This is a genomic window from Bartonella sp. SD1336NMGDW, from assembly GCF_042193565.1.
GTDB classification, from domain to species: Bacteria; Pseudomonadota; Alphaproteobacteria; order Rhizobiales; family Rhizobiaceae; genus Bartonella; species Bartonella grahamii.
The window spans coordinates 1-57671 of the sequence record NZ_JBHILW010000008.1 but is presented as its reverse complement, the minus strand read 5'-3'; the positions used below and the strand labels follow the sequence as shown (position 1 = coordinate 57671).

The 57671-nt window shown below is 36.4% G+C and carries 54 protein-coding genes, 3 tRNA genes and 1 pseudogene; 25 read left to right on the top strand and 33 right to left on the bottom strand.

Translation table 11 applies throughout. From position 1 onward, the window contains the following. Positions 1-837: 837 nt before the first annotated feature. The 3 genes from thrS to ACFIKH_RS06045 form a co-directional block, all read right to left on the bottom strand. Positions 838-2814 (bottom strand): threonine--tRNA ligase, encoded by a 1977-nt coding sequence (gene thrS, locus ACFIKH_RS06055; protein WP_375671191.1) that lies wholly within the window; start codon positions 2812-2814, stop codon positions 838-840. Positions 2815-2925: 111 nt separating this feature from the next. Next, positions 2926-3276 carry a membrane protein insertion efficiency factor YidD gene (gene yidD, locus ACFIKH_RS06050; protein WP_375627362.1) on the bottom strand — a complete coding sequence of 117 codons (351 nt, stop codon included), beginning with the start codon at positions 3274-3276 and terminating at the stop codon, positions 2926-2928. Then, positions 3277-3705: an iron-sulfur cluster assembly scaffold protein gene (locus ACFIKH_RS06045; RefSeq protein WP_375671189.1), complete on the bottom strand. Its 429-nt coding sequence runs from the start codon at positions 3703-3705 to the stop codon at positions 3277-3279. It abuts the gene before it with no gap. Positions 3706-3830: 125 nt separating this feature from the next. Between ACFIKH_RS06045 and folE the strand changes: the two genes are divergently transcribed. From folE to ACFIKH_RS06025, 4 genes are all read left to right on the top strand, one after another. Continuing rightward, positions 3831-4451 (top strand): GTP cyclohydrolase I FolE, encoded by a 621-nt coding sequence (gene folE, locus ACFIKH_RS06040; protein ID WP_375620182.1) that lies wholly within the window; start codon positions 3831-3833, stop codon positions 4449-4451. A 139-nt stretch (positions 4452-4590) separates the two neighbouring features. Next, positions 4591-4675, top strand: a tRNA-Leu gene (locus tag ACFIKH_RS06035). 191 nt (positions 4676-4866) lie between these two features. Continuing rightward, positions 4867-6039 carry an alpha/beta hydrolase gene (locus ACFIKH_RS06030; RefSeq protein WP_375626487.1) on the top strand — a complete coding sequence of 391 codons (1173 nt, stop codon included), beginning with the start codon at positions 4867-4869 and terminating at the stop codon, positions 6037-6039. A gap of 135 nt (positions 6040-6174) precedes the next feature. Further along, the gene (locus ACFIKH_RS06025) at positions 6175-6681 is read left to right on the top strand and encodes a hypothetical protein (protein ID WP_015856440.1); all 507 of its coding nucleotides are present in this window, start codon (positions 6175-6177) and stop codon (positions 6679-6681) included. 461 nt (positions 6682-7142) lie between these two features. Here ACFIKH_RS06025 and ACFIKH_RS06020 read toward each other — a convergent pair. From ACFIKH_RS06020 to ACFIKH_RS06005, 4 genes are all read right to left on the bottom strand, one after another. Next, positions 7143-7218 (bottom strand) — tRNA-Thr (locus tag ACFIKH_RS06020). 205 nt (positions 7219-7423) lie between these two features. Further along, on the bottom strand, positions 7424-8782 hold the full coding sequence (gene accC / locus ACFIKH_RS06015; protein ID WP_375625732.1) for an acetyl-CoA carboxylase biotin carboxylase subunit: 1359 nt from the start codon (positions 8780-8782) through the stop codon (positions 7424-7426). 14 nt (positions 8783-8796) lie between these two features. After that, entirely contained in the window at positions 8797-9294 is a 498-nt protein-coding gene (gene accB / locus ACFIKH_RS06010) for an acetyl-CoA carboxylase biotin carboxyl carrier protein (RefSeq protein WP_273787930.1), read from the bottom strand. A 242-nt stretch (positions 9295-9536) separates the two neighbouring features. After that, a complete protein-coding gene (locus ACFIKH_RS06005) occupies positions 9537-10409 on the bottom strand; it encodes a DsbA family protein (RefSeq protein WP_375625734.1) in 873 nt (290 codons plus the stop codon). 344 nt (positions 10410-10753) lie between these two features. Here ACFIKH_RS06005 and glpD point away from each other — a divergent pair, with 344 nt between their 5' ends. The 3 genes from glpD to cobT all read left to right on the top strand — a co-directional run bounded on the left by glpD (position 10754) and on the right by cobT (position 15337). Beyond that, the gene (glpD, locus tag ACFIKH_RS06000; protein WP_375625736.1) at positions 10754-12274 is read left to right on the top strand and encodes a glycerol-3-phosphate dehydrogenase; all 1521 of its coding nucleotides are present in this window, start codon (positions 10754-10756) and stop codon (positions 12272-12274) included. Between the two features lie 703 nt (positions 12275-12977). Continuing rightward, positions 12978-13958: a tRNA dihydrouridine(20/20a) synthase DusA gene (gene dusA, locus ACFIKH_RS05995; protein ID WP_375671187.1), complete on the top strand. Its 981-nt coding sequence runs from the start codon at positions 12978-12980 to the stop codon at positions 13956-13958. Between the two features lie 392 nt (positions 13959-14350). Continuing rightward, entirely contained in the window at positions 14351-15337 is a 987-nt protein-coding gene (cobT, locus tag ACFIKH_RS05990) for a nicotinate-nucleotide--dimethylbenzimidazole phosphoribosyltransferase (RefSeq protein WP_375670293.1), read from the top strand. A gap of 48 nt (positions 15338-15385) precedes the next feature. Here cobT and ACFIKH_RS05985 read toward each other — a convergent pair whose 3' ends face one another. From ACFIKH_RS05985 to topA, 7 genes are all read right to left on the bottom strand, one after another. Next, positions 15386-15877 (bottom strand): Lrp/AsnC family transcriptional regulator, encoded by a 492-nt coding sequence (locus ACFIKH_RS05985; RefSeq protein ID WP_273722692.1) that lies wholly within the window; start codon positions 15875-15877, stop codon positions 15386-15388. A 21-nt stretch (positions 15878-15898) separates the two neighbouring features. After that, on the bottom strand, positions 15899-16528 hold the full coding sequence (locus tag ACFIKH_RS05980; protein ID WP_375671185.1) for a uracil-DNA glycosylase family protein: 630 nt from the start codon (positions 16526-16528) through the stop codon (positions 15899-15901). 27 nt (positions 16529-16555) lie between these two features. After that, on the bottom strand, positions 16556-17113 hold the full coding sequence (locus ACFIKH_RS05975) for a thermonuclease family protein (RefSeq protein WP_375671183.1): 558 nt from the start codon (positions 17111-17113) through the stop codon (positions 16556-16558). 330 nt (positions 17114-17443) lie between these two features. Then, positions 17444-17611 (bottom strand): 50S ribosomal protein L33, encoded by a 168-nt coding sequence (gene rpmG, locus ACFIKH_RS05970; protein WP_004864083.1) that lies wholly within the window; start codon positions 17609-17611, stop codon positions 17444-17446. A gap of 104 nt (positions 17612-17715) precedes the next feature. Beyond that, on the bottom strand, positions 17716-18888 hold the full coding sequence (locus ACFIKH_RS05965) for an MFS transporter (RefSeq protein ID WP_375627331.1): 1173 nt from the start codon (positions 18886-18888) through the stop codon (positions 17716-17718). 288 nt (positions 18889-19176) lie between these two features. Beyond that, entirely contained in the window at positions 19177-21450 is a 2274-nt protein-coding gene (gene rnr / locus ACFIKH_RS05960) for a ribonuclease R (RefSeq protein WP_375671181.1), read from the bottom strand. A 3-nt stretch (positions 21451-21453) separates the two neighbouring features. Then, a complete protein-coding gene (gene topA / locus ACFIKH_RS05955) occupies positions 21454-24027 on the bottom strand; it encodes a type I DNA topoisomerase (protein ID WP_375627332.1) in 2574 nt (857 codons plus the stop codon). A gap of 266 nt (positions 24028-24293) precedes the next feature. Here topA and ACFIKH_RS05950 point away from each other — a divergent pair, with 266 nt between their 5' ends. Further along, positions 24294-24500, top strand: a complete 207-nt coding sequence (locus tag ACFIKH_RS05950; RefSeq protein WP_005773510.1) for a hypothetical protein — start codon at positions 24294-24296, stop codon at positions 24498-24500. On the opposite strand, the gene dprA is transcribed toward ACFIKH_RS05950, so the two are convergent. Genes dprA through ACFIKH_RS05930 form a run of 4 tightly spaced genes read right to left on the bottom strand, consistent with a single transcriptional unit; the run spans position 24430 to position 28526 of the window. Continuing rightward, the gene (gene dprA, locus ACFIKH_RS05945; protein ID WP_375627333.1) at positions 24430-25644 is read right to left on the bottom strand and encodes a DNA-processing protein DprA; all 1215 of its coding nucleotides are present in this window, start codon (positions 25642-25644) and stop codon (positions 24430-24432) included. The genes ACFIKH_RS05950 and dprA overlap by 71 nt on opposite strands. After that, positions 25619-26251, bottom strand: coding sequence for a glycerol-3-phosphate 1-O-acyltransferase PlsY (gene plsY, locus ACFIKH_RS05940; protein WP_375627334.1), 633 nt, complete (start codon positions 26249-26251; stop codon positions 25619-25621). The genes dprA and plsY overlap by 26 nt, the downstream gene beginning before the upstream one ends. Before the next feature lie 11 nt (positions 26252-26262). After that, positions 26263-27564 (bottom strand): dihydroorotase, encoded by a 1302-nt coding sequence (locus tag ACFIKH_RS05935; protein WP_375671179.1) that lies wholly within the window; start codon positions 27562-27564, stop codon positions 26263-26265. Further along, positions 27561-28526 carry an aspartate carbamoyltransferase catalytic subunit gene (locus tag ACFIKH_RS05930; protein WP_375671177.1) on the bottom strand — a complete coding sequence of 322 codons (966 nt, stop codon included), beginning with the start codon at positions 28524-28526 and terminating at the stop codon, positions 27561-27563. Before ACFIKH_RS05930 ends, ACFIKH_RS05935 begins: the two co-directional genes overlap by 4 nt. 125 nt (positions 28527-28651) lie before the next feature. Here ACFIKH_RS05930 and ACFIKH_RS05925 point away from each other — a divergent pair, with 125 nt between their 5' ends. Beyond that, positions 28652-30271 carry an acyl-CoA dehydrogenase family protein gene (locus tag ACFIKH_RS05925; protein WP_273787944.1) on the top strand — a complete coding sequence of 540 codons (1620 nt, stop codon included), beginning with the start codon at positions 28652-28654 and terminating at the stop codon, positions 30269-30271. On the opposite strand, the gene ruvX is transcribed toward ACFIKH_RS05925, so the two are convergent. Continuing rightward, on the bottom strand, positions 30256-30735 hold the full coding sequence (gene ruvX / locus ACFIKH_RS05920) for a Holliday junction resolvase RuvX (RefSeq protein WP_375627337.1): 480 nt from the start codon (positions 30733-30735) through the stop codon (positions 30256-30258). The two genes, ACFIKH_RS05925 and ruvX, sit on opposite strands and share 16 nt — an antisense overlap. A gap of 137 nt (positions 30736-30872) precedes the next feature. Between ruvX and gatC the strand changes: the two genes are divergently transcribed. Continuing rightward, positions 30873-31160, top strand: a complete 288-nt coding sequence (gene gatC, locus ACFIKH_RS05915) for an Asp-tRNA(Asn)/Glu-tRNA(Gln) amidotransferase subunit GatC (RefSeq protein ID WP_375659178.1) — start codon at positions 30873-30875, stop codon at positions 31158-31160. Positions 31161-31191: 31 nt separating this feature from the next. Next, positions 31192-32676, top strand: a complete 1485-nt coding sequence (gene gatA, locus ACFIKH_RS05910; protein ID WP_375627338.1) for an Asp-tRNA(Asn)/Glu-tRNA(Gln) amidotransferase subunit GatA — start codon at positions 31192-31194, stop codon at positions 32674-32676. 95 nt (positions 32677-32771) lie between these two features. Here gatA and ACFIKH_RS05905 read toward each other — a convergent pair whose 3' ends face one another. The 5 genes from ACFIKH_RS05905 to ACFIKH_RS05885 form a co-directional block, all read right to left on the bottom strand. Next, the gene (locus tag ACFIKH_RS05905) at positions 32772-33482 is read right to left on the bottom strand and encodes an ABC transporter ATP-binding protein (RefSeq protein ID WP_375625763.1); all 711 of its coding nucleotides are present in this window, start codon (positions 33480-33482) and stop codon (positions 32772-32774) included. Further along, positions 33469-34251: an ABC transporter ATP-binding protein gene (locus tag ACFIKH_RS05900; protein WP_375627339.1), complete on the bottom strand. Its 783-nt coding sequence runs from the start codon at positions 34249-34251 to the stop codon at positions 33469-33471. The genes ACFIKH_RS05905 and ACFIKH_RS05900 overlap by 14 nt, the downstream gene beginning before the upstream one ends. After that, positions 34248-35306: a branched-chain amino acid ABC transporter permease gene (locus tag ACFIKH_RS05895; protein WP_375625767.1), complete on the bottom strand. Its 1059-nt coding sequence runs from the start codon at positions 35304-35306 to the stop codon at positions 34248-34250. Before ACFIKH_RS05895 ends, ACFIKH_RS05900 begins: the two co-directional genes overlap by 4 nt. Further along, positions 35306-36382, bottom strand: a complete 1077-nt coding sequence (locus ACFIKH_RS05890; protein ID WP_375625769.1) for a branched-chain amino acid ABC transporter permease — start codon at positions 36380-36382, stop codon at positions 35306-35308. The genes ACFIKH_RS05895 and ACFIKH_RS05890 overlap by 1 nt, the downstream gene beginning before the upstream one ends. A gap of 114 nt (positions 36383-36496) precedes the next feature. Then, positions 36497-37630 (bottom strand): ABC transporter substrate-binding protein, encoded by a 1134-nt coding sequence (locus ACFIKH_RS05885; protein WP_375627340.1) that lies wholly within the window; start codon positions 37628-37630, stop codon positions 36497-36499. A gap of 324 nt (positions 37631-37954) precedes the next feature. Here ACFIKH_RS05885 and ACFIKH_RS05880 point away from each other — a divergent pair, with 324 nt between their 5' ends. The 4 genes from ACFIKH_RS05880 (at position 37955) to ACFIKH_RS05865 (ending at position 40889) form a co-directional block, all read left to right on the top strand. Beyond that, positions 37955-38530 carry a cold-shock protein gene (locus ACFIKH_RS05880; protein WP_015856414.1) on the top strand — a complete coding sequence of 192 codons (576 nt, stop codon included), beginning with the start codon at positions 37955-37957 and terminating at the stop codon, positions 38528-38530. Between the two features lie 251 nt (positions 38531-38781). Beyond that, positions 38782-39294 (top strand): DUF192 domain-containing protein, encoded by a 513-nt coding sequence (locus tag ACFIKH_RS05875; RefSeq protein ID WP_375627341.1) that lies wholly within the window; start codon positions 38782-38784, stop codon positions 39292-39294. After that, a complete protein-coding gene (locus ACFIKH_RS05870; protein WP_375627342.1) occupies positions 39291-40064 on the top strand; it encodes an alpha/beta fold hydrolase in 774 nt (257 codons plus the stop codon). Before ACFIKH_RS05875 ends, ACFIKH_RS05870 begins: the two co-directional genes overlap by 4 nt. Positions 40065-40676: 612 nt before the next feature. Continuing rightward, positions 40677-40889 carry a DUF3126 family protein gene (locus ACFIKH_RS05865; RefSeq protein WP_375628388.1) on the top strand — a complete coding sequence of 71 codons (213 nt, stop codon included), beginning with the start codon at positions 40677-40679 and terminating at the stop codon, positions 40887-40889. Positions 40890-40931: 42 nt separating this feature from the next. Here the strand turns inward: ACFIKH_RS05865 and radC are convergent, their stop codons facing one another. Genes radC through sfsA form a run of 3 tightly spaced genes read right to left on the bottom strand, consistent with a single transcriptional unit; the run spans position 40932 to position 43283 of the window. Continuing rightward, complete coding sequence (gene radC / locus ACFIKH_RS05860; protein WP_375651978.1) at positions 40932-41726, bottom strand: DNA repair protein RadC; 795 nt, start codon at positions 41724-41726, stop codon at positions 40932-40934. Positions 41727-41743: 17 nt separating this feature from the next. Beyond that, positions 41744-42574, bottom strand: coding sequence for a type I methionyl aminopeptidase (gene map / locus ACFIKH_RS05855; protein WP_375671174.1), 831 nt, complete (start codon positions 42572-42574; stop codon positions 41744-41746). Then, positions 42567-43283 carry a DNA/RNA nuclease SfsA gene (gene sfsA / locus ACFIKH_RS05850; RefSeq protein ID WP_375625781.1) on the bottom strand — a complete coding sequence of 239 codons (717 nt, stop codon included), beginning with the start codon at positions 43281-43283 and terminating at the stop codon, positions 42567-42569. Before sfsA ends, map begins: the two co-directional genes overlap by 8 nt. A gap of 284 nt (positions 43284-43567) precedes the next feature. Between sfsA and ACFIKH_RS05845 the strand changes: the two genes are divergently transcribed. From ACFIKH_RS05845 to ttcA, 4 genes are all read left to right on the top strand, one after another. Then, complete coding sequence (locus ACFIKH_RS05845) at positions 43568-44398, top strand: RNA methyltransferase (protein ID WP_375625783.1); 831 nt, start codon at positions 43568-43570, stop codon at positions 44396-44398. Next, positions 44398-45225 (top strand): glutamate racemase, encoded by an 828-nt coding sequence (murI, locus tag ACFIKH_RS05840; RefSeq protein ID WP_375651976.1) that lies wholly within the window; start codon positions 44398-44400, stop codon positions 45223-45225. The genes ACFIKH_RS05845 and murI overlap by 1 nt, the downstream gene beginning before the upstream one ends. A 170-nt stretch (positions 45226-45395) precedes the next feature. Beyond that, positions 45396-46013 (top strand): 30S ribosomal protein S4, encoded by a 618-nt coding sequence (gene rpsD / locus ACFIKH_RS05835; RefSeq protein ID WP_273722651.1) that lies wholly within the window; start codon positions 45396-45398, stop codon positions 46011-46013. Positions 46014-46280: 267 nt separating this feature from the next. After that, on the top strand, positions 46281-47156 hold the full coding sequence (ttcA, locus tag ACFIKH_RS05830; protein ID WP_375653745.1) for a tRNA 2-thiocytidine(32) synthetase TtcA: 876 nt from the start codon (positions 46281-46283) through the stop codon (positions 47154-47156). Positions 47157-47686: 530 nt separating this feature from the next. Here ttcA and rimO read toward each other — a convergent pair. After that, positions 47687-49000, bottom strand: coding sequence for a 30S ribosomal protein S12 methylthiotransferase RimO (gene rimO, locus ACFIKH_RS05825; protein ID WP_375625789.1), 1314 nt, complete (start codon positions 48998-49000; stop codon positions 47687-47689). A 457-nt stretch (positions 49001-49457) separates the two neighbouring features. Next, positions 49458-50171: a transcriptional repressor LexA gene (lexA, locus tag ACFIKH_RS05820; protein ID WP_375625791.1), complete on the bottom strand. Its 714-nt coding sequence runs from the start codon at positions 50169-50171 to the stop codon at positions 49458-49460. Between the two features lie 949 nt (positions 50172-51120). Between lexA and ACFIKH_RS05815 the strand changes: the two genes are divergently transcribed. The 4 genes from ACFIKH_RS05815 (at position 51121) to ACFIKH_RS05800 (ending at position 53962) form a co-directional block, all read left to right on the top strand. Beyond that, positions 51121-51196 (top strand) — tRNA-Lys (locus tag ACFIKH_RS05815). A gap of 554 nt (positions 51197-51750) precedes the next feature. Beyond that, positions 51751-52650, top strand: coding sequence for a septal ring lytic transglycosylase RlpA family protein (locus ACFIKH_RS05810; protein ID WP_375627346.1), 900 nt, complete (start codon positions 51751-51753; stop codon positions 52648-52650). A 712-nt stretch (positions 52651-53362) separates the two neighbouring features. Further along, positions 53363-53644 carry a type II toxin-antitoxin system RelE/ParE family toxin gene (locus ACFIKH_RS05805; RefSeq protein ID WP_375625915.1) on the top strand — a complete coding sequence of 94 codons (282 nt, stop codon included), beginning with the start codon at positions 53363-53365 and terminating at the stop codon, positions 53642-53644. A gap of 18 nt (positions 53645-53662) precedes the next feature. Then, entirely contained in the window at positions 53663-53962 is a 300-nt protein-coding gene (locus tag ACFIKH_RS05800) for a HigA family addiction module antitoxin (RefSeq protein WP_330168901.1), read from the top strand. Positions 53963-54018: 56 nt separating this feature from the next. Here ACFIKH_RS05800 and ACFIKH_RS05795 read toward each other — a convergent pair whose 3' ends face one another. The 4 genes and pseudogenes from ACFIKH_RS05795 to ACFIKH_RS05780 form a co-directional block, all read right to left on the bottom strand. Further along, positions 54019-55059 carry a tyrosine-type recombinase/integrase gene (locus tag ACFIKH_RS05795; protein WP_375671172.1) on the bottom strand — a complete coding sequence of 347 codons (1041 nt, stop codon included), beginning with the start codon at positions 55057-55059 and terminating at the stop codon, positions 54019-54021. 2 nt (positions 55060-55061) lie between these two features. Continuing rightward, a complete protein-coding gene (locus ACFIKH_RS05790) occupies positions 55062-55310 on the bottom strand; it encodes a hypothetical protein (protein ID WP_015857131.1) in 249 nt (82 codons plus the stop codon). Between the two features lie 179 nt (positions 55311-55489). Then, positions 55490-55825, bottom strand: a complete 336-nt coding sequence (locus tag ACFIKH_RS05785; protein WP_375671170.1) for a hypothetical protein — start codon at positions 55823-55825, stop codon at positions 55490-55492. A gap of 112 nt (positions 55826-55937) precedes the next feature. Continuing rightward, positions 55938-56294 (bottom strand): annotated as a pseudogene (locus tag ACFIKH_RS05780) (YqaJ viral recombinase family protein); the annotation flags it as partial. Here ACFIKH_RS05780 and ACFIKH_RS05775 point away from each other — a divergent pair. Both ACFIKH_RS05775 and ACFIKH_RS05770 read left to right on the top strand, forming a co-directional pair. After that, positions 56286-57152: a hypothetical protein gene (locus ACFIKH_RS05775; RefSeq protein ID WP_375671168.1), complete on the top strand. Its 867-nt coding sequence runs from the start codon at positions 56286-56288 to the stop codon at positions 57150-57152. The pseudogene ACFIKH_RS05780 and the gene ACFIKH_RS05775 sit on opposite strands and share 9 nt — an antisense overlap. Then, a complete protein-coding gene (locus tag ACFIKH_RS05770; protein WP_273754097.1) occupies positions 57136-57522 on the top strand; it encodes a hypothetical protein in 387 nt (128 codons plus the stop codon). Before ACFIKH_RS05775 ends, ACFIKH_RS05770 begins: the two co-directional genes overlap by 17 nt. Positions 57523-57671: the final 149 nt, after the last annotated feature.

The window sequence follows — 57671 nt, the reverse complement described above, 5'->3', positions numbered from 1 at the left end:
TGCAATATCTCATCAGTGTAGATTGCAGGATGTAGAATGCCATTGATTCACCAATTCATCTGCTTGTTTTAAAGAGATGTTTCTTAAGGCTTCTTAAGCTTATTTCACCATGATTTCTCGTGAATGATATAATGGTAAACCCGTTGAGTACTGTTATTTTTACATTTATGAAGGAGCAAGTCGGCATCAGCATTATAGTTTAGCCTACCCTCAATGATTGCAACAATCCTTAGCACTTTAGGCGGTTCATTGTGGGCATTTTAAAAGTCCTTTCTCAATAATTTTTAACCACACACTCATTCCGCTTGTCTCGTGCCAAAAAATAATTTTGATAGATTCAACATAAATATATCTAAAATGAGACAATCCTATGATATTCGAAACCTTATTTAATATGAATAAAGATATATTATCATTATAAATCAATATCTTGTCTTTTTATAAGAGCTTATCTTACGAATAAGACATATCATTGTTCAGCTAATTTTACATATTTTTTATTAATAAATATAATCTTGTTTTCAGCCTTCTTGCTTGATGTTGCTATAATTATCGTAATGATCTATCCATAATAATAGCACCATCTTTTCATTATAAAGGTAAAAGATTAATGTTATTATTAATATTCAATTGTCTATGATTTTTGCATTAAAAAAGCTCATAGCTTACATTGATTTTTTTCATCAATCTACCTTGTAGAGAGTGATCACGTGATTCTTTCTGGTTATAGGTAACTGTGCATGAAACCAAAACACACTATAATATCAAACCCTCTCATTTTGTACAAAATTTGAAGATTTATAGTAAAAAATTAACGTATTACCACCTTCTGCGATGTTATGCATTTATTACACGTTGCAAATCCGGAGGTGTTGCCTCATTTGAGAGTTGTTTAATCACATCTTCTACAGATAAAAGGGTTTTATTCGTACTTCCTAAACGGCGCATATTTACGCTGTTTGTTTCAGCTTCACGTTTACCACATACCAAAATTACGGGGACTTTTTGTAAAGAATGTTCTCGTATTTTATAGTTAATTTTTTCATTGCGGAGATCTGTTGTTGCGGAAAGTCCAATAGCTCTAAGTTTTGCTGTTATTTTTTGGGCATATTCATTTGCTTCGGACGTAATTGTTGCAACAACAACTTGTTCAGGAGCAAGCCAAAGTGGCATATGTCCAGCAAAATTTTCGATTAATATACCAAGAAAACGCTCCATTGATCCAAAGATAGCACGGTGGATCATAACAGGTTGACGTTTTTCTGAATCTTTATCAATATAGAATGCACCAAAACGTTCGGGGAGATTAAAGTCTATTTGTGTTGTTCCACATTGCCATTCACGACCGATAGCATCCTTTAATGTATATTCAAATTTTGGACCATAAAATGCTCCTTCACCTGGAAGGATGCTTGTTTTGATTTGTCCTGCAAATTTTGTTTCAATCGTTTTAAGGACAGATTCCATGATACTTTCTGCATGATCCCATAATGCATCAGACCCAACTCGTTTTTCTGGACGTGTTGAAAGCTTAAGACTAATTTCTTTAAAACCAAAATCAGCATAAGTTGATAAAATAAGATCATTAATACTGAGACATTCATCGGCTAATTGTTCATCAGTACAAAAAATATGTGCATCATCTTGCGTAAAACCACGCACACGCATAAGACCATGTAAAGAGCCCGAAGGCTCATAACGATGAACAAGTCCAAATTCAGCAAGTCTAATAGGCAAATCACGATAAGATTTTAAACCATGTTTAAAAATTTGCACATGACCAGGGCAATTCATTGGTTTAAGGGCATAAATATTCCCACGATCTGAATCTTCCGCTGCTGGAATTACTTTGAACATATTCTCCTTATACCAGCCCCAATGGCCAGATATTTCCCAGAGTGACCTATCGAGAACTTGTGGTGCATTAACTTCAGCGTATTGATGATCATCAAGGCGTCTACGCATATAGTTGATCAAATTTTGGAACATTTTCCAACCTTTTTTGTGCCAAAAAATCATTCCTGGCCCTTCTTCTTGAAAATGAAATAAGTCCATTTCACGTCCCAAGCGGCGATGATCACGTTTTTCAGCTTCTTCTAGCATATGGAGGTAGGCTTTTAAGTCATTTTCATTTGCAAATGCTGTTCCATAAATTCTTGTGAGCATTGGATTATTGGCATCGCCACGCCAATAAGCTCCTGCGACTTTCATTAATTTGAAAGCATTCCCAATTTGCCCTGTAGATTGCATGTGCGGTCCGCGGCAAAGATCAAACCATTTTCCTTGATAATAAATTTTTAAATCTTGATTTTCAGGAATGCTATCAATAAGTTCAACTTTATAAAATTCCTTTTTCTCAGAAAAAATTTTTCTCGCTTTTTCACGAGACCAAATTTCTTTTCTGAAAGGTTTATTGCGTTGGATAATTTCACGCATTTTCTTTTCAATGACGGTGAGATCATCTAATGTAAAAGGTTGTTGGCGTGCAAAATCATAATAGAATCCATTCTCAATGACAGGACCTATTGTTACTTGCGTTTCAGGAAAGAGTTCTTGCACTGCTTCAGCAAGGACATGGGCGCAGTCATGCCTTATGAGTTCAAGAGCGCGTGAATCTTCTCGGGTAATAATCTCTACTTGACCAGATTGTTCCAATGAATCCGATAAGTCTCGCGTGATACCATCAAGCCTATAGGCGACAGCTTTTTTTGCGAGTGATTTAGAAATGGATTCTGCTAATTCCAAACCAGTCATTTCGGAGGGGTAATTACGTTTTGAACCATCAGGAAAAGAAAGAGAAACAGAGCAAGACATAAAAACACCCTTTTAATCCAATTCCGCTAACGATTGCGGATGGTTTCGTGAAAATTGAGTAAAAAGCTTATAGACTGATTTTTTATCAATACATACGAAAAAAGAAAAGGATTATTTGTTGTGTTTGTCAGAAATTTTCCAGTAACGCCAAGGTTTATAAAAACAGCAAGAATTTCCAAGAGAAATAGGTACTGGGTCAAAGCCATCTGTTCCAAAGGGCCCACAACGTATGATACGAAAGAGTCCCATCCATGCACCAGCCCAAAGCCCATGGCGTGCAATCGCTTCATATGTATATTCTGAACAAGTCGGGGCATGGCGACATTGATTGCCTATAAGATTTGAAAGTGTTATTTGATAGAAACGTATTAAGAAAATACCCAATAATCGTCCAGGTGTTTTTTGCCAATTGCCTGTGTAATTTCGAGTCAATTTTTTTTGTCGAGATTGTGATTTGAACATTTATTTTTCTTCAATTTTTTGAATGCAGTCTATCGTTGCATCAAAGGGTAGTAGTGTTGCTGCATGGCGCATTTTATAATCTTTAATGGGCTGTAAGCAAGAAAAATCCTTAAATGCAGCTTGAGGAGAAGGACCATTTTGCGTTAGCATTTGATAAATAACTTCACGCAATATTTTAAGATCTTGTGTTGTTTGTCCGATGATATGAGATGCTAAAAGTGAAGCCGATGCTTGCCCTAGCACACATGCGTGTATTTCATGGGCAAAATCCGTAATAATACCATTTTCCACTTTTAAATCTACAGTGATTGTCGAACCACAAAGGTGTGCATGTTTTTTTGATGTTGCATCAGGATTATTAAGACGCCCAATTTTTCCTATATGTGCAGCATATTTAAGTATTTTATCATTATAGATATTATCAATCATGCGCTATTGCCTGAAATTTTGAGAGTCGTGATTGTTTAAACTTTTAATTCGCTTATATAGAGATTATACAAAATGAAATAGGTATGGAGCAAATGCTTTGTATAGAGTAAGCTTGGAGTTTTTGAATGCGTAATGTTGTTAAAGAAGACGCGAAGGATTCTTTTTTATCTGAAGAAAAGCGTCCGAGTATTGAAGAGGTGGAAGAAGCGATTCGTACATTACTCTTATGGATAGGGGAAAATCCAAATAGAGAAGGGCTTTTAGATACTCCAAGACGTATAGCCAAGGCATATCGCGAGCTTTTTAGTGGTTATAGTCAATCGGTTAAAGAAACCTTAGGTACAGTTTTTGAAGAGGTTTCAGGATATAATGAAGCCGTAATCGTAAAAAATATACCTTTTTATTCACACTGTGAGCATCATATGATCCCAATTATTGGGAAAGCACATATAGCATATCTTCCTAATGAAAAAATTGTTGGCCTTTCAAAAATTGTGCGTGTTGTAGATATTTTTTCTCGTCGTTTACAAACACAAGAAGCTATGACAGCGCAAGTGGCTCACGCGTTAAAAACGTATCTGAAGCCTCATGGTGTAGCAGTATTGATTGAGGCGGAGCACATGTGTATGGCTATGAGAGGAATCCAAAAACAGGGCTCTACAACAATTACAAAAAACTTTCATGGTTATTATGAAAAAGATCAAGCTGCACAAGCACACTTTATGATGATGATTCAAAGATCGTAGTAAAGTCGATATTTTTAGTAATCTCTATTAAGTTATAAATCGTCCGGATAAAAATAAATTATGAGAAAGAGAAAATTGGCTTGTACCTTTCTTTATGATTTGTTAAAGGCTAAAAACCAGAATGTTTTTCTTCCCACGTGCGGTCGTGGCGGAATTGGTAGACGCGCAGCGTTGAGGTCGCTGTGGGGCAACCCGTGGAAGTTCGAGTCTTCTCGACCGCACCAGTTAGCGGTGAGTCCCTGTAATGAGATGAAGTTATGTAGAGAGAGGGGATTTATGCGCATTATAGAAAAATCTTTTTTGTATGTTATTTGTTGATGTGTTGCTAATAATGTTTCATTTTTTATTACTTTATCTGTGCATTTGAAATGTTATATTTTTATAGGGTGGGGGTAAAGTTGCAGTGAGAAGTATAATGATTTTGAGATATTTAACACTTCTTATTTGTATTTCTTTATTGTCAGCATGTAGTGATTCACGCGCTGTGCTTTGGCATGGAGTGCATGCAACTCCTTCTATGACTGCAGTAGAAAGAGAAGTTGAAGAGAACCCGGTTTCTCCAAAAGCCATCATTCCAGTGTATGTTGCAACAAGTCGTATGATGCAAAATAATTACGCTCAACCTTATGGTGCAGAGCGATCAAATAAAGTACATTACAATCGCGTTGACGTAGGAATTCCTCAGCAACATACAAAGGGAGTTGTTGAAATAAATGCCTATAAACCTACGCATGATAAGTATTTTGCAGCAGTAGCATTGCAAAAATACGATAATAAAGAACAGTTTAAACAGCAATTAAATGCTGCTTTAGAAAAAAAGCCAAAAGGAAAAAGAGAAATTTTTCTTTTTATCCATGGGTATAATAATAATTTTGCAGATGGTACATTTCGTACAGCACAGTTTACACACGATTATTCTTTAAATGTTGTCGCTGTGCATTATTCTTGGCCTTCTGCCGGATCTGTTCCTCTTTATATTTATGATCGTGACAGTGCTAATTTTGCCCGTGATGGATTGATAGAGCTTTTAACACTTATTAGTGAAACCAATGCTGATCAGATTTCGGTTATTGCGCATTCTATGGGCAATTTTGTTATAATGGAAGCATTTAGAACTTTAGCCTTACAGAAAAAATATAAGCCTATTCGTCGTATTACAAGTTTATTAATGGCGGCACCAGACATTGATGTTGATGTATTTGAGCGCCAACTTAATGATATAAAAAAACTCCCGCAGCCAACAGCTATTTTAGTATCTAGAGCGGATAAAGCTCTCGCGGTTTCAGGACGTCTTACGGGTGGACATCATCGTGTGGGCGATGGCTCAGATATTGAAATGTTGCGTAAAAATGGAATAGCTGTTCTTGATTTCTCTCATGTGGATGGGGGAGCACACAATGTCTTTGCATCTTCACCAACGTTGATGGCTCTTTCTCGAGAAGGTTCTTTGGCTTCCACAATTATGCAAGGTACAGAATTGTCACCTAGTCAAGCTCTTCTTGCTGATGGTAGTAGTGTGTTGGAGAAAACAACACATCTTATCCTTTATACACCTGTACGTTTTCTCTCTCCACGGATTCCACGTTGATAGTGAAAAGAGAGAAGGGGACATCGAATAATGCATTGGAGGTAATATTTTTTAGCACTTTCTTTAGAATGGCTTTGTAAAATGGAAAATAAATAGCGGGATGAATGTAAAAAACAGTCATTAGGTGAGTTTGTGATGATTGCACGGAAACGCTATGTTAATACGCCTACAGTTGTTGATTATTTATCTCATTCCGCAATTAAGTTGTTAGATATTCATGCTATGCTTGTGAAGGTGAGAAAAGGTGATATGGGGGAAAAACCAAATTTATTGCGTCAAATTGATTCTACAAAAAAACAGTTAGATGAGATAAGCCATGCTCTTATTTTAGAATATCGTAAACGCCAAGAAAATGAGCGTTTTTTAAAACAAATTCTGCTATCCATTTCCGATCAACTTTTTGCACTTAACAATGGTTTTAAGGAAACAGGACGTCTTTTTTTTCAAGAAGTTAGAATACTTCAATCTCAGATGCAATGTTTATATGAGGGAAAGGAGAGGCTGCATTTGTTGAATAGCCAAGAATCTTTTTGTTCTCCTTCAAAGATTGATGAAGTCATTAAACAGTTACAAAAAGCACGAGAAAAGCTTATTCTTGAAAGCCCACATCTCTTTGAAAAAAGCACAAAAGCTAAACAATAAAGTTCTTTTAGTTGAGCAGACAGATAATTTGAGTTTTACAGCAAAAAACGCTGTTAAATAGAAGGCTATAATCTTTTAAAAGAAAAAAATTGCTTTAATAAATGAAACGCATGTATTTTATAATCATACTCCTTATCCGATTAAAGCTTTAAAAGACTTTAAGGCTGATGCATTAGGTGGTTTTATTGAAGAAAATGTTTGTGGTAAGAACTTTACAAAAAACTTTCTGATTCTTAATAATGGCTCACCGGATAATTTTGCCAATGTTACGGAGTTGTTAGTATATTCATTAGAAACTTAAACTCTAACATATTTTCTTAATAGGAATTAGTTGAATTTAAAGCATTAAAAAAGAAGTTTGATAAAATAATACGTTTTATAAATTCACGTTTAGCTCTACCTTCTCCTGAATTTAAAAAGGATCGGAAAATGAATAAGCTACACGTAATTAAAAAATCATATGGTGCCCCCAGAGAGACTCGAACTCCCGACCCCCTGATTACAAATCAGGTGCTCTACCAACTGAGCTATAAGGGCGTAACCACGTAGGAGTTAGCACAAACTCACAAAAAGGAAAACAGAAAATTATCAAATTTTGTACATATTAAAAGAAAACTATATAACAAATAAAAAAATAACCAACTTATTTCCTCTTTTACCACTTTTTACAGCAAGATTGGAATTATCCTTATGTTGATATCTTATAGACTCTTTTATAAGATATCAACATTTTGCTATCGAATTACGAATCTGAAGACTTTGATTGATGAGAAAGGTATTTTTCTAGCCAGTGAATATTATAATTACCATCAGCAACATCTTGATTATTAATAAGATCGCGAAAAAGAGGTAGTGTAGTTTTTATTCCATCCACGACAAATTCATCTAAAGCACGCCGTAAACGCATCATACATTCTAAACGGGTACGCCCATGAACAATCAGTTTTCCAATCATACTATCATAATAAGGAGGGATACGGTAACCTGAATAAGCACCTGAATCAACACGAATCCCTAAACCTCCAGGTGTATGAAAATGTGTAATGGTTCCAGGTGATGGCGTAAAGTTAATAGGATCTTCTGCATTAATACGGCATTCAATGGCATGACCAGAAAAACAGACATCATCTTGTGTCACTGAAAGCTTGCAGCCTGATGCAATATGGATTTGTTCATGGACTAAATCTATACCTGTAATTGCTTCAGTTACAGGATGTTCGACTTGTAAACGCGTATTCATTTCGATAAAATAAAATTCGCCATTTTCATAAAGAAATTCAATAGTACCAGCTCCACGATATCCAAGTTGGGCACAGGCATTTGCAACAATACTACCAATTTTTTTTCGTTCAGTTTCACTAAGTGCAGGTGATGTAGCTTCTTCCCATACTTTTTGATGCCGTCGTTGCAGTGAACAATCGCGTTCTCCTAAATGAATAGCATTTCCCGCACCATCACCTATGACTTGAATTTCGATATGACGGGGTTTTTCTAAATATTTCTCTATGTAAACAGCGTCATCACCAAAAGCAGCTTTCGCTTCTGAACGCGTTGTTTTGAGAGCTATAGAAAATTCTTGTTCAGAATGAACGACTTTCATACCACGTCCGCCACCACCGGCAGAAGCTTTGATAATAACGGGATAACCAATTTCACGAGCGGTGCGTAAAGCATCAGATTCTTCAGTGACTGCTCCATCTGAACCGGGAACTACAGGAATACCAAGTTTTTTGGCGGTTTTCTTTGCTTCGATTTTATCGCCCATGATTCGGATATGAGTAGCTGTTGGACCGATGAATGTAATATCATGGGCTTCTAGAACATCTGCAAATTTTGCATTTTCAGAAAGAAAGCCATAACCTGGATGAACAGCATCAGCTCCTGTAATTTCACAAGCAGCAATAATTTGCTGAATACTCAAATAAGAATCGCGAGCGGGAGGAGGGCCAATACAAACACTTTCGTCAGCAAGACGAACATGCATTGCATCTGCATCAGCGGTAGAGTGAACAGCCACGGTTTTTATGCCAAGTTCTTTACATGCACGTAAAACGCGAAGAGCAATTTCTCCCCGATTAGCAATGAGGATTTTTCGAATCATGGTTGCCCCTCGCTTTATTCAACAATAATAAGTGGTTCACCAAATTCAACAGGTTGGCCATCTTTGACAAGAACAGTGGTTACCGTGCCTGAGCGTGGTGATGAAATTTGATTCATTGTTTTCATGGCTTCAATAATAAGTAATGTCTCTCCTTCAGAAACATTTTGTCCTACTTCTACAAAAGGTTGTGCACCTGGTGAAGGTGCAAGATAAGCTGTTCCAACCATCGGAGAGGTTATTGTGTTTTTTGATTTATCTTCTTGGATAGATTGTATAGGAGATTCAGTTGTTGGGACTGGAGAAGATGTTACAGAAAAAGTAGGAGTAGAAACAGGAGCATAGATTGCTTGCTCAGAAGAAGTTAAGGTATTTTGGCGTGAGACACAAATACGAAGCTCCCCTTGTTCAACTTCAATGTTCGTTAAATTGGTATCATTCAAAATTTCAGCAAGATCACGAATAATTTTCGTATCAATTGCGGTTTTTGCCGAATCCATTTTTTTTGTTGCCATTTTATTTCTAACTCCTTGATCAATGAAGATCGTCATTATCTCATTTTATGACCGAATATCTCTAGATTAGGGATGACATCTTTTGAGGCTTTAAAGATTTTTATTTCCTTTAAATCATTATACTTTGCAATTTAAAACTCGTATCTGCTTTACGCAAAATTGCACTTATAAGCCTGTTATCAAAAAAGAGAAAGCATAAAATTACCTCACTTATAGTATTCTTCCTAAAACTAATTAGGTATTCACCGTGTATTGTCTATCGCTTGTTTTAGAGTATCTTGTCTGGCTGCGCCAATGAATATTTTATTACCAATGATGTAAGAAGGTGTTCCCGTAATATGAAGTTTAGAGGCAATTTGGATATTTTCTTTAAAAGCGTTTTGTAGAGTGGGATCTTTTATTGCATTATGTAGTTTTTTTTCATCTGCTCCTAATGAAACAGCTATTTTAATAGCTTTAGCTTCATTTGCGCGACCCTGATACATTAAAAGCGTTTTGTGAAACTGAGGATATTTCTCTGGAAATTGTTTTCGAAATGCGTAGGCAACAGTATGGGCTGCCATAGAATCAGAGCTTAAAATTGGTAAATCCTTAATAATAACCTTTAAATCTGGATATTCTTTTATCAAGTCTTCTATATGTGAATAGGAACTTTTACAATACCCACAGTTGTAATCAAAAAAATTGACAAGCACTTTTTTACCATTTGGGTTTCCCAAAATGGCGTCATGAGGAGAATGAAAAATTTCTTTTTCTAATAAATGGATGACAGAAGTTTGTATTTTGTTTTCGTATTCATTCTGTTTTTCCAGCTTATCTTGAAGAATAAGCTGCATTTCAATCAGAATTTCTGGATGAGTAAGAAGGTACTCTCTGACAATTTGTTGAATATGATGAGAATCAGTATGTGGTATCATTTTTTCTTTAAGCTTAGATAAAAAGCTAGAATCTTCCAAAAGTTGTGTTTTAAGCTTTTCTAAGCTTAAATGATTTGCTGTTTTTGAGTGTGATGTTGCGTTTGATAAAGAAGGTAAAAAGATTAAAATACTCGACATAACTGGGACTAAAATTTTTGAAAGAGGTGTTATTTTCGAATTTTGAGAGTGATGAGTCATCTGTGTACCTTCACATTTCCTAGTGTGTCATTGAGTGAACTATATGAAAAGCGTTATCTATGTGCAATAAAGCATTTAGCTATAGTGTGTATTTAAGAGTGAGAAAAAACATCAATTTTTCTCTAAAAAGACTTCATATGATGAACCTTGGCTTGGCAAGGATATTTTTTGTAAAAGATAAAAAAATTCTCTTTAATTTGTCAAATGTTGTTTTGATGTATAAGGGTATCAAAAGCTTTTTGTGCGTGTTTATTTTAGGAAAAAGTACGTTGATAATACAATGAAGAACCCTTGTATTATTTTTTCCTATTGCTTTATTGAGTACTGAGAAACAAACTTAAATAATGAAAAGTGAAATTATGAAAACCACAACACATTATGAACTGTTTATCATTGGGGGAGGGATAAACGGGTGTGGATTGGCAAGGGATGCAGCAGGACGCGGATTTAAAGTGGGATTGGCTGAAATGAACGATCTTGCATCTGGGACCTCAAGTGCGTCAACAAAGCTTATTCATGGCGGGCTTCGTTATCTTGAACATTATGAGTTCAAGCTTGTTCGTGAAGCATTGAAAGAACGCGAGATCATTTTACGTATGGCTCCACATATTGTGCGTCCTTTGCGTTTTCTTCTTCCTTATCATAAAGAATTGCGCCCTGCTTGGATGTTGCGTTTTGGACTTTTTATTTATGATTATTTAGGGAATTGGAATCAGAAATTATGGCGCAGTAAAACAATTAATTTTTCAAAAAAATTTCGCTCTACACTGAAGAAAGAATATCAGAGAGGTTTTGAATATTCTGATGCAAGAGTAGATGATGCGCGTTTAGTTATTGGCAATGCTCGTGATGCAGAAAAATGGGGCGCTGATATAAAAGTACGAACAGAAGTTCTCTCTTTAAAAAAAGAAGACAATAAATGGCGTATCGTTCTTCAAGACAAGTTAAGTAGCAAAAAATATAGTGTCACAGCTTCTTATGTCGCGAATATGACAGGACCTTGGATTGATCATGTTTTGGCAAGCATATTAGACTATAATGAACATCCACCAGTACGACTTGTTAGAGGTTCTCATATTTTGGTTCCCAAGCTTTATACTCATGATCGTGCTTATATTTTTCAAAATGGTGATGGGCGTATTATATTTGCTATTCCGTATCAAGAAGAATTTACCTTGCTTGGAACAACAGATTGTAATTATCAAGGAGATCCGGCTGACGTTCATATTACTGATACAGAAATTGATTACATTTGTGCAGCAGCTAGTGAATATTTCATACAACCAGTATTGCCTGAAACAATAGTCTGGTCTTACTCTGGAGTTCGTCCACTCTATGATGATGGAGCTTCAAAAGCACAAGAAATTACGCGCGATTATGTTTTAAAAGAAATGGGAACAGGAACAACACCAAAGATTCTTAATCTTTATGGTGGAAAGATTACAACTTATCGTAAGTTGGCTGAAGATGCGATGAAATTTGTTGAAAAAGCGCTTGGTAAAAAGGGAGCATCATGGACGGCTAAGACAGTACTTCCAGGGGGCGATTTTCCCTATAATCAATTAGATATAATCGAAAATAAGATTGCTCTTTTGATGCCAGATTTAGATGCTTTTACACATCGCAGACTTGCACGCTCCTATGGTACGGAAGCATTAGTGATATTTGCACATGGTAAGGAAAATAGAGGAAAAAATTTTGGACATGGGCTTTATGAAGTAGAAGTAAAATGGTTGATGGAAAAAGAATGGGCTAAAGTATGTGAAGATGTGTTATGGCGTCGTTCAAAACTTGGTCTCCTATTTAATGAGCAAGAGGTTGATACTCTTTCTTCCTATATGCAAAGCCAACAAGAGACTGAATAACCTTTATGATCATTTCATTTTACAGATTTTATCTGCAATATTGTAAAATATTTTCTTCAAGAAATACTGGTGTCAGTCATACATTTTAAAAAGACAATGATTGTCTATACCCTAATTTTAGTTTTTTTTGCAAGAATCATAAAATGGCAAATTAGATAGAATATTTAGGATAAAATTTATCTATCTTATAAAGTGAAATCCAAGAATGTTACCAAGAATTACTCATTGAGAAAAAATGATTTATAATTATATGCGTGTAAAATAAGGATTTTTGTTCTTTCTTGAGGAGAAGATAAAAGCATCTTCTGTAGCGTTTATTTGCACAATAATTTAAAAAAATCTAAAGAAAATTAAATCTATTATGAAAAATTGTACAATGTTTTAGTTTATCGTTTATTATCTTAAACGCTGTGCTAAATCATGTAAGGATAGAGGCTTGATGAGCGTAAGAAGAACTTGTAAATGAGTTTTTTATATTATAGTGAAAATTTTTTTCATGTTTATATACCTAAACAGTAATCTGTGAGAAATGCCATATTGTGTTTTATCATGATTGATTGTAGTAAACCTTTATAACAATTGAAGATAATGGGCTGTTATTATACTCATGATAGTATAAGAGAATAAAATTTTCCGTAAACTAAAAGTAAGTATTTTTCTATGTATAAAGAGAGAGCTATAGGGATATGAGAGTAATACCCTCATGACATTTTACAACCTTCCATCGCCTGTAAAATTTGCAGTAGCACCAATGTTGGACTGGACAGACCGACATTGCAGGTTTTTTTATCGTCTTTTAACGAAAAAAGCACTCCTTTATACGGAAATGATGGTAGCAGATGCTGTCATTCATGGTGTTCGCGAACAATTGTTGGCTTTTAGCGATAAAGAATGTCCAGTTGCATTACAATTAGGGGGGGCGGATCCAAAAAAGTTAGCAGAAGCTGCAAGAATTGCTGAAGATTTTGGCTACAACGAAATAAATCTCAATGTCGGTTGTCCATCAAATCGTGTTCAAGCAGGTGTCTTTGGGGCTTGTTTGATGCTACATCCAGACATTGTGGCAAATGCCGTGGAAGCGATGAAACGAGAAGTTACTATACCAGTAACTGTCAAATGTCGGATTGGAGTGGACGAACAAGATGAAGAGTTGGCGTTAGATCTTTTGGCTAATCAGGTTTGGAATGCTGGATGTGATGCGCTCTGGATACATGCACGCAAGGCATGGCTGCAAGGATTGAGTCCGAAAGAAAATCGCAATATTCCGCCCCTTAATTATGAAAGGGTTTATAGATTAAAACGTAAATATCCTCATAAATTCATTGGGATAAATGGTGGAATTAAATCGATTGATGAGATCAAAGAACACTTAACTTTTTGTGATGCTGTCATGCTTGGTCGTCAAGTTTACCATGATCCAGCTTTGTTAAAACATATTGATTTTGAACTCTATGATAAGGCGCAAAATAATCTGAGTGAGAGTGATCTTATTGAGGTTATGTGTGATTATGCTGCTCGACATATTGCATCGGGGGGGCGGCTTTCTCATGTGACTCGTCACATGATTGGTTTATTTCATGGGCGGGGTGGGGCACGTCGATGGAGGCAAATATTATCAAATGACGCGACAAAACCAAATGCAGGTATATGTATTTTAAAAGAAGCTTTTTGTGCTCTCATTTAATAACAGCCTGACAATTAACATATGTTAAAGTTGAGATCCTTTGTGTTTTGATTTCTTTATGATCATTTTGATCCTTTTGATTTTATAAGTTTTTGAAAGTTTGCAACTTTTGTTATAGAAGGAATGTTAGAATTTATATATTAAACAACATGTTAATTGCTCCTATTTAATAGAGAAATAGATTAAGAGCATACTGTAAAAATAGTAATAACATATTGATAATATTTTAAATCTTTCATGTTTGCTATTTGATTAGAAAATAGAATATAGAAATCATTGCTTTCATAATATTTAATGTTTTTAAAGCACTGTTTAAAAAAACAATAAATTATTCATATCCTGTATATATGACGTGATTTTCATAAACATTGTAGATTTTAAAAGGTATCCTTATGACCGCTAGTCCATTTGATGATTTTCGTGCTTTGCTTACAAATTTACCTGTTGCTGATGAGTTTTCTATAATTTTGGCAAAAAAACGGCAAAAAAACTTAATAAAAGAGCAAGGAACATTGGGAAAACTAGGGGATATTGCTGTTTGGTATGCGGGATGGAGGGGGACAGAAAAACCTATCGTAACGCGACCTTTAGTCGCTATTTTTTCTGGAAACCATGGTATAGTAGAAGAAAATGTTACACCATTTCCACAATCTATGACACAAAAGATGGTGCAAAATTTTGCATCGGGTGGAGCTGCTATCAATCAAATTTGTATTGCTTATGATCTTGGATTAAAAATTTTTGATTTAGCATTGGAATATCCAACAATGAATATTACGAAGGATGCCGCAATGGATGAGCGGAGTGCGGCTGCTACAATGGCATTTGGAATGGAATCCATTGCGGGTGGAACAGATCTTTTATGTATTGGAGAAATGGGCATTGGAAACACAACAATAGCTTCAGCTTTATGCTTAGCATTGTTTGGAGGAGAAGTGGAAGAATGGACAGGAAATGGTATGGAATTAGACGATGATTTTTATCAACGTAAAATTTCAGCGGTTAAGACAGCCATTTCTTTACATAAGGATTATTTTAATGATCCTTTTGAGATAATGCGTCGCTTAGGAGGACGTGAAATTGCTGCCATGGTTGGTGCTATTTTAGCAGCAAGAATAGAAAAAATACCCGTTATTTTAGATGGTTTTGTGGCAACAGCAGCTGCAGCGGTCCTTTATAAAATGCATCCAAAAGCTCTTGATCATACCCTTGTTGGACATGTTTCTTCTGAGAAAGCTCATCGTAAACTTTTAAACAAAATTGGCAAAGAACCACTTCTGGATTTGGGGATGCGTCTTGGTGAAGGGACAGGAGCAGCTATAGCAGCTGGTATTGTCAAAGCTGCTGTTTTAACACATGCACAAATGATGATTTTTTAACAAAAAAGTTTGAATGCCTAAAAGATAATGAGATGATATAAAAAACTCTTAAGGATTTTGTTCATGCGTTTTGTCGTGTAATTTAATATAATTAAGTGGAAGTTCCGTTGTATATTTAATCTGTTCCATTGCGAAAGAAGATGAGACATCACGGATGTCAATTTTAGAAATTAATTTTTTATAAAAAAGATCATAAGCTTCAATGTTGGGCACAACAACACGCAACAAATAGTCAATATCTCCACTCATTCGATAAAATTCAATGACTTCACGGAATTCTTGCACAATTTTTGAAAAACGCTTAAACCATTCATGACTATGTGTGTTTGTGCGAATAGACACAAAAACAGTGACGTGCGCATTTACTTTTTCTGGAGAAAGAACGGCAACACGACGCTGAATGACGCCATCTTCTTCAAGCTTTTGAATTCTACGCCAACAAGGAGTGGTCGAAAGTCCTACTTTTTTAGCAATATCAGCAACAGAAAGTGTCGCATTTTCTTGCAAAAGATGTAAAATTTTTCGGTCAAGACGATCCATATTTTTTCTCAATATTTTAATTTATAAAAATTTACGCACTAAACGACGCAGATATACAATAAGCTCATCGTTAAACCATGGATTTTTCTGTAACCAAAAAGTATTTCGCCATGATGGATGAGGCAAAGGCATAACATTATAGCCTTGAGGTTGGGGAATGGAAAGAATATTTCTCCAATCACTAACGGTTGCTGAAACAGTTTTATGTTTTAATTCCGTAATATGCCATTTTTGCGCATAACTGCCAATAGCAAGAACAAGCTTTATTTGAGGCATCGCTTGAAATGTCTTTTCATGCCATATTTCTCGACATTCACGTCTCGGTGGTAAATCAGCTTTATTTTTGTCATAACCTGGAAAACAAAATCCCATAGGAACAATAGCAAAAAGAGATCTGTTATAAAATTCTTCTTTCGTTACCCCCAGCCAATCACGCAGCCTTTCGCCAGAGCGATCATTAAAAGGGATAGAAGTTTCATGGACACGCAATCCTGGTGCTTGTCCTGCAATTGCAATCGAAGCCGTATCGGATAAATAAACGACGGGATTTGGTTCGTGAGGAAGAGGAGGAAAATAATGTGGCTGTTGGATACAAACACGACAGGAATAGATTTTTTTTTCAAGTTTAATAATCTGATTACATCGTTTCATTGGTCAATGAAATTAAAAAATATTTTTTTATTCAGTGCGAGGATTTGCTTTGCGCCATTCTCGCGGTCGTTGAAAACTTGATGCCCATATTCCTTTCTTTTTCCTTCTAGCTTCTTGTTCTTCTTTGGGATATTCATAATAACTTACAGCCCAACCATTATGTACAAGCGTCGCGTTGATATTGCTAACTTGTTTTGTTTTACATGTTGCAAGGATACGACGGTATTGGTCTGTTTTATGCCAGAGACATGTAACAGTTTGATTTTCTATTAGTTTTTCTAAATATTTTTTTGCCTCAAGCCCACAAGGGTAGCGTTTCTCCTTTTTTCCACAAAATTGGTGGAGTTCAGGAGCATCAATTCCAGCAAGTCGAATCCTAATTGAAGAAATCATGATAGAATCACCATCAATGATTAGTGCATTTCCTTTAACAGAGTTTTGAGAAAAAAAATTTTCTTTTTGAGGCAACTGCTGGTTCTGCTTAAAATAAATTGACATAACGATAAGAAAGCTAGCAGCGACAAAAATACTGAAACCGGTAATTTTTTTTAAACTTCTTAGATTAAAATGAGAATTTTTTTTCATGAAACCAAGAAACTGCTAACATTATTATAACGCACTCTATTTTAGTATTGCTTATAATTCGTCCAAAATTCCATTTATATGACGAAACAATGTCTCGTTTTAATGAAAAAATCTCGTTAGATAGCACAATAATCAATACTCATGTAGAATATATGTAAGCAACTTAAATAATAAATCAACTTATCCAAATTCGTACAAAACATACAAATTTTAAAGTAAACTTTTTAAACTTAAGGGAACAAAAAACACCCCTCAAAAAATAACGTTGAAGAGCAATATCCCCACATTCCTTTTGGAGTATAAAATCTATCAATTCAATGATAAGTCTATTTATTTAATTTTTGTTTCTTTAAATTCAACGTGCTTTTTTACAACTGGATCATATTTACGCTTGCTCATTTTATCTGTCATTGTACGGCTGTTTTTCTTTGTTACATAGAAAAAACCGGTATCTGCAGTTGATAAAAGCTTGATCTTAATGGTTGCTGCTTTAGCCATAATGTAAGAACCCTACTTATACTGAAAAAATATTATCTTGCTATCAAAACCTATTTTTGATGTCATCAGATTTTCCAGCAACACTACGGATGTTCTCAAAAAAGTCAAGAGCTGATTAATTTTCTTATAAGTTGGACAAACACCAAAGTGACATATAAACTAAAAAAAACAGCTATAGCTATTGAAAAACCGAAAGGATTAAAGATATCCATGGATTTTCCGATAACGGTCGGCCCGATAAGCATACCAATTCCATAGCAAAAAATAAAAGCAGAATTAGCAGCAGCAAGTTCTTGTCCCTTGAGACGTGCCCCTAGATGTGCAAGACCGATTGTATAAAGGCTCGCTGATACACCACCAAGAAGGAACAGATCAAGCATTAGAATCCATGGATATTGAATGATCCATGGTACCATGAAAGTTCCCACAAAACCTAAGATAGCGCAACTTATCAGCGGATAGCGTCGATCTTTGGCATAATCGCTTATAATGCTAATAGGAATTAAGAGGAAAACATTTCCGAGCGCAAGGGCTGCCATAAAGTGTGCTGCTTCATTCTCATTATAACCAATGGATAAACTAAAGGGCGTAATAAGAGTTAATGCGCCCATTTGAATAGCACCGTAAACAAGTACTGCCATCATAGCGCTTGGAACGTGAAAAAGATAACGAAAAAATGGTGTATATTGGCTTTTTTGAAATTCTGGACTTAATTTCCAAGCGGCAAGAATTGGGATAGCAGCTAATATAATAAGACTATAACCAACAGCAAAAGGAATAAATCCTTGTGTTCCCACTTTTGCTAATAGCGTTGGACCTATCGCAAACCCTAATCCTAGGACAATAGCATAAATGGAAAGAACCAAACCACGTCTTTTAGGGGGAGCATAACTGTTGATCCAAAACTCTGACAGGATAAACATAACCGTCATAGTAAAATGTAATATAAACCTTAAAATGAACCAAACCCATATGGATTCGAAAAAATAGAATCCTAAAAAACTTAACGATCCTATGGCCATCATAAATAATATCGTTTTAGAAATGCCTAAGCATAGGGCGATTCGAGAAGTAAAAATAGCTGCAACAATTGTGGCAAATCCACCAACAGTTCCACTATAGCCGATCATACTATTGGAAATACCTTTCTCTGCCATAAGAAGAGAGACAAGTTGTGTTCCTATTCCCAATGCTGTTCCAACGGTGCCAATAGTTACAATAGCTGCAATAATTGCACGCAAAGAATTGTTTTGAGAGTTAAAAGCTTTTTTTTTCATGAGAATGGCTTAAGGTACTTTTGTTTATTTAAACAATAAAAAGATGAGCTGAAATGAAAGGGAGCCAAAACTATTCTTTGCAGTTTTTCTCATTCCTTGAGTATAAAAAACTGCAAGATTTCTATATGGTTATTATAGAGATAGCAATAAAATTTATCCTCTTGTATATTAAAGAAAGAAGATTGTACACATAAAATAATAAAAATATTATATAATATAAGTCATTTCTTAATTTGAAGTTATTCATTCTTTTATTATTCATATTCTATTTAATGGAGGATAAGAAGCTTAATTTTTTCTCCCATAAAAAGTATGCTTTTGTTTTTTAAATTTGTTTTTATGGTAAGATGTCGGTAAAAATTTTATTGGACGAGGTTTTGTTAAGAGTTCAAAGCATAAAGCGCCAGCAAAAGGTTGTACCGTTATAAGTTTTACTTCTACAACATCACTGAGCTGATAGCCTTTATGGCTACGCTGTCCTACAAGAACATGATGGGCTTCATCAAAATGATAATAATCATTTTTAAGTGTAGAAATATGGACAAAACCATCTGTGTTGAGTTTATCAAGTGAGATAAAAAGACCTGCTTTTGTAACTCCGGAAATGCGACCTGTAAAAATACGGCCGATTTTATTCGTTAAATAGTGAGCAACAAGCCGATCAATAGTTTCCCTTTCAGCCATCATTGCACGGCGTTCATATAAAGAAATTTGCGTAGCAATTTCTGCGAGATTTTGTTCTTGTGTATCTGTTAACTGATCATTTCCTAATTTCAGCGTTTTAATGAGTGCTCGATGAATAATAAGATCAGCATAACGGCGGATAGGGGATGTAAAATGTGTATAATTATGTAGGTTTAAACCAAAGTGGCCGATATTTTTGGGATTATACTCAGCTTGAGATTGTGAGCGCAGAATAACTTGGTTGATCAATTCTTTTTGTGGTGTATTCGTCATTTTTGCCAGAATGCTATTAAGGCGCGCTGAGGTAAGTTCGCTTCCGCGGGAGAGTGGTATCCCCAAACTTTGAAGAAAGCTCCGAAGTATTTCTTGCTTAGCAAGAGAAGGTTTTTCATGAATACGATAAATGAGGGGCTGGTGATGTTGTTTTAATGTTTCAGAAGCTGCAATATTGGCTTGTATCATAAACTCTTCAATTAAACGATGCGCTTCTAATTGTGTTTCACTCACAACATCTTTTATGCATCCATTTTGATCAAGAATAATCTTTTTTTCTGCAATTTCTAATTCTAGTGGTTGGCGACGATTTCGCGCAGCTTTAAGGCATGTATAGGCTTCCCATAAGGGTTGCAAAATGCTCTCAAAAAGAGCGGCTGTTTTTTCATTTATATTACCTTCAATTGCCAATTGTACTTCTTGATAAGAAAGCTTGGCTCTTACACGAATCATAGTACGATGAAAACTATGTTTTCGTTTATTACCATTTGCATCAAAAATCATACGAACGGCTAAAGCTGGTCTTTCTTTTCCTTCACGCAGAGAACATAAATCATGAGAAAGGCGCTCAGGTAACATTGGCACAACGGTATCGGGAAAATAAACAGAATTTCCGCGTTTCAAAGCTTCTTTATCTAATGCGCTTCCTGTTTTGATATAGTAAGAAACATCTGCAATGGCCACAATAATAATCCAACCATCATTATTTGCTGGGTCCTTATCCTTGGTTGCATAAACTGCATCATCATGGTCTTTTGCATCTGGTGGATCAATTGTAATAAATGGTAACTGTCGCCAATCTTCACGATTATCCATATTGGCAGCTTTGATATGTTTGACTTGCTCAAGAACACTTTCAGGAAAAATATAAGGAATTCCTTTCGAAAGAAGTGCTATCATTGAGAGTGTTTTTTCACTCTTAATATGCCCTAAAACATTTTTTATTTTTGCGCTCTTTAATCCGTAACCAGTATTTTTTTTAATTTCGACTTCAACGAGATCACCGACTACAATCTTCATTTCTGGAGACATTTCAACAATGAGTTCATTGGTTTTGCGGTCTATAGGATCAAGGCGCCATTGATTATTTTCAAATTTTCTTACAACAGCAAATGCGCTTTTGGGAGATATATCAATTTTACGAATAATTCGTCCCGTATAAGGGGGGCTTGAGCTTTCAGAATTTTTATTTCGAAAAACTTTTACAAGAATATGATCTCCAACACCAATGCTACTTCCTTTTATGTGATGAAAAGAGTGTATTTCAATATTGGGCTTTGGAGAATCTTCCCATTCAAGAGGTTGTGCAATAAAACTCCCATCTTTATCACGTCCGCTAATTTTTACTAAAGTAACAGGGGGTAATTTTCCTTTGTTTATTGCTCTTTTGTGTTGTTTAGATATAAGATTTTGATCCTTCAACTCACGTAATATATCTCTAAGCCAAATACGAGAATCGCCTTTTAAGTTAAAAGCTTTGGCGATTTCTCGTTTACTTGAGTGGTTAGGATTCTCATTTATAAAGGAAAGGATTTCTTCCTTATTGGGAAAATTTTTCCCCTTGAATGTAGAGAGATAATTTATGTTTTTTTTACCTTTAGCCAAAATTTATGTCTCTTTTATTTTTGCTTTTGTTTTAGAAGAAGCTCTTTTTGAAGTTGTTTTTTTACTCGATGCTTTAGCCGATATAAGTTCTAATGCCTCTGCCAGTGTTACACTAATGGGATCTTTATCTTTTGGCAATGTTGCATTAATTTTACCCCAATTGACATAAGGACCATAACGCCCGTTGCGCACGGTAATAGTTCCTCCTTCGGGATGCTCTCCTAATGTTGCCAATGCTGCAGATGTTGTTCTGCTTTGCTTGGTTTTGTTTTCTTGTTGTTCTGCCAATACTGTAACAGCGCGATTGATACCAATATCAAAAACTTCATCTGCATGAAGAAGGCGTGCAGATTTTCCGTTATGGCTAAGATAGGGACCATATCGTCCAATCGTAGCTGTGATTGTTTTTCCAGTTTCAGGATGAATGCCAATTTCACGGGGAAGGGATAGTAAAGCCAAGGCTTTATCAAGGGTTACATTTTCTGCCTGCCATTCTTTTGGTAGTCCTGCACGCTTAACTTCTTTGCTTTCACCAAGTTGAATATAGGGACCAAACCGGCCATTGCGAAGAGAGATATCTTTTCCTGTTTCAGGGTCAATACCAAGTATAACAGGTTCATCATTGCGTACAGTTTCATTCTCTTCTCCAGTATCTGTACCAAGTTGGCGTGTATACTTACATTCGGGATAATTGGAACAGCCAACAAAAGCACCATAACGACCGAGTTTTAATGATAATTGACCATTTTTACAAAGAGGACAGGAACGCACATCACTTCCATCTTCGCGTTCAGGAAAGGCGAGAGGTGCTAATGTTACATTTAAAACATCAAGAACATTGGTTATACGGAGTTCTTGGATATTGCTAATAGATGCATTAAATCCATCCCAAAAATCTCGCAATACGTCTTTCCAAGAAAGTTTCCCATCAGAGATAAGATCCAGCTTTTCTTCAAGATCTGCTGTGAAACCATATTCTACATAGCGATTAAAAAAATTTTCAAGAAAGGCTGTAACAATTCGTCCCTTAGCATCGGGAATAAGCTTTCGTTTATCAATTACAATATATCCACGGTCACACAATGTCGCCAATGTGGAGGCATAAGTTGAAGGACGACCAATTCCTAACTCCTCAAGCTTTTTAATTAATGAAGCTTCAGAATAACGAGAAGGGGGCTCTGTCGTATGCTGTACAGATTCAACTTTTTCTTTTGTAAGTGCTTCACCAGTGTTTATTTGTGGTAAACGTGTTGTTTCATTTTCTTCATTATTTTCTTCGTCTCGTTGATCGGTGTAGACGGAAATAAAGCCATCAAAGCGAATAACAGATCCTGTTGCTCTTAGATTTGCACGGTTTTCTCCTTGTTGTGCTTCAATTTCAACAGTTGTGCGTTCAATTTCAGCAGAACGCATTTGGCTGGCAATAGCACGCTTCCATATCAGCTCATAGAGCTTTGCTTGATCGCTATCGAGAAAATTACGGACTTGACTAGGATTGCGTTGAAAATCTGTTGGACGGATCGCTTCGTGTGCTTCCTGTGCATTTTTTGCCTTTGTTGAATAAAAACGTGGTTTTTCAGGAATATAGTCTTTACCGAAAGTTTCATGAATAACTTTTCGTGCTGAATCAATAGCCTCTGGTGCTATTTGCACACCATCGGTACGCATATAAGTGATAAGCCCAGCCGTTTCACCATTAATTTCAATGCCTTCATAAAGCTTTTGGGCAATTTGCATAGTGCGAGAAGCTGAAAATCCTAATTTTGAAGAAGCTGCTTGTTGTAGTGTGGAGGTTGTAAATGGAGGAAGAGGATTTCTCTTTGTAGGTTTTGCTTCAACACTGAGTGTATGATATTGGGCTTTCTCCAACATAAAGCGAATTTGGTCTGCTTGTTCTTGAGACTGAATATCAAGCTTGCCTATTTTTCGTTGATTAAACATTGTCAATCTTGCTTGGAAACTATCATTTCGGATGGTTTTTAATTGTGTTGTAACGGACCAATAATCTTCTTTGATAAAATGTTCTATTTCTGCTTCACGATCACAAATAATACGCAAAGCAACTGATTGAACGCGTCCTGCTGAACGTGCACCAGGGAGTTTCCGCCATAAAACAGGTGAAAGTGTAAAACCAACGAGATAATCAAGTGCGCGACGTGCAAGATAAGCATCTACAAGTGATGTATCAATATCACGTGGATTGTTCATAGCATCAAGCACAGACTTTTTGGTGATGGCATTGAAGACAACTCTTTTAATAGGTTTATCTTTTAAAACTTTTTTTTGACGAAGAACATCCAGAATATGCCATGAAATAGCTTCCCCTTCACGATCAGGGTCTGTTGCTAATATAAGGCTATCGGCTTCTTTAACGGCTTTTGCTATTTCATTTAAACGTTTAGCGGCAGCAGAATCTATATCCCATTTCATAGAAAAATCTTGATCCGGTAAAACAGAACCATCTTTTGCAGGCAAATCACGAACATGTCCAAATGATGCAACAACTTTGTATTGAGACCCAAGATATTTATTTATTGTTTTTGCTTTTGCTGGAGATTCAACGATAACGATATTCATAATTTTACCCAAATATTGAAATAAAAAACTTTTTTATAAACGCCTTTTACGCGAATAGCTAATGACAATTGCTTAAGAGCACATAAAAAAATATTAGCCATATAAAAAACATGAATATTGTACAACTTATGATTGTTATTATTAGAATACACCCTATATAGAATTACACGATTTACTTTCCACTGTTATTACAGGAACATACGGCGAAATACTAAGATAACGTCTATTGAGAGGTAGGAGGGGGAAATGCTCAAGGATAGAGGATTATGTTTATAAATCATTTAAAAGTTATCCAATATATTACAGACATGTCTAAGCAAATGAATCAGATGGCGCGTCAGGCGCATAGTCCGCTTTTAGCATTGCTTTTGGATATGGTTGCCAAAGAAGGGCAAAGCATTATTAATAGTGCTGAGGCTCTTGGGGAAGATCAAGATTCGACAATGACACACAACCACCAGAGTGTCGAATAAGCTTTCCAGCAAGGTCGAGTTCTACCAACAAGAGGTAGAGAGTTGGAAGTGGAACACCTGTGTGGGTACTGAGTGTGTCTAAATCGATTGGCGTTGTTGAAAGAGCAGAGAGAACTGCTGCACGTGCTGCATCATCACCTGCTAAAGAGGGGCTGCTGTTTTTTTCATCTGCTAAATTGAAATTCTCCTTTTCAAGTTGTAAAGAGGATGGTTCCTCAAAAAAATTGAGTTGCGAATTTGGAAGCGGTGAAATTAATGGCGTAAGTGTTTCTATGATGTCAGAAGGATGTGTGGTGAGTAGAGCACCGTCCTTGATAAGATTGTTTGTACCAACAGATCTTGGATCAAGTGGTGAACCGGGAATGGCAAAAATTAACCGTCCCATTTCAGCTGCTTGACGTGCGGTAATTAAGGACCCTGAGCGCAGGGCTGCCTCTACAACCAAGAGACCAAGTGATAGAGCTGCAATAATACGGTTTCTTCTTGGAAAATCGATAGCACGCGGCTTCCAAGAAATGGGCATTTCGCTGATGATGGCTCCACCGTTGGCGATAATATCTTCATGCAACTTTTTATTTTCAGGAGGATAGATATGATCAATTCCCCCAGCCATGACTGCAACAGTTCCTGTTTTTAAACTTGCTTGATGCGCAACGCTATCAATTCCACGAGCGAGCCCAGAAATTGTTATAAAGTCTGCTTCTCCGAGAAAACGCGCAAATTGAGCCGTAAGCTTTTTTCCCGCAGCTGAAGCATTTCGAGAACCTATAATTCCAATAGAAGTTTTTTGAAAAATTGAAACATTACCTTTAATAGCAATAAGCGGCGGAGGGGCTTCTGTAACCTTAAGAAAAGCTGGATAATCTGGTTCTCCCATACCGATAAACCGAACACCTAATCTTTTAGCTTTTTGTATTTCTTTTTCTGCATCTTCTAAGCTTGCTATTTTAATAGATACAGAACCACCACCTTTTCTGCTAAGCTCTGGCAACGCTGCCAGAGCAGATTCTGCTGTTTTATAATGATCAATGAGATTGCGAAAACTAACAGCTCCAATATTTTCACTGCGCAACAACCGTAACCAATTTAGACGTTGACGATCAGTGAGCAGGATTCCTTTATTTATCCCCGTTTTGAGTCCCAATCTTACTTTCTTCCCCAATTAATAATCTACCGATATTTGCGTAATGCTTTATATACACAAATATGCTCATCACAATCAGCATAAAATAGAAATAAGGATCGGAAAAGTAAAAAACAAATATCGCAGTTATAACAACAGAAATGAGTGCGGATAATGAAGAATAGCGTGTGAGGAGAAAAATCGTTATCCATACAATAATAAAAATAATTGCTGCAGGCCAATAGATTCCTAAGCAGACCCCTAGATAGGTAGCAACACCTTTGCCACCTTTAAATTTAAGCCATATGGGGAAAAGATGTCCTAAGAAAACAAAAAAACCTGCTAGAGAAACAAGGATACTATTGTCTAGCGGATCACTAAAAAACTTTATAACGAAAACAACGATAGTTCCTTTCAACATATCACAAAGAAGTGTTAGAGCAGCAAGTTTTTTATTTCCTGTTCGTAAAACATTTGTAGCTCCAATATTGCCGGAACCAATTGTTCTCACATCGCCAAGTTTGGCTAATCTCGTTAAAAGAAGACCAAATGGAATCGAGCCAATGAGATAAGATATGAGGAAAATAAACCATGGAGTGGACTGAAAAAATATTTCTGCTTCATTCATTAAGAATCTCATTAAGTTTGTTGATCAAGTTTAAAAACGGTTTTCCCTTTCACAAAGGTCTGGAGCACGCGTCCTTGAAAACGTGCATTCTCAAAAGGGGTATTTTTTGAACGTGAATAGAGATTCTCTTTCGAAACAACCCATGGTTCTTCAAGATCAACCACAATAAGGTCTGCATGAGCACCTTTCTTCAGTGTTCCTGCATTGAGTCCAAAGAGCTTTGCAGGCGCCGTTGACAAAAGTTCAGTTATCCGTAAAAGAGATAGGCTCTCATCATGGTAAAGGCGTAAGGCTGCACTCAATAAAGTCTCCATACCAATAGCGCCAACCGCCGCGTCATTAAATGGTAAATGTTTTGTATCGTTACTCTGAGGATCATGAGAAGAGACAATAACATCTATAGTCCCATCCTTTATTGCTTCAATCATTGCTATACGGTCTTCTTCTGTACGCAATGGGGGCATTAAGCGAAAAGAGGTGCGATATTCACCAATGTCATTTTCATTGAAAGATAAATGATTAATAGATATACCCGCTGAAATTTTCTCACTGCGTTTTTTACCTAAACGAAGTGCATCAGCAGAGAGTGCTGTTGATATTTGAGCGGCATGATAGCGTGTTTGCGTTAATACTGCTAATCGCAGATCCCTTTCAAGTGGGATAACTTCTGCTTCGCGGGGGATGCCAGAAAGACCAAGCCAACTGGCGAGCAGTCCTTCATTCATCACACCTTGTCCTGTAAGATCTTTATCTTGCGTTTCATGCATCAATGGAACATCAAAATCACGCGCATAAGTCATTGCACGTCGCATAACAGATGAACTTTGAAGCGTTTTTTTTCCTTCACAAAAGGCAACAGCTCCTGCAGCTTTTAGTAAGCCGAATTCCGCTATTTGCTGTCCGTTGAAACCTTGTGTGATCGCAGCAACGGGATAAATATTGACCGATGACTTTTCTTGTACTGTATGCCTAATAAATTCAACAAATGCCACATTATCAATGATTGGACGCGTATCTGGCATCATGAGGAAAGAAGTAATACCACCTGCGGCGGCGGATTGACTTGTTGATGCGATTGTTTCACAGTGCTCATTTCCTAATTCTCCAACAAAAACGCGCGCATCAACAAGGCCAGGGAGAATTGCTTTGTTTTGTGCGTTAACAATTTCTGCTTCTTCTGGGAAACCCTGATTCAGAGCTTCTTTTCCAGCGGCTATAATCCGTCCATTTTCAACAATAACTGTACCAATTTCATCGATTGCGCGCGAAGGATCAATAATACGAGCATTTTGAAAAACAATTGGTTTTATCATTTTTTTTCTCCACTGATCTTTGCGCGTGAATCTAATAAAGCCTCCATGACCGCCATACGCACTGCAATTCCCATTTCTACTTGTGTATGAATCATACTTTGTGGTCCATCTGCTATGTCAGATGCAATCTCTACACCACGGTTTATTGGTCCAGGATGCAGAATAATGGAATCATTTTTGGCATAGGCTAAATTTTCTTTATGTAAGCCAAAATAATGGAAATATTCATGCGTAGAGGGAATAAAAGAACCTGTCATCCGTTCATGCTGTAAGCGCAACATCATGATAACGTCAGCATTTTTAAGACCTTCTTTCATCGTGTTAAAAACCTCAACACTCATATGAGCGATTTCTGCGGGCAAGAGTGTTGAGGGAGCAACAACACGAACACGAGCACCCAAAGCATTGAGACTCAGGATATTGGAACGGGCAACACGTGAGTGTAAGATATCTCCACAAATCGCAACAGTTAATCCTTCAATACGACCTTTTGCTCTTTTAATGGTTAGAGCGTCTAATAAAGCCTGTGTTGGATGTTCATGAGCACCATCACCTGCATTAATGACACAACAATCAACTTTTTGCGCTAATAAAGCTGCCGCTCCTGCACTGTTATGGCGAAAAACCAGTATATCCGGCTTCATCGCATTGAGAGTTGTAGCTGTATCAAGTAATGTTTCTCCTTTTTTTACAGATGAGTTGCCGATCGCAAGACTCATCACGTGTGCACCTAGCCTTTTACCCGCTAAATCAAAAGAAGATTGTGTTCGCGTAGAGGCTTCAAAAAAGAGATTAATTTGAGTCCGTCCATGCAAAGTAGATTTTATTTTATCAATTTTGTTAGAAAGGATAACATTTGCTTCTGCACGATCAAGCAATGTATTAAGATCTTGTACACTTAGATCTTTAATAGCTAAAAGATGTTGATGAGGGAAAAGTGGAAAAAAATTATCTTGAATCATAGCATTCTTCTTTATCTCTCTCTAAACAGGTTAAACAAGCATTTGTTTGAATATGATAAATGTTTCTTAACTCTAAAAAGACAAATAGTCTATGATATGAATGGTTTGAATGTAGGAATATACCTATGAGTGCTGTATCTGCGCAAAATAATCGTCGAAAAAATACATTTCTTAGCGATACGCTTATGTTTCGTATTGCCTCTACTTTGCCTAAGTTTTTGTTAGCAAGCTTTGAAGAAATAGGAGATTTTGCAGCGAGTCGAGAAGCATGGAAACTCTCTTGCTTGGCGAATCATTATAAGCCTTTATTGTGTTATAACGATGAATGGGGGCAACCAACGGAAAAATTAGAGATCCATTCTTCCTATCAAGCTCTTCAGCAATATTCTAGACAAGCAGGTTTGGTTACCTCGCTTTGGGAAAATACGAGCTCAGAAAATGGAGTACGCTATCAAGCGCGTGCGATTCGTTTAGCTTTATCTGCCGGTTTAGAAACAGGGCATTTGAATGAAGTTATCATAACGAGTGCAGCTATTGCTGTTTTAATTAGTGATATAGAGCTCTTCAAAAAATGGCAAAATGTACTTTTATCACGCCAATATGATTCCTCATCAAAGCCTATTCATCATAAAAAGGCTGCTTCTCTAACTTGTGCATTTGATGATATTGAAAAATACGCTTTTAATTTTCCAAGTGTTAAGAAGATTTCTTTCGATGAAAGTATGGAACGTGATCTATATCGTTTAAATGTTGTAAAAACCAATGTTATTAATCCTACCGCTGATGGATATCTTGTTAGTGCAGATTTAAATGGCCATTTAAGTTGTTTTTTTATTCCACGCATACAAGAAAATGGCGCATTAAATGGATTTATATCGATTCGTCATTTAATTCAGCGTTCTGGAGAACTTTTAACACCAGAGGGCGTTGTTGATTTCCAAGGCAGTTATGGTTGGCTTTTGGGAAATGCTGGAGAAGGGCTTAAAGTTATTAAAGATATCGAGACGATGATGCGTTTCGATCAATCGGTCATATCGGCAGGTGTTTTGCGAGCGGCTCTTCAATTTGGCATAGATTTTTTCCGGAAAAAAATGCCCAATCAACCTTTACCACCACTGACAGAACGTATTTTTGCAGATATTGCATTAGATATAGCTGCTTCACAGGCATTGGTTTTGCGTTTAGCGAGAGCATTTGACAATGCAGCAAATGACCGTTCTGAAGCAGCTTTTGCCCGCATTATGACACCTATTATTGCTTATCACGTAAGTCAATTGGTTGTGCCTATTATTGGCGAAATTATTGCACAACTTGGTATTGAAAGTTTTATAGAGAATAACCCATTATCACAAATGTTGCATAATGGGCCTGCACGAATTGTGAGAAATAGTTCTGCTAATCAATTGGTAAAGGATGCCATTCTTATTGCTGAAAAAGCACCAGGACTGTTTCAGAAATTGTTAGAAAAAATTGCTCTTGATATTGGACCAGCGGGACCACGAGCAATTGAAATTATTAAGTCAGCAGGTGATATGGCATCAGCAAATGAAGGTGCAGGAAGGTTTTTTGTCGAACAGGTAGCCTATGCAGCTGCAGCTGCAGCATTACGTTCTACAGACATAGAACATGTTGCAAATGCTTATATGGAAAGCCGTCTTGGGGGACAGTGGAGATCTTCCTACGGGATGCTCATTGCACGATATAATGCAGGGCATTTGCTCAATGTCCTCTATCCTTCCATATGATGAAAGTTTTGAATTCTATTAAGAGCACCTTGCAATATAAAAGCAGCGGCTGCCGAATCAATTCGGTTTGCTCTTTTAGCGCGCGATACATTCATTTCTAGAAGAGAACGTTCTGCTGCAATTGTTGACAAACGTTCGTCCCAAAAAACAAATGGAATTTTTGTATAAGCTTTCATATTGCTCACGAAAGCTCTGGTTGCTTGAACACGAGAACCGCTGCTTCCATTCATGTTAAGGGGTAAGCCAATGATAATAACGCCTACATTTTCACGGTCAAAAGTTTTAATAAGTGTGTAAGCATCTTCTGTAAATTTTTTTCGTTGTAGTACAGGACGCGGATTTGAGACAGTCAGCCCCATATCAGAAATCGCAATTCCGATAGTTTTTGTCCCTAAATCTAAGCCTGCTATTGTTTGTCCAGGCAAAAGATGTGTCATAACTTCGTTTATATTAATAACGGTCATAAGGGTATAATGCGTTTTTTAATGTTTCATATCTAATAGTTATTTCTTCATTCATGTTATCTAATATTCTTGCGCTTGCAAGCTCAGCCTTGTATAGCCAGAATAAAGATTAATAAAAACAGAAAGGCGTAAGTAGTATGTCTGTTGATCAAGAGACCGTCAAGCGGGTCGCACATTTAGCGCGGATTGCTATCCACGATGATGAGATAGAACCTGTGACAAAAAAATTCAATGCTATTTTAGGTTTTGTAGAGCAATTGAATGAAGTTGATGTCAGTGGAGTTGAGCCATTAACATCTGTGATGCCGATGACTCTACGAATGCGTGAAGATAGTGTTACAGATGGCGATAAAGTAGCAGATATTGTAGCCAATGCCCCTGTTACAGAAGAAAATTTTTTTCTTGTCTCAAAAATTGTTGAGTAACTTTTTATATTTTTGAAATTTGAGAACCAATATGACTGATTTAACAACCCTCACAATTGCGCAAGCTCGTGATTCTCTAACAAAGAAAAATCTCAAAGCAACAGAATTAACGGAAGCTTATTTACAAGCAATAGAATCAGCTAATCCAATTTTGAATGCTTATGTAACAATAACAGCAGAACAGGCAATGAAAATGGCTGCTGAATCAGATAGTCGCTTAGCGAGAGGGCAGGGAGGGCTTTTAGAAGGAATTCCTTTGGGGATTAAAGATCTTTTTGCAACCTATGGTGTTCATACTCAAGCCTGTTCACATATCCTTGATGGTTTTAAACCGCATTATGAATCAACTGTCACGGCTAATTTATGGCAAGACGGTGCTGTAATGTTAGGAAAACTTAATATGGATGAGTTTGCTATGGGCTCATCCAACGAAACATCATATTATGGTCCCGTTATTAATCCCTGGAGAAAAAAAGGCTCGAATGAAAAACTCGTACCCGGTGGTTCTTCAGGAGGATCTGCTGCTGCTGTTGCTGCACAAATTTGCGCTGGTGCAACTGCAACCGATACAGGTGGCTCAATACGTCAACCAGCAGCTTTTACTGGAACTGTAGGAATAAAGCCAACTTATGGACGTTGTTCACGGTGGGGTGTTGTTGCATTTGCTTCATCTCTTGATCAAGCTGGACCTGTTGCCAGAGATGTTCGTGATTGTGCTATCTTACTAAGATCAATGGCCTCTTTTGATGAAAAAGATTCTACTTCCGTGAAATTACCAGTTCCTGATTATGAAAGTTATCTTGGTCAATCAATTAAAGGAATGAAAATTGGTATTCCAAAAGAATATCATATGGATGGAATGTCTCCAGAAATTATTGAGCTTTGGCAAAAAGGCATAAGTTGGTTAAAGGAAGCAGGAACTGAGATTAAGAACATTTCTTTGCCCCATACAAAATATGCTCTACCTTCTTATTATATTATAGCTCCTGCAGAAGCCTCTTCTAATTTAGCACGTTATGATGGTGTGCGTTTTGGTCTACGCGTGCCTGGAAAAGACATCATTGAGATGTATGAAAACACGCGCTCTGTTGGTTTTGGTGATGAAGTCAAGCGACGTATTTTGGTTGGGACTTATGTTCTTTCATCTGGTTATTATGATGCCTGTTATCTAAGAGCTCAAAAAGTAAGAACACTCGTAAAACGAGATTTTGATCAATGTTTTGCTTCAGGCATTGATGCTATTCTGACACCAGCAACACTAACACCTGCCTTTGGTATAGCTGATGAAAAAATAAAAAATGATGCTGTAGCAATGTATCTTAATGATATTTTTACGGTACCAGTTAATATGGCTGGTTTACCAGGAATCTCTGTTCCTGCAGGTCTGTCATCAAATGGTTTGCCTCTAGGATTGCAATTGATTGGTAAACCTTTTGCTGAAGAAGTCATTTTTCAGATAGCACACATTATTGAAAAAGAAGCAGGGATATTCAGTGCAGAAAAATGGTGGATGTAATAATCGAACTTCACAAAGGAGCATTTCTCATTGAGGATGAGAAATGCTTTTTTAAAAGGTGGAGGGATGAGCTATATTTCCTCAATTCGTAGTCTTTATCCACCAAGATAGGCTTCTTTAACACGCGAATCAGAGAGCATAGTTTTACCTTCACCGTGAAATAAAATATGTCCTACCTCTAAAATATAAGCATAGTCAGCTATAGAAAGCGCAGCAAATGCATTTTGTTCAATAAGAAGAACAGTTTTTCCCATCTCATTAATTTTTCGAATAATCGAAAAAATTTCTCGAACGAGAAGCGGTGCCAACCCCAACGATGGTTCATCTAATATGACCATATCAGGATTGCTCATGAGTGCACGGCCCACAGCAACCATCTGTTGTTCACCACCTGACATTGTTCCTCCTAACTGTTTTGCTCTTTCACGTAGACGCGGGAAAAGATCAAATATCCATTCAATATCACGGGAAATTCCCTGCTTATCGTGACGAATATAAGCGCCTAGATGAAGATTCTCTAAAACAGTGAGATGGGGCATGATACGGCGTCCTTCAGGACTTAGAGCAATACCTAATCGCAAAATCTCTTCTGGTGATTTTTTAATAATGGATTTGCCATTATAGGTAATTTTTCCATAAACAGAGCGATTAAGTCCTGTAATAGAACGTACGATACTGCTTTTTCCTGCACCATTGGCTCCAATTAAAGTGACAATACTGCCCCGCTTTATGGACATAGAAAGATTTTGGACAGCTTTAATGGCGCCATAATGAACGTAAAGATTTTTTATTTTAAGAATATCCATAAACATCTCCGCCAAGATAAGCTTCAATAACTTTAGGGTTATTACGAATTTCATCTGGTGTACCATTGGCAATGCAACAGCCATATTCCATAACCAAAATATGTTGGCAAAGCCCCATAACCACTTTCATATCGTGCTCAATAAGAAGAATTGTAAGATCAAAGTCTTTTTGCACTTTTGCTATGAATTTTCTAAGATCTTCACTTTCTTGTGGATTCATGCCAGCAACAGGTTCATCAAGAAGAAGCAATTTGGGCTTTGTGGCTAACGCGCGTGCAATTTCTAGACGTCGTTGCACACCATAAGGTAAAGCTGTTGCCGATTGATCAGCAAGGTGATCAAGTTGTAGCTGCTCAAGGAGTTCTAAGGAATTTTTATAAACTTCCTTCTTTTCTTTCATTGCCTTTGAAAAAAATAGAGCTGAAGAAAACCAAGGATATTTTTGTCGAACATGCGCTCCTACCATAACATTCTGCAAAACCGTTAACCCTGAGAAAAGACGAATATTTTGAAATGTTCTGGCAATATGGCGTCTACAGATAATATAAGGAGGCGCTCCAGAAATTTTTTGCTCATCAAAAAGAATGATGCCGCTTGTAGGAGCATAAAATCCAGAAATCATATTGAAAACTGTTGTTTTTCCAGCACCATTGGGACCAATTAATCCAGTAATACTTCCTCGTTTAATTGCCATATTAATATTATTTACAGCAACTAATCCGCCAAAACGCATTATAATATTATTGAGTGAAAGGATGGTGTCGTTCATAGCTTTCCCTCAGTATTAGAAAGCTTTTTGCGTGTCAAAAAGCTATAAATTCCATTCCATGAGAATTCTCGTTGTCCCATCAACCCTTTTCTCCAAAACAAGATAATTACCAGCAATAAAAGAGAAAAAACAACCATGCGAAGTCCTGGTGTTTCTGGAATATGTATAAAACCTAAGTCAAATGGACTTTCAATAATACGAAGCCATTCAAGCATAACTGTAATAATAATGCTGCCAATAATGCTTCCTGTAATTGAACCGAGACCACCAGCAACTACAATCATCAAAATATTAAAAGTTAGAAGAAAATTAAACATTTTGGGATCAATGGTTGAAATAAGAGCAGCCATTAATGCTCCACCTATACCTGCAAAAAACGCTCCAACAGTAAAAGAAAAACTACGGTAGAAAAAAGCGTTAATTCCCATAGTTTTCGCAGCAATTTCATCATCACGAATGGCACGTAATACGTTACCAGTATTGCTTTGCAGTAAAAGGACAATAAAGAGAACTGTAAATGCTAACCAACCATAGTTCCACCATAATGTTGCATTTTGAGGTATTCCCTTGATACCTAAAGAGCCATTTGTAAGCGATGTTGCGTTCGTAATGACAATGCGAATAATTTCTGCAAAACCCAATGTTGCAATTCCAAGATAATCACCACCAAGACGTAATATTGGTAAAGCAATCAATAAACCTACAACTGCAGCACATATACCACTTATAACAACAGCGACAAAAAAAGGTAATTGCAGATGATACAATGGTTCAGCGATAGGCTCCAGAATCCACATCATTTCTTTTTGTTCAGGGGAAAGAAGTAAAATTGCGCAAACATAAGCACCAATAGCCATAAATCCAGCATGTCCAAGAGAAAACATACCTGTGAAACCGTAAATCAAATTAAGCGAAATTGCCAATATCGCATTAATAGCAATCAGATTTATGACACGAAGCGTATAGTCATTAAAATGGCTATCAGCATAAAATAAAAAACCTATGAGAACTAAAACACTTATACAAGATAAAACAGTTGTCACTGACTTTGCCATTAGATCTTCTCCTGACTTTTTTTACCCATTAATCCTGTGGGCAATATCAATAAAATCAGAATCAATAAAATGAAAGCGAAGGCATCTCGATATCCAGATAGCGCGGGGAAAAATGCGATAATCATAATTTCAATAAATCCTAATAACAATCCTCCCAACATTGCTCCTGGTATCGAACCAATACCTCCGATAACAGCAGCGATAAATGCTTTGAGACCAGGAAGAACGCCCATATAAGGCTGAATTTGAGGATAACGTAAAGACCACATAATACCTGCTATAGCGGCAAGAGCTGAGCCTATTCCAAATGTAAATGCAATAACTTTATTGACAGACACACCCATCAAACGCGTCGTTTCAATATCATGGGAGATTGCACGCATAGCAAGACCCGGTTTTGTTTTATGGATAATCCATAACAGTAAAACAATAAGAATCAATGACACAACGGGAACGATCAGAGACATGGGAGCAATTCTAATGATACCATCTGCTCCTGATCCTAAATGCCATAAAAATGGTGTTACAAGAAAATCTGGTTGTTTTACACCTTTTGGAACACCACTAAAGAGTACAGTAGAAAGATTTTCAATAAAAAAAGAAACACCAATTGCACCGATAAGTGCCGAGATACGCGGAGCATGGCGTAGAGGTTTATAGGCAAGTTGATCAACAACAATACCCACTGCACTTGTAATAAAAATAGAAAAACAAAGAGCTAAAACCCAAATCGGGGTAAAAGCTTGTGGAGAAATTTTAAAATAATAAACAAAACCTAACGCAAGGATTAAAAAAACAGCAATCCAATAAATTGAAGGGCGCTTTTTAAACCCTATAAAGACCGAATAATAAATAAGAGCCGCGAGAAACAAAAGAAGGAGTGCTGCCCAAGCAGGCATAAAGCTAATTGTGGAAAAGAAAACAAAATATGCTCCTAGCATGAAGATATCACCGTGAGCAAAATTAATGAGTCTCAGTATACCGTAGACCATGGTGTAACCAATAGCGATAAGCCCATAAAGAGATCCCAATGCCAGTGCATTAAAAAAATACTGGATGAACATTTCAGTGCTCATCTCTCATCCTTCCACATTTGTTAATTTACATAGGATAACAAGAAATTTCTAAGTTTTTGGTTGAGAAAAAGATCCTCAACCAATTCTTGCATTTTAATAAGTAAAACTTTTTAATTAAAAAGCAGGTTTAACCTCTTCTAAATAAACACGTTTTCCATCCTGTATTTTAATGATACCAATAGGAATCTTAGGGTTATGATTTTCATCCATTGACATATCACCGAAGGGGGTTTGAAAATCTTTTAATTTGCTAAGAGCGATAGTAATTTTTTCACGATCAGCGCTACCAGCATTTTCAATAGCCTTCATGAACATCATATAACTCGTATATCCCAAAACAGAATTGATATTCGGCTCTTGGTCAGGATACTCTTTTTTCCATTCTGCTGTGAATTCTTGCGCAGCTACTGACATATTTGGCATATCCTCACTATAGGGAAGTGTCGTATGTAAGAAACCTTCTGAAGCTTTTCCTGCAATCGCAATGGTTTCTGGATTATCCATAGCATCTCCACCCATAATTTGAAACTTTGCTCCTAATTCTCGCGCTTGTTTCATAATGATAGCACCCTCAGAAAAGTAAGATGGAATGAATAAGATGTCAGGTTTTTGCGCGATAATTTGTGTAAGAACAGCTGAAAAATCCTGATCGCCGGAATTATAGTTTAAATTTGAGACAACTTCACCACCTAATTTTTTGAAAGCACGCATAAAGTAGCTTGCAAGACCAATGGCATAATCGTTTGAAATATCTTTGAGGATAGCTGCTTTTTTTGCGTGTAAAGTTTGACTTATATAAGTCGCGATTCCCACCCCTTGATAGGAATCAATAAAACAAGCGCGGAAATAATATTTTTTACCCTGTGTAACAAGAGGACTCGTTGAGGAAGTGGCAATGGTTGGAGTCTTTGCTTTTTCAGATATTTCACCACCTGCCAACGAAAGTGAGGAACCATAGCTACCAATGATTCCACTTACTTTTTCACTTGCTGTTAAACGCATAACAGCATTAGCCGCTTCTACTTTATCAGACTTATTATCAATAATAACAAGTTCCACTTTACGTCCTAAAATTTCTGGAATTTTTTTATGGGCTAATTCTATACCTCTAATTTCAAGCTGACCTCCAAATGCATTTTGACCACTTAATGGAAGATAAACACCAATTTTGATAGGTTCACTTGCATAAACATTTGCTGTAAATGCCATGAATGCTGTGATTGTCGTAAGGATTTTTTTCAATTGCATTGCGCATTTTCCTTAATTGAATTGTTGTTTTTTCACCTTATATTGAACTTCTTCATCATGCAAGTTACACATTTATGAAAATATCATTATGTAAAAAAACCTTTCATATAACCTCTTTTGTAGGGCACTCCTTGTAAGATATGTAAAGCTTACAATCAAATAGTTTTATAAATATTCATGTTGATATTCTCTGACATTAACATAGAAGACACGACAATATGGGGAAATCTTATCTTGGGGCTTGCGTGTTGATACAAGAGCAATGTTTACTTAAACCTAGAGAATCAATATCGTACAATTTATAAGCTACAGGATCACGTTATTATGACGAGTAAGGATGCATTAAAAGATTGTCCCCTATCTGAAGATAGTATAGGTGCTTGTGGGGAGATTATCGAAATCAGTGGTGTCATTAAGTGGTTTGATGGTAGTAAGGGATATGGATTTATTGTACCTGATTTACCTCATTTCCCCGATATATTATTGCATGTTACGGTAATGCGAAGAGATGGTTTTCAAACAGCTTTGGAGGGAGCTAAAGTTATTTGTGCTGTGGAAAAAACTGAAAGAGGGTTAAAGTGCGTTCAGGTGAAATCCATAGATTGTTCTTCAGCAATTCATCCATCAGAAGTTCCAGCCCGTACCCATGTTGTTGTTACTCCAGAAAGTGGACTAGAACGTGCAATTGTTAAATGGTTTAATCGTGACAAAGGATACGGTTTTCTTAGTCGTGGGCAAGGAACAGAAGATATTTTTATTCATATGGAAACGTTGCGCCGTTTTGGTTTAGCAGAGCTTCGTTCTGGCCAAGTTGTTCTTGTACGTTTTGGTAAAGGAGAAAAAGGTTTAATGACAGCAGAGATTTATCCGGATATAGGCATTCCTTTAGCGACACATTGAATTTCACGAATGAAAACAGTATGTTTTCTATGTTTTTAAAGGTGGTTATTCCGTAAATTGCTATAGGGTAGGTTTTTAAAGAGAATATGACTCTAGTGAATCCATAAACCAAATGGAGAAAGTTGCGCATATTACGTTGAAAGAAAATAGAAAACAACAAGGAAGCAATCCTCTTATTTTTTTGACTTTTAAACTCTGGTACTTTTTATTTTAGAAACAAAATTTTAAATTTTTCTGTGGTGGAGACAAGAATGTTAAAGCCTTTTAAAAAGCGGTATATTGTTTTACTGGTAATGCTTTTTATGTTAGAAATGCGTGTTGTTGTAGCAAAAAAGCCCATAGAAATTCCTGTTCATCCGATTCCTTTAGAAATACATACAAAGCAAGGTACGGTTTTTTATAAGGTAGAGGTTGCTTTTACGCCGTCTCAAGCAGCAGCTGGTTTAATGTATCGGACTGATTTTCCACGCGATCGTGCAATGCTCTTTAAGCAGCTAAAAAGTTCTCAATCGGGAGATGAACAGAAAATTTTTATGTGGATGGCAAATACGCCTTTACCTTTAGATATGATTTTCTTAAACTCTGAGGGAATTATTGTATCGATTATTGAAAACACTTCTCCATTTTCGACAAATACCATTTCATCAGAAGTTCCTGCAGCTTTTGCACTTGAGATCAACGCTGGTGAAGTTTCTGAAAAAAAGATACAAAAAGGGCAACGTGTTATTCATCCTGTACTTTGTGGGAAGTGCAATAAAAAATGACCGCTGAAGATATTCGTTTTTTTGAATATAATGGTTTGCGATTTGCTTATCGAGAAGAAGGGCAGGGCGCACCTGTTTTGTTGATCCATGGTTTTGGATCTTCTGCACGAGTGAATTGGTATGCAACAGGTTGGTTTCGCATTCTCACTGAAGCAGGATATCGTGTTATTGCTCTTGATAATCGCGGTCACGGAGATTCAGTTAAAAGTTATGATCCTGTCTTTTATACACCTCAAGCTATGGCTGGTGACGCAATAAAGTTACTACAGCATTTAGAGATATCTAAAGCCCATGTTATGGGATATTCTATGGGGGCTCGTATTAGTGCTTTCATGGCTCTTTTGCATCCAACATATGTACACAGTGTTATTTTTGGTGGTTTAGGTATTGGTATGGTAACGGGAGCGGGAAATTGGGAGCCTGTTGCTGAGGCACTTTTAGCAGAAGATATTTCTACCATTACCAATACGCGCGGTTTAATGTTCCGTAAATTTGCAGATCAAACGAAAAGCGATAGGCGTGCTCTTGCTGCTTGTATCATTACATCAAAACAGGAGTTAACGGCGTCTGAAGTTTACAAAATTAAGCAACCTGCACTTGTTGCCGTTGGTTCATTAGATGAAATTGGCGGTGCTGCAGAGCCATTAGCAGCTTTATTGCCTTGTGGTGAAGCTTTATCAATTCCTGGTCGAGATCATATGCTTGCTGTAGGCGATAAAGTTTATAAAAAAGGTGTTATAGATTTTCTTTCTCGTTATCCTATAAGATAAGCATTCTTCATAGTTTTTAGCATTTACAAAAATACTCAGTATTTTTATCTCGTATAAATTGAAAAAAGCTTATTTAAAAATTTTTCTGTTGTGACATAAGTTTTATAAAAAACGGGAAGAAAAATAAACTCTTATTAGCTTATTTTGTATATTTTTTAGAGATGTAATTTTTCTAAGGTTAGATAATTATACTTTAAAAGTTATTAAAAAGAATTATTTTTGAATGATGTAATAATATTTTTTGCTAAAAAATGTAGTTTTAAATAAAAAAAATATTGTTATTTTTATTTTTTATAAAAGGAAAAAATTAGAAATTATTGATCAATTTTTCTTACGAATATGCATTCTAAACGCAGATGCTAAAATTGGAAATAAAGTAAAATTATTAAAAATATACAGTTTTTTGCCATTTTTTAATCTATACGGGTATATTTAATAATGATAGACCTTTTGTAAAATTTCTTTATGAATGTATAAAGAACGTTGTAGATATATGTAATATTAAGTAAATGCTTAGATTAAGATTTTTTACTGACTTTACAGAATCATGGGAGTGTCTTATTTGCGCGACACGCAATTATTTTAGTCGTTTCAAAAAAACAGGAGAGCATAGTGAATGCTGATGAAATAAAAAAACTTGATAATTATTTAAAAAATATATTCCAAAACTCAGCATTGCAAGTCAGAGCACGGCCTAAAAAGAGTGATTCTTGTGAGGTTTATGTGGGAGATGAGTTTTTAGGCATTATCTATCGAGATGAAGATGAAGATGAGCTCTCCTATAATTTCTCAATGGCTATATTAGATATTGATTTAGAAAAATGATTCGTTATTCATAGTTAAATGAATCTTTTTATCCCATAAGATTTATATAAGTTTTAACGCTTTAAAGCTCGTATGGTTATTTCGTGCAATAATAAGATGGTCATGGATAATAATGCCTAATGCATTTGCTGCATCTTTTAATCTATATGTCATTGTTATATCTGCATCAGAGGGGGTGGAATCGCCAGAGGGGTGATTGTGGACTAAGATAAGTCCTGATGCAGATAACTCTAAAGCTCGAGAAATAACTTCACGAGGATAAACAGGGGTATGATCAATGGTTCCAGTTTGTTGCACCTCATCAGCAAGTAAGCCGTTTTTCTTATCAAGAAACAAAATACGAAATTGTTCACGTGTTTCGTGAGCCATAACAGCTTTACAATAAGCTAACACTTTATCCCATGATGAAAAGATATCGCGTTTAAACAATTGCGCACGAGCAAGACGTCCAGCAACATCTGAAATAATTTTTAAATCAATTGCAGTGGCAGGACCACATCCTGGAATTTCTTGAAGTCGGTGAATATCTGCTCCCAACACATCAGCTAATGAACCAAAGCGCGCTATCAAATTTTTAGCTATGGGTTTTGTGTTTGCACGGGGTATTGTGCGAAAAAGCAATAATTCAAGATATTCATAATCTTCGATTGCATTTCCTTTTGACTTTAAATAGCGCTTCCGAAGACGCTCACGATGTCCTTGATAATGTTTATGAAGCTGTGCGTTTTTCTGGGGGTCTTCACTTTTTCTTTCTGATACTGGGGTGAGTGGAGAACTCGATGTTAATGCAAACTGATCACTTTGAGTATTTTCCTTTTGATTTAATTTTTTAGCCATAACATCTCTACATTGCGTTAGGTATGCGAATTTGGAATATAAAAAATATTTTTAGGAGATTGTGTAAATATTTCATACCCTTCATTTGTGACACCAATTGTATGTTCATATTGTGCTGTCAGAGAGCGGTCACGGGTAACAGCAGTCCAACCGTCAGATAAAATCTTAACTTGTGGTTTACCAAGGTTAATCATGGGTTCAATTGTAAACATCATACCTTGTTTTAATTCTATTCCTTCTCCAGGGTTTCCATAATGGAGGATATTGGGAGCATCATGAAAAAGCTGGCCGATACCATGTCCGCAAAAATCTCTCACAATTGAACAGCGTTCAGATTCTGCATACTGTTGAATGGCTGCCCCAATATCACCTGTCGTTGCTCCAGGCTTAACGACAGCGATTCCTTTCATAAGACTTTCATAGGTTATTTTTAGCAGGCGTTCTGCAGCACGCCTGATTTTCCCAACAGGATACATTCGGCTTGAATCCCCATGCCACCCATCAAGGATAAAGGTTACATCCACATTCACAATATCGCCTTCTTGCAAGGGTCTTTTATTGGGAATGCCATGACAGACAACGTGATTGATAGATGTACAGCATGAATGGCTGTATCCATGATAATTTAGATCAGCAGGAAGTGCTCCTCGCTTAGCACCAAAAATGAATACAAAATCATCAATTTCTTGCGTAGTAACGCCTGGCTTAATAATATCCGTAAGCGCATCAAGGCATTCTGCAGCAATACGACCAACTTCACGCATTTTAGCAAAAGCATAATCATCGAAAATGCGGATTTTTCCATTAAATTTTAAAGGGCTTTTATTATATTCGATATACTCAGTCATTGTTTCTTCTATTTTCTATTTTTACTCTCTGAATCGGAAAAATGCCTTCTACACTTACGTGACACTTTACAGCATAACATTCTACTCCTGATTTTAATGCTAAATCAAATTTACGTCCATAGAGTGGATCAAGATCATGACAGATTGTAAAAGCTGCGCAATCTTCTCGTTGAATAATATAAAGCATAGCAGCTCTTTTTCCTTGTTGTACAACTCCTATGAGTTCATCAAGGTGACGTGCTCCACGTTTTGTTTTACTATCAGGAAATTCTGCTAATCCTTTTTGACGAATAAAATGAACATTTTTGACTTCTAGGTAACAGTCAGGAAGAATGTCATCACGTAAAAGAAAGTCAATTCGTGATTGTGTTCCATAGCGTTGTTCTTTTAAAATTGTTTTATATCCACTTAATTCTGGTAGTAATCCGTTTTGAATTGCTTCTAATGCAAGTTTATTGGGTAAAGCAGTATTAATGCCAACCAAAGTATTATCGGCTTCAATAATTTCTAATTGATAGGCATATTTTCGTTTGATGTTATTATGATATGAAAGCCAGATATTGGAGTTGAAAGCTGTTAATCCAAGCATTGATCCTGTATTAGGTACAGACACGGTGAGGACATGCTGATCATCTTGTTGAACATCCGCAAGGAAACGTTTATAACGACGGATAAGCTTTGCAGGAAAAAGTTTGGGAATAAAGTGCATATCCCTTTTTTAGGATTTATGATTTCATAATTCAACTGAGATTATGATTTGTAGGAGCTATTCCTTATAAAAAAGATAAAATTGATGTAAAAAAGGCTACGATATCCTATATAAATTGTTATAAATTCCATCGTTCACTTTAATGGCTTTTAAAATTTATTATCTTTGAGTGAAAAGATAACATTGTCTATAATTTATTATTAAACAGCATTAGAGTACTGTGAAGAAGGTTTCGTAAAAAATAGTGGAGAGGGAGATAGTTTAAGTGAAACTAGGTAAGATTGATGGCTGGAACGAATAAGAATCGTGAAAATTTAACAAATGGTCCCATTATTATTTTAGTTGAACCGCAGCTTCCTGAAAACATTGGTATGGTCGCAAGGGCAATGGCAAATTTTGGGCTTTCTAAGCTTCGGTTAGTCAAACCTCGAGAAATGTTTCCAAATGAAAAAGCTATAGCTGCTGCAAGTAAAGCTGATCATGTCATTAACAACACTGTGATTTTTAATACATTGCGTGATTCAATTGCAGATTTACACTATGTTTTTGCCACAACAGCACGTGAAAGATGCGGATTTAAAACTGTAAAAAGTGCTGTCGAAGCAGCAAACGTATTACGTCAGCGTGAAAGTATCGGACATAAGACAGGTATTGTCTTTGGAAGAGAGAGATGGGGATTAGAAAATGATGAAATCAGCCTTGTTGATGAAATTATTACTTTTCCAGTTAATCCTGCTTTTGCGTCACTTAATATTGCGCAAGCGGTTCTTTTGATGTCTTACGAATGGATGAAAACAGGTCTAGAGAATGTCAGTGATACGGCATTTCGTGCCGCAGAGATGGAACCTGCAAATAAAACAATATTTCATGGTTTTTTATCTCAGTTAGAAGAGGCTTTGAATATCCGTGGGTATTTTAGACCCCTTGAGCGCAAAGAAGTAATGCTTGCAAATTTGCGCTCTGTTTTTACGCGCGCTAACTTTAGTGAACCTGAGGTTCGTTTATTACGAGGCATTATATCTTCTTTGGATCATTTTTCGCCACAATATCCACGGGGGAGTAGAGCACCTGAAGAGCGTGATCGTAAAAAAAATAAAAATAAGTGTGAAAATTAATGGATGAACGACCTGTTCTTTTTTTTGATAGCGGTATTGGTGGTTTAACAGTGTTCAGGGAAGCACGTATTCTTATCCCTGAAATGCAGTTTATCTATGTTGCTGATGATGCAGGATTTCCTTATGGAAATTGGAAAGAAAATATTTTGAAAGAGCGTATTTTAAAGATTTTTACAAATCTCTTAACACGCTACAATCCAGCCTTATGTGTGATTGCTTGCAACACCGTTTCTACACTGATGATGGCAGATTTACGACAGAATTTTCCTCATGTCCCTTTTGTAGGAACGGTTCCTGCAATTAAATCAGCTGCTGAACAAACAAAATCTGGTTTTATTTCCGTATTAGCTACTCCTGGAACAGTTAAACGTGCCTATACAAATGAATTAATTAACTCTTTTGCTGGACAGTGTCATGTTCAGCTTGTGGGAAGTAAAAAACTGGCTGGATTTGCTGAAGATTATTTACGGGGAAAATCTATCGATTCAGAAGAGTTAAGAAAAGAAATCCTGCCATGTTTTGTGGAAAAAAATGGACAATATACTGATGTTATTGTTTTAGCCTGCACACATTATCCTTTTTTGATTAACTTCTTTCGTGAACATGCTTTATGGTCCGTTGAGTGGATTGATCCGGCGAAAGCGATTGCCAAACATATCAGATCATTATTACCACTGTCGGAAAAAGTACACGATCAATATATAAAGAAATATCAAGATTTTGCGTTGTTAACATCGAAAAATATCACTTCTTTAACGGAGAATTTGTTTAAAGGATTTGGCTTAAAACTCATGAAAGGAGTTGACTTTGGGTTACGAGACCAATAATGATGATCTAGCTGTTTTTTCAAGAAAATAGCATTAATTGACGTGTCCCGTGGATAACTTTGCATATTAATATGTTAAGGTATTCTGTCAGTCTTTAGTATTTAAAGGCAGAGGAGGGCGCGTTTCCTTGGGGTCTTGAGATCTCGTGTTTTATTTTATAAGGAAATGCGATGAGTAAACGCGAAACAACAAAGTATAAAATTGACCGTCGTATGGGAGAAAATATTTGGGGGCGTCCGAAATCTCCTGTCAATCGTCGTGATTATGGTCCAGGTCAGCATGGACAGCGTCGTAAAGGAAAACTTTCTGACTATGGGGTGCAGTTGCGCGCTAAACAGAAATTGAAAGGGTTTTATGGAGATATTTCAGAAAAACAATTTCATAAAACCTATGAAGAGGCTGCTCGTCGACGGGGTGATACTGGTGAAAATCTTATCGGTCTGTTAGAATCACGTTTGGATGCTGTTGTTTATCGTGCAAAATTCGTGCCTACGATTTTCGCTTCTCGCCAATTTATCAATCACGGTCATGTTAATGTAAATGGTCGGCGCACAAATATTCAATCTTATCGTTGTAAACCTGGTGATGTTATTGAGGTTCGGGAAAAATCAAAACAACTTGTTTTAGTTTTAGAATCAGTGCAATTGGCAGAACGTGATGTCCCTGATTATATTGAAGCAGATCATAAACAGATGAAAGCAACCTTTACGCGTATTCCTGCTTTTGCAGATGTTCCTTATGCTGTGCAAATGGAACCTAATTTGGTTGTTGAATTTTATTCTCGATAATTTTTCTGCAAGAGAAGTTGTTTTTCTCTTCTATTATTATAACTTCAAAATATTGTGTTGTTTTTACAATCTTTGAAGTTAATAAGTACTTTTTGTGAATGGTTCTATATTAAGTTTATTGCTATGTTTTATAGCCATAAACTTATATAGTTCCATTTCTTTTTTGTGTATCTAATTTATGAATTCAAAAAACATAAATGTAAGCTTGCTTTAATATTTGTTTTTATCTTTGCAAAACAAGCTGTTACTTATGCAGGATATAGTATTATGAATGATATTTCCGTTGAATATCAGGCAATAGAAGAAAACGAAGGGAGAGATGATCCTTTAATAAGCGAAGCAGATAGTTGTCATCCAATGTTTCGTGTTGCTCCTTCAAGCGTAGAATTTAATAAATTGCGCAAACGACTTTTGCGTCATATGCGACAAGCTTTGGATGATTTTTCTATGCTCTCTACAGGAAAAAAATGGCTTGTTGCTTTATCGGGTGGAAAAGACTCTTATGGTTTATTAGCGCTTCTTTTAGACTTAAAATGGCGAGGGATTTTATCCGTTGAAATTCTTGCCTGTAATCTTGATCAAGGGCAACCAGGATTCCCTAAGCATATTCTTCCAGACTTTTTAAGTTCTTATAAAATTCCATATCGTATTGAATATCAGGATACTTATTCCATTGTTACAGATAAATTGGCAGAGTCGCAGACATATTGTTCACTTTGTTCTCGATTACGACGTGGTAATCTCTATCGTATTGCACGTGAAGAGGGATGTTCTGCATTAGTTTTAGGTCATCATCGTGATGATGTTTTAGAAACATTTTTTATGAATTTGTTTCACGGTGGCCGATTAGCTGCCATGCCTGGAAAAATTAAAAATGATGAAGGAGATCTTTTTGTGTTACGTCCTCTTGTTTATGCAGCTGAGGAGGATATGGAAAAATTTTCTCAAGCAATGCAATTTCCGATTATTCCTTGTAATCTTTGCGGTAGTCAAGATGGTTTACAACGTAATGCAATGAAAGAAATGCTGAAAAATATCGAAAGGAAAATGCCAGGACGTAAAGATACGATGATTCGCGCTTTAACAAATGTACGCCCAAGTCATTTGCTTGATAAGAAATTCTTTGATTTTAAGACCTGTTAATAAAGATTAGATATTTAAAAAATAAGTTCAAAGAGTTTAAGATAAGATACTTATTTATAATGATAATTTATTTTTTTCATTTAAATACCGTAAGATTGTTTTGTTTCAAATTCTCTTATATTGCATCCATAAAAAACATCCGCCTGCATATCACAAAGGAAATTTTTGTGTGCATAAAACACTATTGAAAAAAGTTTCCTTTCACTTATTAATAACTGTCGCAATATGAAAAATGGGAAAATAGTACGATTGTCGATTTGCTCTTTTGTTAAGTAAAAATGGTGAACCTTGTGGATTTTATTCTTTTGCGCCGCCGTCATCGTCGTTTAAGGCTCATTTAAGGCATTAAATTAAGAGAATATATAACTGCTTGGTATTAGTGTATAGAAACATTCAGGGTAACGATTGCTCGTGAATTCTTATGAAGTGAGTTACATAAGTGATCAAGTTCGATTGTGAGTAGCTGATCTTTTTATAAACCAATGCCGATAGAAATCTTCATCATTGAGGACAGGGAAGAAGTTAAATTTTCAAACTGCTACACCATAAAGATCATAGGCATCCGACTGTTCAATTTTAACGCTGACAAATTCACCAACACGCAACGGGCGTCGTGATGATATATGGACAACACCATCTATTTCTGGAGCATCATATTGACTACGACCTTTGGCAACTTTTCCTTGACTTTCATCGATAAGCACTTGGAGTCTTTTTCCAATTTTTTTCTTTAAAAGATGTGTGGAAATTTGTTGTTGTTTTGCCATAAAACGATGCCAGCGATTTTCTTTCACCTCTTCAGGAATATTTTCTAATCCCAAATCATTTGCGGCGGCTCCTTTTACTTCTTCATATTTAAAGCACCCAGCGCGTTCAATTTTTGCTTCTTCTAACCATTCTAACAGGATATTAAAATCTTCATTCGTTTCACCAGGAAAACCAACAATAAATGTTGATCGCAAAGCAAGATCTGGACATATTTTTCGCCATTTTTCAATTCTACGGTTTGTTTTTTCTATGAGTGCAGGACGCTTCATATGACGCAAAACAGCTGGTGATGCATGCTGAAAAGGAATATCCAGATAAGGAAGAATTTTTTTTGCAGCCATAAGTTCGATAACTTCATCAACATGGGGATAAGGATAAACGTAATGCATACGTATCCAAATACCCATATCGCCTAGTTCGCGACAAAGATCAAAGAATTTTGTTTTGATTGTACGATCTTTCCAAGAATTTTCGAGATATTTAAGATCAATACCATAAGCACTTGTATCTTGTGAAATAACTAAAAGTTCTTTTACACCCGCTTGCACGAGTTTTTCAGCTTCACGAAGAACATCGCTGATGGGACGTGAAGTGAGATCACCACGCAGAGTAGGGATGATACAAAAACTACACTGGTTAGAGCATCCTTCAGAAATCTTTAAGTAGGCGTAATGGCGAGGTGTTAAACGAATACCTTGGGGAGGAACTAAATCAAGAAAAGGATCATGAACAGGAGGAATTGCTGTATGAACAGCTTCTATAACACTTTCATAAGCTTGCGGTTTTGTAATAGCCAATACATTAGGATACGTTTGGCGAATAACATCAGGATCAGCACCAAGACACCCTGTTACAATAACTTTTCCATTTTTTTTGAGAGCTTCATCAATATTGGCTAATGATTCTCTCCTTGCCGAGTCAAGAAAGCCACAGGTATTCACAATAACGACATCAGCTCCTTGATGTTGACGTGAAATTTCATACCCTTCAGAGCGAAGGCGTGTAATAATTCGCTCAGAATCTACGAGTGCTTTTGGGCATCCGAGGGAGACAAAACTAATACGAGGTGCTACCATGATGATCCTACAATTACTATGAATGATTGAGTTAGGCTTTTTATAACTTAAAAATAATGTTCTTTATTTTTATACCTATGCAATACAATCTGTTACAAAGTTATTTGATTTTTTTCTACAAAATTTTATGTATTTTTATGCATGCATACAATTTTATCTTATTATATCGTAAAATTCTTTTATTGAGGACGATGATATAAGGCTGCTTCCTTCAAAGCATTCAAGTTCTTTTATAAAGTACGTGGTGAATATTTTAAAGCTTACTTGTCACGCCTTGCGTAAGTGAAGGACATGGAGGGAAGGGAAAATGAAACCCGCTCGATAAGGATCTGAATTGTTTATAGACCGAATTGGGGCATCCTTTGGCCGTGGAGAGGAAATCAACTGCGTGTGGCGCAATAAAAAATACTCAACAGCTTCTTATTGCGATATCTATCGCGTACTATAAGGTTTATTTTTAATATTTGCGAATAAGTCCGGTAAGTTTACCTTGTATTTCTACACGCTCGGATTCGTATGTACGTGCTTCATAATGAGGATTTGCGGCTTCTAATGCAATAGAAGCGCCTTTGCGTCGATAACGTTTTAATGTGGCTTCTTTTTTATCAATAAACGCAACAATAATTTCACCTGTTATTGCTGTATTTTGACGTTTCACAATGATCGTATCTTTATCAAGGATACCAGCCTCCATCATAGAATTATCTTTAACTTCTAATGCGTAGTGCTCACCTGTATTAACCATATTGCGTGGGAGAGAAAGAGTGTTTATTTGTTGTAGTATAGCAGAGGCGGGCACGCTCGCAGAAATACGTCCCATGATAGGAATGGTGATATTTTTTTTTTCTTCTTCATCAAAGTTGTCAAGGTTACTCAAGCTTTTTGATATTTCCCTTTTATTTCTTTCTATCATATTGGGAGAAATTTTACGTGCTAAAGAAAGATTAAATGTTATTTTCTCAGGGAGTCGAATCACTTCCACTGCACGAGCGCGATTGGGTAAACGACGTATAAACCCTCGTTGTTCTAAGGCTATAATGAGCTTATGAATACCAGACTTTGAAGAAAGTTCTAATGCATTTTTCATTTCTTCAAAAGAAGGAGGAACACCTGTTTCTTTTATATGGTTATGAATAAACAAGAGTAGCTCATATTGTTTACATGTTAGCATTCAATATTCCAATCAAAATAATAAAAAAGGAGTAAAGTAAAAATACATGTATATATAACACTTTTACAAATTTTTCTCGCAAAATCAAAATTATTTTATTTATTTTTGATCTTATAATTTAAGTTAATGAAGCAATACATTTATTTATAGACATATTTAAATTATTATTTATATAAAACTTACTTTAATCATTTTATAAAATTATTATTTATATATTATATATCTACATTAATATTAAACAATGTATAAAAGTACTCTATAGCTGTGACTGAATTATCCAACACTAAATTTTTGCTTCATGTCTGCTTTATTCTATAGAATAAATTGGCTTTCGTTATATATTCATTATGCATGAATAAAAATCACACCCTCAAAATGCAATTGTTTCTCATTATCCCATTTTCAGGTCTAACGTGCCAACCGCTATATACTATTTTACTGAACCCTAATGTTGCGATAATTTTTAGTTATTGAAAGGAGGCATAAAAGGTATTTTCATTTATTTTTTATAGTTTTATTCTCTCACTTGTATCGGTCAAAAAAATGCTTTTTATTGTTTCAAGATAAACAGATTTGAAATGAGAGAATCTCACAGTATTTGAGATCTCTCACTCAAGTGAGAAAATGATATTACAGTAAAAAGTATTTTTCTTCTCTATCCATTATGCTCAACAAGCCATGTGAGGGAAGGGGTAATTTCTTATAATTTTAGCGCTTCGAATCTATGCAATATTTCGCAGTGAAATTGTTCCTTGATTGAAACTTCAAAAAGAAGATTAAAGAGTACCTATACAATGATGAAAAAAGGGAGGGAAAACGGAAAATTATTGATAACTGAAGAAAATAATAATATTTTTCTTCAAAAGGTGTTGACCAAATGAAAAGTCAACCGTATGTTCCCTTCACTTTCTGCAAATTAGATAGTCTCCAAACTAGATAGCTTGTGTGAGAGCGCGTAGCTCAGCTGGTAGAGCAACTGACTTTTAATCAGTAGGTCCAGGGTTCGAATCCCTGCGCGCTCACCAACTTTAAATAATATCAATAGACTATACAAAAATTTAAGAATCTTTCTTGTTTTGATTCTTTTTGGGGTTTCTTATTGATTCTATAGCCAGTCATTTTCTATCAGATATTTTGGAATAGAGCGATGCTATGCTGTCTCCTGTCCAACAACAAAGAGCTTTAAGCTTACGATACGGTTGTACCTATGTTGGCAGCACATGTGGTTGCTCCTTTTCTCAATCTATAGATTGATTTTTTTATACCTACTGCATTACATGATTCGCAAAACAAGTTGCTAAAATCACCACTTATTCACAGTTTATATTATGAAATGACTTTTCTATAAGATGTTGATTTATTTATTTTTTATTCTTTTTAACATCTACTATAGTACATTTATTTCTTACGAAAATCATAAAAAGGTTAACAATGTGTTAATTTCTTGATAAAAGGGACAAATTCAAGAGTGGTATATGCGCGAGGGAAATCATTTAAAAACGTAAATTCTTCCGTCGCGTACAAAAAGCGTGACGTGGTTTTTACAGTAGTACTTAACAGAAATAAGTGGACTGAATAGATGCCTTCAAATAGAAAAAAGAAATTTACTTTTATTATTAAACCAACACTTCAATTGTTTTCTATGATCGTCATTTCTCAGTCACTGGTATCTTGTTGCGCAAGCCAAACTATGAATTTTTCAATAAAAGATTCCTATCATAATAAACCAATTGACGTGAACACTTCTGTCCTACCTCAACAAGTATCCAATAAGAAGAAACAATCGGAAGAAAAAAAGCGTGGACGAGCTGTTGTTGGTAAACCTTATCAAATAAAAGGAAAGTGGTATTATCCTCAAAATGATCCGACTTATAAACGTGTTGGCGAAGCATCATGGTATGGTTCAGATTTTCATGGACGTTTAACTGCCAACGGTGAAATTTATGACATGAATCTTTTGACTGCTGCTCATCCTACAATGCCTTTACCTAGCTATGCTCGTGTTACTAATTTGAAAAATGGATCTTCAATCATTGTTAGAGTGAATGATCGCGGACCTTTTATGAAAGACAGAATCATTGATTTATCAAGGCAAGCTGCGGCAATACTGGGGTATGTAGATAGGGGGGTCGCAGATGTTAAAGTAGAATATATTGCTGAAGCACCCGTTGGCTATTATGATGGTGCATATTTAATGGCCTCTTATACTCCTGGAAATGCTGCCTCATATTCATTGGCGTCAGAAAATGCTTTGAAAAAAAGAGAAACTGTTTTGTTAAAAGAGAAGCGCAATACAGGAAACAAAGAAGAATTAGCTAAAGCAGCTGCTGTTGAACAGGAACAACGTAATAAAACTGTTGCAGTTAAATTGCCAGAAATTGGTCCTATCATGGTTGATAAGCCGATGCCATTCGATCAAGTTGCTTCTATAAATAAGCTAAACAAAAAAACAAAGGTCAATTGGCTACAGCTGTTTTAAGAAAAAATGCGTTGATTTTTTATCTATATAATTCTCTAGTAAAAAAGATAAGAACTTACGGATTTATTAGTGGAAGGTTTTCATCTTAAAGCGCGTTATCCTTTTAAAAAAGCGTGGTTGGGTGCTATTATAAATTCAGTACGTCCTTTCCACTCCATTGCTGATCTATTGGTCGTTTTATGATATTGCTTGCTTAATAAAGCGCCTACTTTTCTTGCTGTAATAGCTTTTGCTAGACGAGGGTAGATTATTGTATCGGGTCTGTTTGTGTAATTTCCAAAGCAACTATACAATCAATTTGAGAGGAATAAAAAGCTTAAAAAGTAAAAAAATATTTTCTTTTGATTCGTTTTTGCAGCTTTCCAAAGCATCCACGGTAATATCTTATGAAGAGATTATGCATTACCTCATGCTTTTGTTTATCGTATTCTTTAATGGAGTAAGTCCCCTCACGAAAAACAGAGCGTCTCAAACAAAATACACTTACATTGCCAATTCACGTACTCCCAGCTAATATTTAATCAAATCAATAGGTTATATAAAAGTTCGGGAGTTTTGATTCCGTTGATTCTTTTAACTTATTTTCTACCTATCCCTAACTTTTTTATAGCTTATACCCAATCATTTTATCTAGATAACTGGATTTGCTAGCAGGGCGCTTGACTCTTATTTTTATTGATCGTATAGTGACGATATACGATAAGGGGCGGTAATCGCAATTGTGAGTTTCAAACATAAGAGCTTAAAATTATTTTATACAACGGGTTCCACAAAAGCTATTCGACCAAATCGCGTAAAAAAATTACGCGTTATCTTGACAGCTTTAACAAGTGCTACGACGCCTGAAATGTTGAAAGCGCCTGCCTTTAAAATGCATCCTCTTAAAGGTGAACTTACGGGATATTATTCCATATGGGTGAATGGAAATTGGCGTGTTACTTTTCGCTTTATAGGAACAGATGTGGAGCTTGTTGATTATCAAGATTACCATTGATGAAAGGAACGAAAACAAATGATGCATAACCCCGCACATCCGGGCGAAGTTCTAAAAGTAGCTTTCTTAGAAGAAATGGGGATAACAATACAAAAGTTAGCTGATCATCTCCATATGACAAGAGCTTCTCTATCAAGAGTGATTAACGGACATGCCTCTATGAGTACCGAACTTGCAGTGAAATTAGAACTAGCTGGTTTTAGTAAAGCAAAATTTTGGCTGGATATGCAAACGAATTATAATTTATGGCAAACAATGCAACAGACACAACCACCTATCTCTCCTCTGGTTTCTGATGCACCTCAAACGCCGCATTAATTTCATTCATAATTTTGACGGGGCTTTGGTTTGTTTTTTAGCAGCCACTCATTGTCCTAACTTTTTTGAAGTTTTTTGATTGCTTCTATTGCAAGTCGTTTTCTATCGGCTGTTTTGGTATAAAGGGATGCCATTTTATCTTCTGTCCAGCCAAAAAGCGCTTTCATTTGCGAAACTGTCGCACCAGCATTGGCTGCACGTGTTGCTGCTAATTTTCGTAATCCGTGCGCTGATTTTTTAATACCTGCTGCATTACATGCTTCACGAAAGAGGTTGCCAAAACTTTCTTTGACAAGCTTATTTCCACCTTTACCACAAATAAATGTTTCATCTCCAATAGGTCCAATTTTAAGTGTTTCCTCTAGTTCTGGTAAAATAGGAAGAAAAACATCTGTTTTAAATTGGCTCTTTTCTGTTTTTAAATGAATAATATTATCTGTTGTGATATCTTTCCAGCCGATACCAACGGCATCACCACGACGCAAGCCTGTATAAAGAAGAACATCAATCCAGACGCGTTCATGTGTACCATGTGACCAACGGTGATAATATTTGTCTATGTCCTCTTCTAGCCATGGCAGTAATCCCTCACTGTTTAAAGATTTTGGTGCTTTTATATTAAAGGCAGGATTTCTATTTAAAAGGGCATTATCAACCGCCCAATTAAAGAGACCGTTTAAAGAGGTCAAAAAATGTTTTGCAGCCGCGGGGGTCTCTCGCCTTCTATCTACGGCTTCAAGAATGTGTTGTTTGTTTATGCTTTTATATGCACGATCACCGATATGTTTAGAAACATTATTCAGAATTCGATATCTAACTTTTTTAGTAGATTCTGATTGATTATGCCATTGCATGCTTTGTAAATACTGATGCAACAACCAATCTAAAGACCCTTCTGTAAGTCTGGTACGCCTCTTTGTTTTGGAGGAGCCATTTTGTGCTTGCTTAATAGCCAGCGTATAATTATCAGCAAACTCTTGCGTTCCATAGGTTCCTTCAATCCGAAACCGTGGTCCATGACCAATACGTACATACCATATAACTTTACCATGGCGTGTACGTTCACGAACAAGATGCGGTGGACGGCGTTTTGGCATGGCTAAAACTTTATACCGTCGACAGAGGGGCAGCTTTTGCTGGTCTCGTAGTCTTCTTGTTCATTTTCAAGCGGTGGAAAATCGTCAATGCTATAAGTATTATCTGTCGTTGTTGGTGTTATGGTTTTATTGATATGAATTAATAATTCCCCTGTAGGTTTGATTTCTATGAGTTCACATCCTTGTTTTTTAGCTTCTCTTAAAGCACGAGCAATAGCTGGTTGCGTGATAGTAGGTGGGCGGTGTGGCATGTTTATTCCCCTTCATTTTAGATGTAATTCACTCGTGGCGTGAATCACGCTTGTGTTAAAATGATTGTTTGTGTTGCTAGAAAGGAACGTCGTCCCCTGTTAAGTTTTCTGTCTTTTCTTTGTAAACAATTTTGTAATCGGCATAAATTTTTACGTCGCCATAAATTCTTGGATCACCATCAATAATTGCATATTTGTAAATTTGTGCGTCCCCCAAAATATCCCCCATATACTTTTGCGTTATCATAAACTTGTGCATTGCCATAAACGCGTGCAAAATAAGCAACTTTCGCGTTATCAAACACTTTAGCGCTGTCGTAAACTTCGGCACCACAATAAACCATAGCTTCATCACTAACCCAACAGTTGGCTTCATGACTTAGGTTGTCCTCATCCTCTATAAAGCCCCCAAGGTTACCTTTCTTGACGCCACCAAAATCTCTTAATGCTCTAATTCGGTGAAGCGTAAATCCATCAACCTCTGTTGTTTCATCAGTCAATTCATATTTTCTCATCTGGTTTGTTTCCTTGATTTGCGCACAATCCACCCGTAGCGTAAATCATGCATTACTTAAAAGTTGTTAGGAAAGGGCGGGGGTGCTGGGAGGAGAGAGCACCCCCATAGGTTTAATCAGCTTTTGTCAAAATCTTGTGCATCTCTTGTTCTATTTCCCCTAAAAAGATTTCGACCGCTTTATTGATCTCTTCAATGTGTTTCTCATCACGGTTGATGCGTTTGATTTTCATTCTCAAACCAGTAGATTTGCCTACAAAGTTTGGATTATAGCTTACGAAATCACACCACTTTTGTCCTGTACAAGCCATTTGGAATTGCATCTGTGCGTGATATTCTGGCTTGATTTCGTCACCTATAAAAAAACGAAGATGAGTCATTGATTGTGGACATTTGACTTCGATTAAACCGTCCTCTCCAATGAACCCATCAGGACTTGCACCAGCCATTTCCATTTTTGGGTGTGGAATACGCGCGTTGAAGAAGAGCTAAACGATTTTGCTGATAAAAAAGAGCACATATCGCAAGTTCGTAGTGAGGCTGGTAAAAAAGGTGCACAAGCAAAAAATAATACAAAACAACATGTTAATAATTTTGCTGAAGCAAACGCTAAGCAAAATCAAGCTATAAAGAACCAGAATAAGAATATATATAAAAAAACTAAAACTATCGTTTTAGCAAAAAAAGAAATTGGTTCTGAAAGTTTAGAAACAAACGAACAGGTTGACGAGCCAACAGAGGTTGCTGCTGTTGAGACCACATCAGAGCAAATCGAAACCTCATCAGACAACCAACCTCCCATTCACGAGCAAGAGAACGTTCCCAAAAAAGCAAAACGAGCGCAAGCTGATCGCGGTTGTCGATTGCCTGCGGATTTTGAACCCGATTACGATTTTGCCATTGCAGAGGGTTTGCCTCCAGAGCGCGTCAAAGTCGAAATTGCAAAGTTTCGAGATTATTGGCGTTCAAAAGCCGGAGCAAATGCAACCAAAATCGATTGGCAAACAACATGGCGTAACTGGGTACGCAGGGCTATCGAGGGTTTAGAAAAAACGAAAAACAAGAACAACAATGGTGGAAACAATGGAAACTTTTCAAAAGATCAAAGAACTCGTGGTAGTACCGGAGAGACAATCCGTAATCTTATCGGTGCAACACAGCTTAGTGACGCCTCTACAAGATACCGTGCAACAGATAGAGCAATGTGTAACTCTGGAGTTCCCATGGACCTTGAGAAATGGCATTCAATTGACAGAAACCCTAGAGAAACAAGCTTTAGAAGCTTATCAGACTGTTCAAAACTTACTTACCGTGAAAGCGTCTGTTGAAGACATAGCAGAGGCTCTTGATGTGCTTGAAGGTGGTTTGACAATGCAAAAAGTTTCAAATGTAGAAGCGCGTGCAAAGGCTTATATCGCAGCTCTTAACGGCATTTCACTCTGGTCTTTATTGCAAGCTGTTAAAAATCTTATACGTGGTGAAGCAAAAGGCATGTCCACAACATTTGTGCCCTCATGCGCTGATCTAGCGCAGTATTGTCGTGATTTAGAAAGCAGGCTTTATGGTGTTGCTGAGAGAGTTTTTACAGCAGTTGAAAATACGCGTAACCTAGCCTTAGGAGGCAAGCGCATTTCATTCATGAGAATAGGCAAGCCTAGTGAAGAGTGTCATGACAGTAGCAATTCTAAAGCGGCTTAAAACAGCAAACTAGTGAAAAGTGCTGATCATTTTACGATTAGGCATGTATTTAAATCGATAAAAAGGTACCGTAGGAAATAAATATGTTTACAGATAAGCAGCTAAGAGCCTTGTTTGGCATTATAACTTTTATATTTTTATGTTTTTTA

Bases quoted from the DNA above. Each gene is read 5' to 3' on its own strand.
- yidD (WP_375627362.1), bottom strand. From the start codon at position 3,276: ATGTTCAAATCACAATCTCGACAAAAAAAATTGACTCGAAATTACACA.
- ACFIKH_RS06005 (WP_375625734.1), bottom strand. From the start codon at position 10,409: ATGACTCATCACTCTCAAAATTCGAAAATAACACCTCTTTCAAAAATT.
- ACFIKH_RS05875 (WP_375627341.1), top strand. From the start codon at position 38,782: ATGTTAAAGCCTTTTAAAAAGCGGTATATTGTTTTACTGGTAATGCTT.
- ACFIKH_RS05785 (WP_375671170.1), bottom strand. From the start codon at position 55,825: ATGAGAAAATATGAATTGACTGATGAAACAACAGAGGTTGATGGATTT.
- ACFIKH_RS05895 (WP_375625767.1), bottom strand. From the start codon at position 35,306: ATGGCAAAGTCAGTGACAACTGTTTTATCTTGTATAAGTGTTTTAGTT.
- ACFIKH_RS06025 (WP_015856440.1), top strand. From the start codon at position 6,175: ATGATTGCACGGAAACGCTATGTTAATACGCCTACAGTTGTTGATTAT.
- folE (WP_375620182.1), top strand. From the start codon at position 3,831: ATGCGTAATGTTGTTAAAGAAGACGCGAAGGATTCTTTTTTATCTGAA.
- dusA (WP_375671187.1), top strand. From the start codon at position 12,978: ATGACATTTTACAACCTTCCATCGCCTGTAAAATTTGCAGTAGCACCA.
- ACFIKH_RS05975 (WP_375671183.1), bottom strand. From the start codon at position 17,113: ATGAAAAAAAATTCTCATTTTAATCTAAGAAGTTTAAAAAAAATTACC.
- ACFIKH_RS05870 (WP_375627342.1), top strand. From the start codon at position 39,291: ATGACCGCTGAAGATATTCGTTTTTTTGAATATAATGGTTTGCGATTT.
- ACFIKH_RS05795 (WP_375671172.1), bottom strand. From the start codon at position 55,059: ATGCCAAAACGCCGTCCACCGCATCTTGTTCGTGAACGTACACGCCAT.
- lexA (WP_375625791.1), bottom strand. From the start codon at position 50,171: ATGCTAACATGTAAACAATATGAGCTACTCTTGTTTATTCATAACCAT.
- ACFIKH_RS05845 (WP_375625783.1), top strand. From the start codon at position 43,568: ATGGCTGGAACGAATAAGAATCGTGAAAATTTAACAAATGGTCCCATT.
- ACFIKH_RS05890 (WP_375625769.1), bottom strand. From the start codon at position 36,382: ATGAGCACTGAAATGTTCATCCAGTATTTTTTTAATGCACTGGCATTG.
- ACFIKH_RS05930 (WP_375671177.1), bottom strand. From the start codon at position 28,526: ATGATTCAAGATAATTTTTTTCCACTTTTCCCTCATCAACATCTTTTA.
- ACFIKH_RS05985 (WP_273722692.1), bottom strand. From the start codon at position 15,877: ATGGATCGTCTTGACCGAAAAATTTTACATCTTTTGCAAGAAAATGCG.
- gatA (WP_375627338.1), top strand. From the start codon at position 31,192: ATGACTGATTTAACAACCCTCACAATTGCGCAAGCTCGTGATTCTCTA.
- ACFIKH_RS05880 (WP_015856414.1), top strand. From the start codon at position 37,955: ATGACGAGTAAGGATGCATTAAAAGATTGTCCCCTATCTGAAGATAGT.
- ACFIKH_RS05885 (WP_375627340.1), bottom strand. From the start codon at position 37,630: ATGCAATTGAAAAAAATCCTTACGACAATCACAGCATTCATGGCATTT.
- gatC (WP_375659178.1), top strand. From the start codon at position 30,873: ATGTCTGTTGATCAAGAGACCGTCAAGCGGGTCGCACATTTAGCGCGG.
- ACFIKH_RS06030 (WP_375626487.1), top strand. From the start codon at position 4,867: ATGATTTTGAGATATTTAACACTTCTTATTTGTATTTCTTTATTGTCA.
- ACFIKH_RS05800 (WP_330168901.1), top strand. From the start codon at position 53,663: ATGATGCATAACCCCGCACATCCGGGCGAAGTTCTAAAAGTAGCTTTC.
- ACFIKH_RS05950 (WP_005773510.1), top strand. From the start codon at position 24,294: ATGTTTATAAATCATTTAAAAGTTATCCAATATATTACAGACATGTCT.
- ttcA (WP_375653745.1), top strand. From the start codon at position 46,281: ATGAATGATATTTCCGTTGAATATCAGGCAATAGAAGAAAACGAAGGG.
- ACFIKH_RS05935 (WP_375671179.1), bottom strand. From the start codon at position 27,564: ATGATAAAACCAATTGTTTTTCAAAATGCTCGTATTATTGATCCTTCG.
- accB (WP_273787930.1), bottom strand. From the start codon at position 9,294: ATGGCAACAAAAAAAATGGATTCGGCAAAAACCGCAATTGATACGAAA.
- radC (WP_375651978.1), bottom strand. From the start codon at position 41,726: ATGGCTAAAAAATTAAATCAAAAGGAAAATACTCAAAGTGATCAGTTT.
- plsY (WP_375627334.1), bottom strand. From the start codon at position 26,251: ATGAATGAAGCAGAAATATTTTTTCAGTCCACTCCATGGTTTATTTTC.
- ruvX (WP_375627337.1), bottom strand. From the start codon at position 30,735: ATGACCGTTATTAATATAAACGAAGTTATGACACATCTTTTGCCTGGA.
- thrS (WP_375671191.1), bottom strand. From the start codon at position 2,814: ATGTCTTGCTCTGTTTCTCTTTCTTTTCCTGATGGTTCAAAACGTAAT.
- ACFIKH_RS05900 (WP_375627339.1), bottom strand. From the start codon at position 34,251: ATGAACGACACCATCCTTTCACTCAATAATATTATAATGCGTTTTGGC.
- ACFIKH_RS05810 (WP_375627346.1), top strand. From the start codon at position 51,751: ATGCCTTCAAATAGAAAAAAGAAATTTACTTTTATTATTAAACCAACA.
- rimO (WP_375625789.1), bottom strand. From the start codon at position 49,000: ATGGTAGCACCTCGTATTAGTTTTGTCTCCCTCGGATGCCCAAAAGCA.
- ACFIKH_RS05925 (WP_273787944.1), top strand. From the start codon at position 28,652: ATGAGTGCTGTATCTGCGCAAAATAATCGTCGAAAAAATACATTTCTT.
- ACFIKH_RS06045 (WP_375671189.1), bottom strand. From the start codon at position 3,705: ATGATTGATAATATCTATAATGATAAAATACTTAAATATGCTGCACAT.
- ACFIKH_RS05790 (WP_015857131.1), bottom strand. From the start codon at position 55,310: ATGCCACACCGCCCACCTACTATCACGCAACCAGCTATTGCTCGTGCT.
- ACFIKH_RS05965 (WP_375627331.1), bottom strand. From the start codon at position 18,888: ATGAAAAAAAAAGCTTTTAACTCTCAAAACAATTCTTTGCGTGCAATT.
- cobT (WP_375670293.1), top strand. From the start codon at position 14,351: ATGACCGCTAGTCCATTTGATGATTTTCGTGCTTTGCTTACAAATTTA.
- ACFIKH_RS05980 (WP_375671185.1), bottom strand. From the start codon at position 16,528: ATGAAACGATGTAATCAGATTATTAAACTTGAAAAAAAAATCTATTCC.
- glpD (WP_375625736.1), top strand. From the start codon at position 10,754: ATGAAAAGTGAAATTATGAAAACCACAACACATTATGAACTGTTTATC.
- rpmG (WP_004864083.1), bottom strand. From the start codon at position 17,611: ATGGCTAAAGCAGCAACCATTAAGATCAAGCTTTTATCAACTGCAGAT.
- ACFIKH_RS05905 (WP_375625763.1), bottom strand. From the start codon at position 33,482: ATGGATATTCTTAAAATAAAAAATCTTTACGTTCATTATGGCGCCATT.
- rpsD (WP_273722651.1), top strand. From the start codon at position 45,396: ATGAGTAAACGCGAAACAACAAAGTATAAAATTGACCGTCGTATGGGA.
- murI (WP_375651976.1), top strand. From the start codon at position 44,398: ATGGATGAACGACCTGTTCTTTTTTTTGATAGCGGTATTGGTGGTTTA.
- accC (WP_375625732.1), bottom strand. From the start codon at position 8,782: ATGATTCGAAAAATCCTCATTGCTAATCGGGGAGAAATTGCTCTTCGC.
- topA (WP_375627332.1), bottom strand. From the start codon at position 24,027: ATGAATATCGTTATCGTTGAATCTCCAGCAAAAGCAAAAACAATAAAT.
- sfsA (WP_375625781.1), bottom strand. From the start codon at position 43,283: ATGCACTTTATTCCCAAACTTTTTCCTGCAAAGCTTATCCGTCGTTAT.
- map (WP_375671174.1), bottom strand. From the start codon at position 42,574: ATGACTGAGTATATCGAATATAATAAAAGCCCTTTAAAATTTAATGGA.